Source organism: Candidatus Thiodictyon syntrophicum, from assembly GCF_002813775.1.
Classification (GTDB): Bacteria; Pseudomonadota; Gammaproteobacteria; order Chromatiales; family Chromatiaceae; genus Thiodictyon; species Thiodictyon syntrophicum.
In genome coordinates, this window is sequence record NZ_CP020370.1 from 3032001 (window position 1) to 3089345 (window position 57345).

Sequence of the window (57345 nt, forward strand, 5' to 3'; positions counted from 1 at the left end):
CGCGGCGGGCACTGGCGCGCGGGCCGCCGCCGGGCGGGAGACCCCGCGCCCGCGCACCTCCTCCATCAATTCCGGCGGGACCTCGCGCAGGAAGCGCGAGGGTTGCGGGTAGGACTCCTTGCCATAGAGCCGCCGCGATTCGGCGTGCGTCACATAGAGCCGGTGCATGGCGCGGGTCATGCCGACATAGCAGAGTCGGCGCTCTTCTTCCAGCCGCGCCGGGTCCTGCGCCGACATGCTGTGGGGGAAGAGCCCTTCCTCCAGACCGACCAGGAAGACGTTGGGGAACTCCAGGCCCTTGGCACTGTGCAGGGTCATGAGTTGGACGGCGTCGCTGAATGGATCGGCCTGGGCCTCGCCCGCCTCCAGGGCGGCATGTGACAGAAAGGCACCGAGCGGGTCGGCCTCGTCGTCCTCGACCTCCTGGCGGAAGCGCCCGGCGGTCTCCACGAACTGGCCCAGGTTCTCGACCCGGTCCTCGCCCTTGCCGTCCTTCGCCTTCATATAGAAGTCCGCAAGGGCCGCGGCCTCGATCACATGGGTGGCGGTTTCGGCCAGGTCCAGGTCCCGGGTCGCCGCTTGGGCGTTGCGGATCAGGTCGACGAAGTGGACCAGGGTGGCGGTGCCGCGGGGGCCCAGGGCGCCCGCGGCGATCAGGTCCTGCGCCGCCTGCCACAGTGAGACCGCCGAGCCGCGCGCCCGCTCGCGCAGCAGATCCAGGGTCCGCTCCCCGATGCCGCGCGTAGGGGTGTTGATGACGCGCTCGAAGGCGCCGTCGTCGTCCGGGTTGTTCAGCAGGCGCAGATAGGCGAGCGCGTCGCGCACCTCCGCGCGCTCGAAGAAGCGCAGTCCGCCGTAGACCCGGAAGGGGACCTGGGCGTTCATCAGGGCCTCCTCGAACAGTCGCGACTGGGCGGTGGTGCGGTAGAGGATGGCGCACTCGGCGCGCCGGTAGCCCTCCTCGGTGCTGTACTTGCGGATGCGCTCGACCACGAAGCGCGCCTCGTCCACCTCGTTGAAGGCGGCATAGCGGCGGATCGGCTCACCCTCGCCGTCCGCCGTCCACAGATTCTTGCCGAGCCGGCCCGGGTTGCGGGCGATCAGTGCATTGGCGGCCTTGAGGATGGTGCCGGTGGAGCGGTAGTTCTGCTCGAGGCGGACCACCTGGCTGCCGGGAAAGTGCCGCTGCAGGGACTGGATATTCTCCACCCGCGCCCCGCGCCAGCCGTAGATCGACTGGTCGTCGTCGCCGACCGCGAACAGGTTGTCGTTGGGGCCGACCAGGAGCCGCAACCAGGCGTACTGGATGGCGTTGGTGTCCTGGAACTCGTCCACCAGGACGTGGCGGAAGCGCTCCCGGTAGTGATGGAGGATGTCCGCGCGCTCGCGCAGGAGTTCGTGGGCGCACAGCAGCAGATCCGCGAAGTCCAGGAGCCCGCCGCGCGTGCGCGCCGCCTCGTACTCCCGGTAGACGGCGACCATCTGTGTTAGATAGCGATCACCGGCCGCGTCCACATGGTCCGGGCGCAGCCCCTCGTCCTTCTGCTTGTTGATGAAACTCTGGACCTGGCGGGGCGGCCAGTTGGACTCGTCCAGTTCCAGGGCCTTCAGGATGCGCTTGATCAGCCGGAACTGGTCGTCGCCGTCCAGGATCTGGAAGTGCTGGGGCAGGCCCGCGTCCTGCCAGTGGGCGCGCAGGAAACGGTGGGTGAGCCCGTGAAAGGTGCCCACCCACATGCCGCCCACCGGGTGGCCCAGCATCTCCTCAATGCGGGTGCGCATCTCGCGCGCCGCCTTGTTGGTGAAGGTGACCGCCAGCAGCGACCAGGGCGGTACATTTTCCACCTGGATCAGCCAGGCGATGCGGTGCACCAGCACGCGCGTCTTGCCGCTGCCGGCACCGGCCAGCACCAGGCGGGTACCCATCGCGGCGGTGACCGCCTCGCGCTGGGCATCGTTCAAGGGATCGAGAATGTGGGAAACGTCCATGGCGGCATTCTACGCGACCGCGCGGGTCCCGCGCGCGGGCGCGCCGGTTGGGTCCGGGGGTGCCATCAGGCGGAACCAGCGGTTTGACGCGGCCTACGGCTCCGATGTCGGTTTCCTGGGAAAGTGAGTACAATCGGAGTACACTTTGTTCGGCTTCAGTGGCAACTTCCGGAGTTTTGCATGAGTACCACCACGACCAAAGACGGCCGCCTCAACATCCGCTGCGACTCCCGTGCCCGGCAACTGCTCGACCGGGCGGCGGCCTACGCGCAGACCAGCGTGTCCGATTTTGTGCTGACACACGCCTTGGCCAGCGCCGAGGAGGTGGTGCAGGCCAATGAGTCGATTACCCTGCGTGCGTCTGATTTTCAGGCATTTCTCGCCGCCCTCGACGCGCCCGCCGAGCCCAACGCCGCGCTCGGGCGTGCCTTCGACCGTCATGCGGAGCAAGTCAAACAATGACCGGCTACCGCATCCGCCCGCTGGATGCGGCGCTGGACGCGGCGGCCTTTCGTTGCGGACAACCCGCTCTCGATGACTACATTCGCCGCTATGCCTCGCAGGATGTTCGCCGCGGTGTCGCACGGGTCTTCGTCGCCGCGCCCGACGCCGATTCGCACCGTTTGGCGGGGTTCTTTGCGCTCAGTGCCGGCAGTGTGAATTGTTCAGACCTTCCGCCGAATCTGGCGCGCACGTTGCCCCGCTATCCAGTACCCGTGGCCTTGCTGGGTCGACTCGCAGTCGATGCGGCTTTTCAGGGCCGCGGCCTGGGCTCGATCCTGCTTGCGGATGCCTGCGGCAAGGTCGCGGGCGCCAGCGCGGTCCTGGCGGTCGTCGGTATTGTCGTCGATGCCAAGGATGAGCCGGCGGCGGCCTTCTATCGGCACTTCGGCTTTACGCCGTTACCGGGGCGGTCCGAGCGACTGTTCCTGCCCGCCAAGGCCTATTCGTCTCAGCGAGTCGGAATGAGTCTGTTAAAATCCTGATCGGTCATGCCCGACGATTCCACCGATAATGCCGCCGGCCATTGTCCCTACGATCGGAACGGCGCTACCGATAGTGGCGCCGGTAGCGGCGCCCGCCATCCAGCCGCCTGCCCCAGCCGCTACACCTCCGGCATTGACAATGAGATTCTTGCTGAACTATGCAAAACAACGACGCGACAAGCATTCTCTAGTGGTTTGTTGAACTGAAGCCGTTAAGTTAAACGCCGCAGCCCAAGCGCCTGGAGTCCAAGGCTTCAGCCTTGGCGCGCGCCAAGGCTGAAGCCTTGGACTCCAGGCAGAGGCGACCATGCACGGGGGCGGGACGCCCCCGCTCTTTTCCCAACCCGGCACCGCTCCCCACCCTTCGGGCGGCTCGGCTCAGTCGTTCGCGGCCGTCCCGCCGCCCGGCCCGCGGTGCCACGCCGCGCCACGCGCTGTCTGCCCCGGTCGCGCACATGAATCTCGCCCAACTCTGTGGCAACATGGGGTCCGGGTCTGATCCCGAGGAGAGGTTGCAAGTGAACGCCCGCTAGCCCGCCATCCCCACCATGTCATTGAAACGCCGCATCCTCCTGTTGACCATCCTGCCCCTGCTGCTGATGGCGGGGGTCATCGGCCTGGCCTGGTGGAAGTCCGCGGAGATGGCGCAGACTCAAAGCCGCCTGTTCCGGGAACGCCTGGTCGAGGCGTGGCAGGACGAACTGCGCCGCCTGCTCGACCTGGCCGGCAGCACCATAGCCCCGATCCTGACGCAGGCCGCGTTGCACCCGGAGAAGGACCCGGCGTCCGCCCAGGCCGAGGTCAAACGCATCCTCACCGACTTGCACTTCGGGGCCGACGGCTATTTCTTTCTCTACGACGCGATCGGGGTCTGCCTGGCCCACCGTCTCAAGCCGGACCTGGTGGGCAAGACCCTCCTGGACCACCGCGACGGCCGCGGCTGCTATCTCGTGCGCGAACTGCTGGCGGTCGCCGCCCACGGCGGGGGGCGCATCTATGAGGATCAGGACACGCTCGGCTGCTATGTGCTCGCGGCACTGCAACCGGGCGACCCGGGCGGCGGCTTTCTGCGCTATCGGTAGGAACACCCCCTGACCGGGCGGGAGGAGGAGAAGCTGGGGTTGGTCGAACTGCTCCCGGTCTGGGGCTGGATGCTTGGTACCGGGCTGCATTACGACACCATCAATCAGGGCGTCGCCAGGGAGCGGGCCCGGCTGAAGGCCGGCATCGGCTCCACCTTCGGCGCCATCGTGGCGGTCCTGGCGCTGATTACCCTGGTTGCCGCCGTGCTGGTCCTGCTGACCAACCTGCACCAGGGCCGGCTCGCCAGCCGGCACCTGCAGTCCCTGGTTCACCACTACATCAGCCAGCAGATCGCCGAGCGCCGCGGGTTCGCCCGCGAGTTGCACGACGGCATCAACCAGTTGATCGCGGCCGCCAAGTACCGTATCGAGGCGGCCCTGACCCAGGCCGCGCAAGGCCAGGCCGAGTAACGCGAGACCCTCGCGGGCGCCCTGGGGACCCTGGACGCGGCGATTGCGCAAGTGCGCAGCGTCTCGCACAATCTGCGCCCCGCGGAGCTCGACGACCTGGAACTGGAGCCGGCGCTCAAGGAACTGCTCGCTGGGTTCAGCGCGGGTACCGGCATCGCCGCCGACCTGGTCTTTGCGTGGGACGGCCCGCCGCTGGGCGAGATCGTGGAGACCCAGCTCTACCGGGTGGTCCAGGAGGCCCTGATGAATATCGAAAAGCACGCACGGGCGTCGCACGTCAGGGTGGAACTGGGCGGCGTCGGCCGGTCGGTCCGGCTGGCGGTCACGGACGACGGCCGTGGCTTCGATGTGGCCGGCGCGGCGGCGGCCCCCGGCATCGGTCTGCGCAACATGCGCGAGCGCTTCGAGCTGCTGGGCGGTCAGTGGCGGATCGACAGCGCACCGGGGCAGGGGACCCGCATCGAGGGCGAAATCCCGGTCCCCATCACCCGCTGAAGGAGGCAACATGAGCGAGCCTGTCGTCGCGCCCATCCGGGTCCTGATCGTCGATGACCACCCGCTGTTGCGCGACGGTGTCGGCGCCTGCCTGCGCCAAGACCCCGGGATCGCGCTGGTCGGGCAGGCGGGCAACGGCGAGGAGGCCTTGCAGGAGGCGGCGCGTCTGCGCCCGGACCTGATCCTGATGGACATCGGCATGGGGGGCATGGACGGGATCGAGGCGACCCGTCGGCTCTGCGCCGCGCTGCCGCAGACCCGTATCCTGATCCTGACCATGCACGACAAGCCCCACTATGTGACGCAGAGCCTCGCGGCCGGGGCGCGCGGCTATGTGCTCAAGAGCGCCGGCGGCGCCGAACTGCTGTGCGGCATCCGCGCTCTGCACCAGGGCGCGCTCTATTTCAGCAAGGGGGTCGACTATCCGCCCAAGCGGGACGTCCCGAACCTCCTGACCAGGCGCGAGATCGAGGTCCTGTGTCTCACCGCCCAAGGCCTGTCCGCCCTGCGAGGCGCTGGGCGCGCTGTTCCCGTGCAGCCCCCTGGAGACCAAGGGGTCGCAGGACAACGTCGAGCGGCTGAAGGTGCCGCTGGATGATCCGGGCGCGGTCGACCTGGGCTTCGTCCAAGGCGACGTGGCCGACCAGCTCCAGCAGGAGCCCGGGTTCAATGACCGCTTCGTCGTCGTGCGCAGTATCGCCGGCGAGGCCGTGCTGCTGGTCATGACCCCGGAGACCGCGGCGGTCAGAAACTGGGCCGGGTCAAGGACGCCGCATTCCTGCTGTCACGATCGCGGCGTACGGCCTCCAACGTATGACAGTGGAGCGAGCGATAAGGCTTGATCTCTGGTTTCAGGGACACTTTGCCAGTGCCCGGTGCACATGGTCGAGGACGCCTCCGGCGCACGCGACGGCTTCGCACGCCTCCGCCGCTTGCGGCTCGGAGGCGTGGTCATCCATAGAGGACGATACCCCGCGTCAGCACGTCGCGATCCAGCGTCGAGGCGACGGCGGCATTGCGTACGGATTCGGCCCGGGTGCGCACGACCAAGTCCACCGGCGCCTTGACGCCATGCAGTGCATGGTAGGCCCTGCGGGCCAGGCGGTAGGGCGGCTCCGCCTGATCGGGCACGATGATATAGAAGTCCAGATCGCTCTCCGCATGGGGCGACCCCCAGGCATAGGAACCGAACAGCAGGATGCGCTCGGGCGCCAGCGCCGCGACGATCCGTGCGGTGATGTCTCGTATCTTGGCGTCGTCGGCCGGCTGCATGGGGGACCTCTGGGTTCACCTGACGGGGATTTCGATCGTCTACGCCGTGGATTCAGGGCTCAGGGCAGTCCCCGACGCCGCGCCGCGCCTTCCCTGCGGCCTGATGCCCCGCCCTGGTGTATCCTTGGCACCTACTCAGCGACCGATCCCGACCGATCCGTCGCGCCCAACCCCAGCCCTGGAAGCCCCTGCACCGTGACCCAGCTCAAGAACGATACCTTCCTGCGCGCGCTGCTGCGCGAGCCCGTGGACTACACCCCCGTCTGGATGATGCGCCAGGCCGGGCGCTACCTGCCCGAGTACCGCGCCACCCGCACCCGGGCGGGCAGCTTCATGGATCTCTGCATGAACCCGGAACTGGCCTGCGAGGTCACGCTCCAGCCGCTGGAGCGCTTTCCGCTCGACGCGGCCATCCTGTTCTCCGACATCCTGACGATCCCGGACGCCATGGGCCTGGGGCTCTATTTTGCAGAGGGGGAGGGGCCGCACTTCGACACCCCGGTACGCACCGAGGCCGACGTGGCGCGGATCGCGGTGCCGGACCCCGAGGTCGAGTTGCGCTATGTGATGGACGCGGTGAGCCTGATCCGGCGGGAACTTAAGGGGCGGGTGCCGCTGATCGGCTTCTCGGGCAGCCCCTGGACGCTCGCGACCTACATGGTGGAGGGGGGCGGCAGCAAGACCTATGCTCACACCAAGGCGATGATGTACGACCGCCCGCAACTGCTCCACGCCCTGCTGACAAAGGTCGCAGACGCCGTGGCCGTCTATCTCAACGCCCAGATCGCCCGCGGCGCCCAGGCGGTGATGGTCTTCGATACCTGGGGCGGCGCCCTGACCCCGGCCAAGTACCAGGAGTTCTCGCTCGCCTACATGCAGCGCGTGGTGGCGGGCCTGACCCGGGAGGCCGAGGGACGGCGGGTGCCGGCGGTGCTGTTCACCAAGAACGGCGGTCAGTGGCTGGACCGGATGGCCGACACCGGCTGCGACGCCCTGGGCGTGGACTGGACCACGGACCTGGCCGACGCCCGCCGCATGGTGAAGGATCGGGTGGCCCTCCAGGGCAACCTGGACCCCTGCGTCCTCTACGCCTCCCCCGAGCGGATTCGCGAGGAGGTGGCGGCGGTGCTCGCGAGCTTCGGCCACGGCAGCGGCCATGTGTTCAACCTGGGGCACGGCATCACGCCGGATGTCGACCCGGACCATGCGGGGGCCATGGTGGCCGCGGTCCATGAGCTGAGCCCGGCCTACCACCGGGGGGGTTGAGTCCGCTCCGGCGGCACCGCGGCGCTGCCGCCTGGTTTCCTCCAGCAGCGTTGCCCGGACCACTGACGTAGGGTGCGCCGCGCGCACCCACAGAGGCCGCGGTCGGTCGCAGGGAGACCGGAGGTCGAGGCTTTAGCCGGTCGCTATCGCATCGGCTTGGCCCTGGTCCGGCTAAGCCTCGACCTCCAGTGCGCAACGGCGGACCCTCCCGGTAGCGGCCGGTTGTGTCTGCGCTCGATGATCGGCGCGTTTCGCGCCAAGGTCTACCAGGAGCCCCAGGATGCCAACATCAGATCGCCCGCTGGTCGCCCATGATGAGCGCGACACCGGCCCCGCGGTTCCTCAGGTGGAACTGTTGTCGCGGGCGCCGGGTCCCGCGACGGTGCGCGAGCCGCTGCGCCAGGCGGCCCGTTTCAGGCTCTTCGCGGTGGTCTTCACCCTGGTCCTGGTCGGCGGGTCCCTGTGGAATTTCACCCGCCCAGCCCAGTACCGGGCGACGGCGACCGTGCTGATCGAGGTCCCCGAGGGGATCGGCTTCACTGCCGGGACGCTCGGTGCCGACCCCCAGAACGTCGCGGTCCAGGGCCGTATCCTGCTGGCCCAGGACCTCCTGGCGGACACCCTGGCGCGGGCGCTGTCCATTGACCCGGGGCTCAGCGCCCTGGACCCGGACGGCCTGCGGCGGCTCTTGGACGTCCAGCCGACCGCGGGGACCAATCTGGTCGAGTTGAGCGCCGTCGGCCCGGCCCCGGCGCAACTCGCGGTCCTGGTGAACGCCTGGATCGAGGCCTATCTGGCCCGGCGACAGACCCAGATCGAGGGCGACGTCGGGGCGGTCCAGGCGCGGCTCCAAGAGGAATACGACCGCCTCGACGCCCAGAAGCGGGAGAAGGCCGCGGCGCTCGACCGTTACCGCCAGGAACACAGCATCGACACCATGGAGCAGGCGGGCAACCAGGCCCCGGCGCGGCTCGACGCCCTGACCAAGGATCTCAACACCGCGCGGGCCGATGAGGTGAAGGCGCAGTCCCAACTCACGGCCTTGGACGAGGCGATCGCCCGCGGAGAGCAGGTCGTGCCGCCCGCCGAGCAGGGCGCCGTGCAGCAGATGGAGCAGGAGGCGGCCAAGCGCCGCGCCGATCTCGCGGTCCTCTCCCAGCGTTACACCAAGGTCTACCTGGACAGCGAGCCGAGCCTGAAGGAACTGCCCGGCGAGTTGGCCCGGTTGGAGGCACGGATCAAAGAGCAACTGACCAAGGGGCAGAACTATTTGCGTTCCGGGCTGACCCGGGAGTTGGACCGGGCGCGCCGCCAGACCCGCCTCCTGGAGCAACAGCTCGGCGTGCAGCGCTCCGAGGCGTCGCGTTTCACCGCCCGCTTTGCCCGCTACGAGACCCTGAAACAGGACCTGGCGCGGGTCGATGAACAGCATCGCGACCTGGAAAAGCGCCTGCTCGAGGTCAAGACCAAGGCCCCGGCCCGGTATGCCCAGGTCAAGGTGGTGGAGCCCGCCTTTGCCCCCCGCCGCCCCTTCCAGCCCGATTATTGGCGGGACTTCCTCTACAACCTGGTCGCCGCGGGGGTGACGGCGCTCCTGGCCATCCTGCTCCTGGAGTTCCTGACCAGGCGCGAACGCTCGCAGGAGGAACAGCAGCCGGTCACCGGGGTGCGGGTCTTTGCACCACAGCCGACGGCCCAGGCCCTGACCGAGCCTGCCGTCGACCAGGCCTTCGCCGCCCGGCGGGCCCCCGAGGCCCTGGACGCGGATGAGGTGCGGCGCCTGCCGGGTGCCATCGAGCGCGAGTTGCTGGCGGCCGAGGTCCGCGCCCTGACCGAGCTCGCGGACCCGGCGACCCGGCAATTGATCGGCCTGCTCCTGTCCGGGCTCACTCCGCGGGAGTGCGCGGACCTGGACGAGACGGACATCGATCTCGCGGGCGGGCAGGTACGGGTGCCCGGTGACGGGCGCGTGCTCGCCCTGAGCCCGGCCCTGGCCGCGCTGCTGGCCGGGCATCAGCCCGTCCCCCTGTGGTCCGGAGACCCGGCGGCCGGGGGGGCCCCGGGGCTCATGGCGCGCATCGGGCTCCTGGCCCACGACGCGGGTCTGTCACACCCCGCGGAGGTGGACGCCGCCGCGCTGCGCCACACCTACATCTGCTACCTGGTGCGCCAGGGCGCCCGCCTGACCGAGATCGAACGGATCATCGGCCGCCTCCCGGCCGCGGAACTGGCCCGCTACGGCGTCTACAGCCCGGCCGGCGCGGCCAAGCCGCTGGGGCAGGTCGCGCTGGACTATCCGGGCTTTGCCGACCGTAGCTGATCCTGCGGGTCAGCGGCGGGTCTTGACCATAACGCCGGCCAAGCGCCCTTGCGGTAACCCGTCGCGGCCTGGGGGCCGCTCCTACGTCGTAGGAGCGGCCCCCAGGCCGCGACGGATATCACCACGATTCGGGACGCAGCATGGTCAAGGTTGGTTTGGCGGGTCACAGCGGCCAATCGGGATCCGACACCTCAGCCGGACCATAGGTCGCCGCGTGCTCCGCCACCGCCCAGCGGATCAACTTGGCGGTCCGCTCGCCGATCCCGGGCACGGTGGCCAGGTCGGCGGCTGGGGCGGCCATCACCGCCTCGATGGTCCCGAAGCGCTCCAGCAGCCCTTTGGCGCGCGCCGGGCCGATGCCGGGCAGGCCCTGGAGGATGCGCTGCTGCACCCGGGCCTTGCCGCGCGGACGCAGACCCTTGCGGGGCAGGGCGCCGGTCGCGAAGGTACGTGCCTGACGCGCGGCGAACAGCATGAGCCCGGCGGTTTCCTGCGCGTCCATGGAGCGCAGCAGCGGGATGCCGAGGAACAGGGTCAGGGCGATCAGGGCACCCTGGATCGCCTCGCGGTGCATCCGGCACTCGCCCAGGTCGCGCGTGGTGCCTTCCAGGATCAAGGCCGTGCGCAGCGGCGCATTCGCCAGCCGCAGCCCCTGTGAAAAGAGCCGGCCGTCCTTGATGGAGGCGACGAGATCCGGCAGGGTCTTGCGCTCGAAGAGCAGCGCCTCGTCCACCAGATAGTCGCCGAGCGGCAGCCGCTCCACCCGGGTGACCACGTCAGCGCGGCGGCGCAATGTCTCCAAGACCGCACCGGCGGCCTCGCGGTCATCGACGATGACGGCAAAAATCTGGCTGGCGGCCATCGGCTGGCACCCGGATGCGCGAAGCGGTGGCCGGTCAGGGCGCGTGCGCGTCGGCCGGAACCCCATCGAAGAATTCCACGACCCCGGTCGCCAGCGAATACTCGGCACCGACGACCATCAATCCCTCATGTTCGGTCAGTTGCTCCAGGATCTCCGAGCCGTGCCGCAGATGGCTGACCGAGACGCCGACGTTGGCCCGCACCGCATGTCGTACCAGGGCCTCCATGTCGTGCCGCAGTTCGGTCTTCAGCAAGCCCTCGACGGACGGGCGAACCCGGTCCACGATCGAGCGCAGGTTGCGCGATTGGCTCGCCGTCGGCCGCTGCAACTCCTCCAGGGTGGCGAGTACCGCTCCGCATTGCGAGTGCCCGAGCACCACGACCAGCCGGGTGCCATAGCGCTCGGCCGCGAACTCGACGCTGCCCACCTGGGATGGCGCCACGATGTTCCCGGCCACCCGGATGACAAACAGGTCGCCGAGCCCCTGGTCGAAGACGATCTCCGCCGGCACCCGCGAGTCCGAACAGCCCAGCACGATCGCGAAGGGCCGTTGTCCTTGCGCCAATTCGGCGCGCCGCGCATGACTCAGGAGTGGATCGCGGCGCTGCTCGCCCGCGACAAAGCGCCGGTTTCCCGCGCGCAGGCGCCCGAGTGCCTCAAGTGCCGAAACCATCGCTGCCTCGCATCTTTAGTTCCCCCACCTCTAAGATTCAACGACGATTCGCCCGGGCCCCGCTGTGCGTCCAATCCATCGGCTGGATAAAGCGCAGCGAGACCACGTAATCAGGGTAGGGGAAATGCTCATTTGAGAATCTGAAACAGGTTGTTGAAATCATCCGTCCAGGCGACCAGCCCGGGGATGGGAGCGACCGGGGTCGCCGCCGCGCGGATGCCGGCCTGCTCCAGCACTGCCGGGTTTCGGGCAACCAGCATCCAGTCGGTGCGGCGCTGGCCGGGGCCGGTGGGGTCGTCGCGGATCAGGGCGGTGGCGAGCCCCGTGGTGCGGGCGATCTCCTGCACCACCGGCGGCAGCCACAGGAAGCGGTTGGTGACGTGGAAGGCGATGATGCCGTCGGGGTTCAGGTGGCGCAGATAGAGGTCCATGGCCTGCGCCGTGATCAAGTGGACCGGCACCGAGTCGCCGGAGAAGGCGTCCACGGCCAGTACGTCGAAGCCCTGGGGCGCCTCGCGCTCCAGCGTGAGACGGGCGTCGCCGAGCGCGGTCTCGATCTGCGCCTGGCTGTCGTTCATGAAGCTGAACTCGCTGCGGGCAAGATCCAGCACCTGCGGGTTGATCTCGTAGAAGCGGTAGACATCGCCCGGGCGCCCGTAGACGGCCAGGGTCCCGGTGCCCAACCCGATCAGGCCCACCTTCTTGGCCGCCGTGGCGGCGATGGCCCGCCCGATCCCGGACGTCTGGCCATAGTAGGTGGTCGGCAACCGCTGCCGGTCGGGGTCCAGGAACTGCTCACCGTGCTTGATGGAGCCGTGATAGAGCTGGCGCACGTCGTCGTGCGGGTCCTGGCGATGCACATCCACACTCTGCAGGTTGCCGTAGAAGTTGCGTGTGATGCGGCGGGTGTCGGCCAGGTCGTCGGCCACCTGCACGTAGAGGAAATAGCCGCACAGCATCGCCAGGACCCCGGCGGTGCCGCTCGCTAGCGCACTGGTCAGCGCACGGGTCGGCGCCGTGGCCGCCCCCTGGGACTGTCCGCGACCCGGCTTGGCCGGGCGCAGCACGAGCATCGCCAAGAGTGCGGTGATGATGAGGCCAATCCCCAACTCGTAGTAGGCCGGCAGGACGCGTGGGGCGATCAGCCCGACCGTGATCCCGCCGAGCGCCCCGCCCAGCGAGAGCATCAGATAGAAGCGGGTGAGATAACGCGGCCCGGGGCGCAGGCGGGCCAACTCACCGTGCAGGAACATGCAGAAGAAGAAGAGCCCCGCGGCATAGAGCGGGATGGCGACCTTGATGTTGACGCCGATGGCGCTGTCCTGGAGCCCATAGGCGCAGACCAGCAGCAGGAGCGCCGTCACCGGCAGGACGATGGCGCGCCGGTACCAGCGGTCGCTCTCGAAACAGAGCACGAAGGTCAATAGATAGAGCGAGAGCGGCAGCAGCCACAGGAAGGGGATGGCCGCGACGTTTTGGGTGATGTGGTTGGTGATGGCCAGCAGCAGCCAGGAGCCCATGGCCGCGAGGCCGAGCCACAGCAGGTAGTCCCGGGGCCGCGGGTCCCAATCGCCCTCGGGTTCATGGGTAGGGGCATGGGACGCGGGCGGCAGCCGGTGGATGTGGTGCAGGAAGTACCAGGCCGAGCCGGCGCAGGACAGCGCGAACAGGACGAAGACCCCGGACCAGGCATAGGCCTGGGTGAGGATGCGCGCGTGCGGCTCGATCAGGAAGGGGTAGCTCATCAGGGCCAACAGGGAGGCCAGGTTCGAGAGCGAAAAATAGCGGTAGACATGGGTCCCGATCAGGCTGCGCGCGACCCAGGACTGGAGCAGCGGCCCGGTGGTCGAGAGCATGAAGTAGGGCAGCCCGATGGTGGCGATCAGGAGGCCCAGGATCCACAGAGTCGGGTCCGCCTCACCGGTCGGTTGCCACTGGGGTCCGGCCAGGATCGGCAGCACCAGCAGGCTCGCCGCCAGCAGGGTCACATGGACCTGTACCTGGCGGCGTGGCCTCAGGTGGCGCGACACCCAGTCCGCATAGGCATAGCCGCCGAGCAGCGTCACCTGGAAGAAGACCATGCAGACCGACCAGACCGCCGCCGAGCCGCCGAACCAGGGCAGGATCTGCTTGGCGATCAGGGGCTGGACCAGGAACAGCAGGAAGGAGCTGGAGAAGATGGTCCCCGCGAAGAGGAGCTTTGAGCCTGGGCTGTGCATGGGGGTCGGTGCTTCCTGTGGGCTGGGGCAGGGCGGGGGGGCGCCAAGGGGGCGCGCTCGCCCGCGCCGGGCGGTCGGTCAGCCTAGCCTATCGGCGGCGGGGCGGCAAACGGCGCCTGCCTCAAGACCTGTTGGTCCGAGACTCGCGCTGTCGTCAATACTGACCATTTGCTTTTCCGGGAGGAAGACACTAAGATTCTCCCCATCGCGACCCGCCTGGCCCGCAGCCTTGATCGGAGTCGGGAAAAGCAGAGGGTGACACGGCGCTGATCCCACCGGGTCCAGGCCACAGGCCCCGCATCCAAGCCCGATGAAAAGGGCGAGGAGGACATTTAAGAAAAACCTGCCGACCCAAACCCTACGGCAGGCCCGCAACTATTCGGTCGCCGGGGTCTTCAAGACCCCGGCGACTGCTTCTCGGGCATGACCCCGCACAACCCTTGTCCCGTTCAGGCGGCCTCGCTCGTCCTTTCAGCGACTGGCGGCCGACCCGGGGCATTGGCCCCGTCCGCCACGCTTTCGGCAGTCGCGCGGGCTCGCGGCACCGGCCGGCGACGGAGCAACATGCGGGACGGGGCGAATGTCCCGTACCGCCCGGACTTAAGAGGCGCGATGCGCGCCGAGCGGCCTCACCGCACACAATCCACATAATAGCGCACATGCCCATTGAGTCCCTCCTTGACCAACCCATGGATGTCGGTCTCGAATCCCGGGAACTTGTCGTTGAAGGCGCGCGCGAACTTGAGATACCGCACGATGGTGGCATTGAAGCGCTCGCCGGGGATCAGCAGCGGGATGCCGGGCGGGTAGGGGGTCAGCAGGATGGCGGTGATACGGCCTTCGAGGTGGTCGATCTCGACCCGGTCGATCTCGCGGTGGGCCATGCGCGCGAAGGCGTCGGCCGGGCGCATGGCGGGGGCCATCTCGGAGAGATACATCTCGGTGGTGAGGCGCGGGATGTCGTGTTCCTGATAGACGGCATGGATCTGGTCGCACAGGTCCTTGAGGCCAATGCGCTCATAGCGCGGCTGGCGGGCGACGAAGTCGGGCATGATGCGCCACAGGGGGCGGTTGTGGTCATAGTCGTCCTTGAATTGCTGAAGCTCCGTGACCATGGTGTTCCAGCGGCCCTTGGTGATGCCGATGGTGAACATGATGAAGAATGAATACAGCCCCGTCTTCTCCACGATGATGCCGTGCTCGACCAGGTAGCGGGTGACGATGGCGGCCGGGATGCCCCAGTCCGCCACATCGCCGTCCACATCGACCCCGGGGGTGATCACCGTCGCCTTGATGGGGTCGAGCATATTGAAGCCGGGGGCGAGCTCCCCGAAGCCGTGCCAGCGCTCGTCGGCCCGCAGGACCCAGTCCTCGCGCTCGCCGATGCCTTCCTCGGCCAGTTCGTCCGGCCCCCAGACCTTGAACCACCAGGACTCTTCCAGCTCCGCGTCGACCTTGCGCATGGCGCGGCGGAAGTCGAGTGCCTCCAGGATGGATTCCTCGACCAGGGCGGGGCCGCCGGGGGGCTCCATCATGGCGGCGGCCACGTCGCAGGAGGCGATGATGGCGTATTGGGGGCTGGTGGACATGTGCATGAGGAAGGCCTCGTTGAACACGTCGCGGTCGAGTTTGCGGCTGTCGCTCTCCTGGACCAGGATTTGCGATGCCTGCGAGAGCCCCGCCAGCATCTTATGGGTGGACTGGGTGGAGAAGATCATGGAATCGGCGCAGGGGGCGCGGCCCTCGCCGATGGCGTGATAGTTGCGGTAGAAGTCGTGGAAGGGGGCGTGGGGCAGCCAGGCCTCGTCGAAATGGAGCCGGCCGATGTGCCCGTCGAGCATCTCCTTGATGGTCTCGACGTTATAGAGCACGCCGTCATAGGTGCTCTGGGTGATGGTCAGGATACGCGGGCGGGCGCCGGTTTCGGCGAAGGGGTTGGCGGCGATCTTGCGCTCGATGTTCTCCCAACTGAATTCGGAGAGCGGGATAGGCCCGATAATCCCGTAGTGATTGCGGGTGGGCATCAGAAAGACCGGGATGGCCCCGGTGATGGTGATGGCGTGCAGGATGGACTTGTGGCAGTTGCGGTCCACCACGACCACATCCCCGGGGGCGACGCTGGACTGCCAGACGATCTTGTTCGAGGTCGAGGTTCCGTTGGTGACGAAGAACAGGTGGTCGGCATGGAAGATGCGCGCGGCGTTGCGCTCCGCCGCCACCACCGGCCCCGTGTGGTCGAGCAGTTGTCCAAGCTCCTCCACCGCGTTGCAGACGTCGGCGCGCAGCAGGTTCTCGCCGAAGAACTGGTGGAACATCTGGCCTACCGGGCTCTTGAGGAAGGCGACACCGCCGGAATGCCCCGGGCAGTGCCAGGAGTAGGAACTGTCCGCCGCGTAGTGGATCAGGGCGCGGAAGAAGGGCGGGGCCAGCGAGTCCAGGTAGTTGCGCGCCTCGCGCGCGATGTAGCGGGCGACGAACTCCGGGGTGTCCTCGAACATGTGGATGAAGCCGTGCAGTTCGCGCAGGACATCGTTGGGGATGTGCCGCGAGGTGCGGGTCTCGCCGTAGAGGAAGATCGGGATGTCGGTGTTGCGGAAGCGGATCTCCTCCACGAAGGCGCGCAACTGGGCGACCGCCTTCTCCGCTTCCTCCGGGGAGGAGAACTGCTCGTCGTCGATCGACAGGATAAAGGCCGAGGCGCGGGACTGCTGCTGGGCGAAGGAGGCGACGTCGCCGAAGCTGGTGACGCCCAGGGCCTCGATGCCCTCCTCCTCGATCGCCTTGGCGAGCACCCGCACGCCGGTGCCGCTGGCGTTCTCGGAGCGGAAGTCCTCGTCGACGATGACCACGGGGAAACGAAAGCGCATGGGGGGACCTTCTTGGGGGGCGGCGGGAAAGGCGCGGCAGTATAGGGCCAACGGGGGCGGCTGCGCGTTACCGTAGACGGTTATAATTTCCCGCCTGATCCGAGTGGAGCCGACGCCATGCCCAAACCCCTGCCCGCGACCCAAGAGCACGCCTACCGGCTCGAAGAGTCCATCGACCGCTTCGTGGCCGACGTCGGCGTCGAGTTCAACAAACTCTACAATCTTCAGACGCGCAACGAGGCTGAAATGCGCGCCTACAAGGAAGAAAGCCGTGCCGAGCGGCGGGAAATGAACCGCCAGTGGGGTGAACTGGCCAACAAGCTCGGGACCCTGGTGGAGGATCTCGTCTACCCCAGTCTGCAACGGGTCTTGTGCGAGACTTTCGGTCACGATTTCGACAGCATCTTCGCCCGGATCTGGCACCGCCTGCCGGACGGTCGCAGCAAGGAGTTCGACGCCTACGCGATTTCCGCTGATTTGGCGGTGGTCAACAGCACCAAGGCCACCCTGCGCAGCGCGGACGTGGACCGGATGGTGGACGAGATCGCTGCCTTCCGGGAGTTCGTACCCGCCCAGGCCCACCTGCCCGTGGTCGGCATCCTGGCCACCTTGTCGGTGCACGAGAGCGTACTCAACTACGCGGAGCGCATGGGCTTTCTGGTCCTGGCCGTCGGCGATCAGGTGCTGGAGGTCAAGAACCGGCCGGGCTTCGTGCCCAAACGCTGGTAATCTCCCCGCAGTCCGTCAACCCAAGGTCGCGGAGAGCAAACCCATGGCCGGCAGCAGCCTACTCGCACTGATCGACGATATCGCGACCGTCCTGGACGACATCTCGGTGATGACCAAGGTGGCGGCCAAGAAGACCGCCGGGGTCCTGGGGGACGACCTGGCCCTGAACGCCGAGCAGGTGGCCGGGGTGCGGGCGGAGCGGGAACTCCCGGTGGTCTGGGCGGTGGCCAAGGGGTCCCTGGTCAACAAGGCGATCCTGGTGCCGGCGGCGCTGGCGGTCAGCGCCATCGCCCCCTGGGCCATCCTGCCGCTGCTGATGCTGGGCGGGGCCTATCTGTCCTTTGAGGGGTTCGAGAAGCTGGCCCACCGGTTCCTGCACGCCAAGTCAGCGGACGCCAACCACCACGCCGCACTGACGCGCGCCCTCCAGGACCCGGCGGTCGATCTGGTGACCCTGGAGCGGGCCAAGATCAAGGGTGCGGTGCGCACCGATTTCGTCCTCTCCGCGGAGATTATCGTCATCACCCTGGGGATCGTGGCCGCCGCGCCCTTCCTCAGTCAGGTGACGGTGCTGGCGGGGATCGCGGTCATCATGACGCTGGGGGTCTATGGGCTGGTCGCCGTGATCGTCAAGCTGGACGATGCGGGGCTGTTCCTCAGCCGGTTGACCGGGGCGGGGCACTGGAGCGGATTCCTGCGGGGTCTGGGCCGGGGGCTCCTGGCCGCCGCCCCGCAATTGATGAAGGTGCTGTCGGTCGTCGGCACCGCGGCCATGTTTCTGGTGGGCGGCGGGATCATCACCCACGGCATCCCGGCCGCCCATCACCTGATCGAGGGGGTCACCCATGCGGCGGCCGCCGCACCGACGCTGGGCGCCGTGTTGAGGCCAATCACGCCGCTGCTGGTGGATGTCCTGGTCGGCGTGCTGACCGGGGCCCTGGTCCTTCTGGGCGTCACCCTGGCCGGTCGGCTGTGGGCGGTCATCCGGCGCTGGGGTGGGTCCGCGATGCGGTCCGAAAAAACCTGAGCCCCCAGGGTGCGCCGCGCCCACCCGTGCGACCCCGATGCCGCTGCGTCTCTGCGCAAGCTGCGCGCGGCGCACCCTACGCCGATCGCCGGTCGCCGTGGATCACAGGCCGCGGGTGCTGGTCAGCGCGGCGGCGGCTCGATTACCATCGGCGATTCGGCCCACGCCGCACCAGCGGCATCCCACCACCTTGACGAAGCACCAGCATGAAGTTCACCGTCGATGAATTCCGCGCCTGGCCCCACAAGTGCGTGACCCTGCTCGGCATGTCCGGGGTCGGCAAGACCTGGCTGTCCGACCTGCTGCGCCGCAGTGACTGGTTCCACTACTCCGGTGACTACCGCATCGGCACCCGTTATCTGGACGAGCCGATCCTGGACCTGGTGAAGGCCCACGCCATGCGCGACCCCTTCCTGCGCGACCTGCTGCGCAGTGACTGGATCTTTATTCGCAACAACATCAAGGTGATGGACCTGGGGCCCGTGTTGAGCTTCGTCGGCAAGCTCGGCAATCCGGAGTCGGGCGGGCTGCCGTTGCCGGAGTTCAGCCGTCGTCAGGCGCTCTACCGGGAGGCGGAGATCGCGGCCATGGGCGATGTGCCGGACTTCATCCGCAAGGCCAAGGAGATCTACGGCTACGCCAATCTGGTGAACGACGTGGGCGGGAGCCTGTGCGAACTGGAGGAGCCGCGCGTCATCTCGCTCCTGGCCCAGCACAGCCTGATCCTGTATATCCGGGTCCCGGAGGCGGACGAGATCAAGCTGATCAAGCGCGCCCAGGCCGATCCCAAGCCGCTCTATTATCGGCCGGAATTCCTCACGACCGCGGTCGCGGATTATCTGGCGGCGCGGGGGCTGGAGTATGTGGCGGAGATCGAGCCCGACGACTTCACCCGCTGGGTCTTTCCGCGGCTCTTTCACTCGCGCGTCCCCCGCTACGAGGCCATCGCCCGGCCCCATGGCTACACGGTGTCATCGCAGGAGGTGGCCCTGATCCGGGACGAACGGGACTTCCTGGAACTGTTGGAGACCGCCATCGCCCGCGCGGGGACGCGACCGGAAGGGGCACCGTAAGGCGATTTCCGAAAAACTCCGTACCACGAAGGCTCGACCTGTCGATGGCCGGAGCGACTCAACCGGAGGCCGACGCTTTAGCGGGCAGCGACGCCGCATCCGGCTGAAGCCTCGACCTCCGGTTTGTTGTACGGGTACAAAGTTATCCCGAATTCACCTAACCGTTATACCGGTTTTTCTGCGGCATCGCTTTACCAGGGTCGCTCTCATGCCTATCGTCGCCCACAACCCCCTGCCCACCTTCGCCCACCTGCGCGCCGCGGGCCAGCAGATCCTGGACCCGGACCGGGCCCGCCATCAGGACATCCGGGAACTGCACATCGGGCTGCTGAACATGATGCCGGACGCCGCCCTGGAGGCCACCGAGCGCCAGTTCTTCCGGCTCATCGGCCAGAGCAACCAGATCGCCCAATTCTACGTCCACCCCTTCACCCTGGACTCACTCCCGCGCTCGGAATCGGCGCGCGCGCACATCCGCCGCTACTATCAGCCCTTCGCGCGCATCCGTGAGGACGGGTTGGACGCGCTCATCATCACGGGGGCCAATGTGACCGGCCCGGACCTGTCCGGTGAGCCCTTCTGGAAACCGCTGATCGAGGTGGTGGACTGGGCCTGGGACAACGTCAGTTCCACCCTCTGCTCCTGCCTCGCGACCCATGCCGTGCTCCAGTTCCGCTATGGTCAGCGGCGCCGCCACCTGGGTGAGAAGCGCTGGGGGGTCTTCCCGCACCGGGTGGTGGACCGGGCGCACCCCTTGGTGGGCACGGTCAACACCCTGTTCGATGTGCCCCATTCGCGGTTCAACGAGATCAGTCGCCCCCAGTTCGATACGGCCGGACTCCCGGTCCTGGTGGAGAGCCCGGAGGCCGGGGTCCACCTGGCGGTGAGTGCGGACGGGTTCCGGCAGGTGTTCTTCCAGGGCCACCCGGAGTACGACACCATCTCGCTGCTCAAGGAGTATAAACGCGAGGTCAAGCGCTATGCGGCGGCGGAGCGACCCGATTATCCGCCCTTCCCCGAGGGCTATTTCACCGTGCAATCGCGCGCCATCCTCGACGAGCACGCCGCACGCCTGCGCGCGGCCATGGCCCAGGGCCGCGAGCCACCACCCCTGCCGGAGGAGCATATCGTCTTCCGCCTGGACAACACCTGGCACGACACCGCCGAGGGGGTGGTGGGCAACTGGATGGGACTGATCTATCAGGTGACCCACAGCGACCGCAAACTGCCCTTCATGGACCAGATCGACCCGGCGGACCCCCTGGGGTTGCGGCGGCGGCCCGCGCCCTGAGAGGGACGGCGCGCGCAGCCTCAGGCGCGGATGGCCGCAATGAGCCGACCCTGGGGGGCTGTGCGCCTCGCGGCGCTCGGGGTTGAAAAAGCGCATAGTGCGTCTCCGGCACTTTCACCCGGTACGTTCAGGACCCTTGATGAAAACCGAAAAAGACAAAATGCTGGCCGGCGAGCCCTATGACCCGCGCGACCCGCGGCTCTGTGCCGAGCGCCGCCGGGCGCGGCTGCTGTTCAAGGCGCTGAATGACAGCCGCGACGATGAGGAGGCACAGCGCGCGCGCCTGATCGCGGAGTTGATCCCGGACGCGGGACCCGGCATCTGGATCGAGCCGCCCTTCTACTGCGACTATGGCAGCAACATCAGGCTCGGCGCCCGGGTTTACTTCAACTTCAACTGTGTGATCCTCGATGTCGCGCCGGTGCGGATCGGATCGGGCGTGCTCTTCGGCCCTGTCGTGCAGGTCTACACGGCGACCCACCCGCTCGACGCCGCGCAGCGTCGGGCGGGGGTCGAGTCGGGGCGGGCGATCAGCATCGGCGACGACGTTTGGGTCGGCGGCGGGGCCATCATCTGTCCCGGTGTCGACATCGGTGCCGGGTCTGTGATCGGGGCCGGCAGCGTGGTGACGGGGGACATTCCGGCGGGCGTGCTGGCGGTGGGCAACCCCTGTCGGGTCATTCGCGAACTCTGAGCTCAGACGGCCCGGGCCAACGCCCGTTGCTCCTCCTCCTGCGCGACCGCGGCGCCGTCGGAGTCCCCGCGCGTGTCCTCGTACCCCATCAGCAGGCCCCGTGCGAAGGCGTCTTCGTCGATGTGCGCCCCCAGGTGGCACGCCAGGGTGCGCATGTCGGTCTCGGCGTTGCCCAGGCAACTGGTGCCGCCGGGGGAGGGAACCAGGTTGAAGATGATCCCGTCGCCGTTGGTGATCTTGGCCTCGCCCAGGTGCAGGGTGCCGGCCGCCCGGTCGATCAGCAGGGGCCGCACCCCGCCGAATCCCTCCGCATAGGTGATGTCGGCGGCGGTGAGGGAGGGGACGATCTTGCGGATCTCGCGCACGAAGAGCCGCCGGTTGAGCCCGGGGACCTCGGACAGGACGTTGCGCAGCAGGTGGTGGCGCAGGTCCGGGACCCGCAGTAGGTGGCGCAGCGTGGGGAGGACCTGATGGTCGAGGCGCAGCACCTCGAAGAACTCTTTGACGGTCTCGCGGTTGCGGCGTTCCAGGAGCGGCAGCATGAGCGCGGTGGGTCCGAAGCGGGTCTTGCCGCGCTCCTTGATGTCGTGGTCGCCGTGCACGGCGGCGAAGGGCAGCCGTGGGTTCTGGACCGTATAGACCTTGCCGTTCAGGGCCTCGGGGGCGAAGTAGAAGGAGCCGGCCATGGGCAGGCAGGCGCAGTCGTGGCCCAGGCCCAGTTGCTGGGCCATCAGGAGCGAGTGCCCGCCCGCGCACACCACTACCGAGCGCGCCTGCAGGAGGCCGCGGTTGGTCTCCAGCACATAGTCCGGGCCGGCGCGGTGGATGCGCCCCACGGTGGTGGAGAACAGTTGCGTGATCTGCCGGTCCGTGGTGCGGTCCAGGCGCACACAGGCGTGCGAGAAGGACTGCGCGAGGGCGGCGAAGTCGACCGCGCTGTAGTCGTCCGGGGTGCCGGTGGCGAGGATCTCCTCGCGCCGCCAGGTCCCGTCGATCAGGGCGACATTGGGCTCCAGGTCGGCGATGGCGCGGCGCTCCAGGAGCCGCATGCGCGGGTACAGGTCCTTGAAGACCTCGTAGCGGCGGCGGATGTAGGCGCACTCCTGAGGGCCCACGCCCAGCACCATCTTGGGCATCGTAAAGAGGATGCGGTCGCGCTCCCGGGCGGGCAGGGCGCTTGCGTAGTTGACCACCATCGAGGCGGTGCGCCGCACCGCCCCCGCCTTCTCCAGGCTGTAGTTGGTCTCGATGTCGCCGCAGTGGATGGTCTGGCTGTTGTGCTGGGCGTGGGAGTTGACCTGCGCCGCGCCGTCGCATTTTTCCAGCAGACCCAGGCGTTTCAGGTCAGTGAAGCGGGCAAGTTCATAGAGCAGGGCCAGACCGGTCACGCCGGCGCCCACGATCAGACAGTCATACTTCGTCGAAGGGGTCATGTCGCGGACTCCGGAGGCTACCGAACGGTGTCTCGTCAGAGCGGCGCCGCCGCGGTCGCGGCGTTTTGTGCAGCGCAGCAATGTCGACACCTTAGCCTAAGCGGGGACGCGGGGAAATCAGGGGAAACTGATTTGTAGTATTGGAGAAACAAATTTAATGCGGCTAAGCTGCTTTTTCGGCCATCGCCCCGGCAACCCTGACGCGGCGGCGGCGGGCCGCGCCGATGCGGCTGTCCGCGGCCGAGAGCGATCGGGTCTATCGCATTGCCGCCGCCTTTGAAGATGCCGTGCGGCTGTTCGAGGGCGACCAAGCCGCGGCCCGTGCCTGGCTCAAGGCGCCGGCCAAGGCCCTGGGGGGACAGCCGCCGCTTGAGTACCTGCGTACCGAAACCGGAGCGGCCGAGGTGCGCCGTCTGATCGGCCGACTGGAGCAGGGTGTCTACACCTGATGCGGGTCTATCGCCTGGTTAAGGAGCGCTATGCCGCGTCCGCCCTGGACGGCAGCGGCGCCCGGACCTTCGGTGGGCGCTGGAACAGCCCCGGCACGGCCGTGATCTACGCCTCCGAGAGTGTTGCGCTTGCTGCCCTGGGGTTGCTGGTCCATCTGGGCCGCGGCGAGGTCTTGGACAGCTATCGCCTCTTCACGCTGACCCTGCCGGATCAGGCCATCCTGACCTTGGATGACGCCGCCCTGCCGGCCGACTGGCGCGCCGATCCCGCGCCGCGCGGCATCGCCGACATTGGCGACGGCTGGGTCGCGTCCGGCCGCTCGGCCGCGTTGCTGTTGCCGAGCGCCATCATCCCGCGAGAGCGCAATTGCCTGCTGAACCCAGCCCATCCGCAGTTTGCGGCCATCGCGGCCGCTGTCGCCGACGAGCCCTTCGGCCTCGATCCGCGCCTGGCCGGTGGGGCGGCGTCCGCGAGTGGTGTCGGTTAGCGCTAAAGGACTCGGGGCGTCCCGCCCTGACACGGGGGCGGGACGCCCCCGCTCCTTTCTGGTGCCGGTCCCGGCAGGCACCGCTATAATCCCAGGGTTTAGCCGCACCGCGGCTGCCCCACGCCAGTCTCCCCCTTATGAGCGACCTTCTCGACCAACTGCGCCGCCGCCGCACCTTCGCCATCATCTCGCACCCGGACGCGGGCAAGACGACACTCACCGAAAAGCTGCTGCTGTTCGGCGGCGCCATCCAGATGGCCGGCACGGTCAAGGGCCGCAAGGCGGCGCGCCATGCGACCTCCGACTGGATGGAACTGGAAAAACAGCGCGGGATCTCGGTGACCTCCTCGGTCATGCAGTTCCCCTACGGCGACTGCCTCGTCAACCTGCTCGACACCCCCGGACACGAAGACTTCTCCGAGGACACCTACCGCACCCTGACCGCGGTGGACTCGGCCCTGATGGTGATCGACATCGCCAAGGGCGTGGAGGAGCGCACCATCAAGCTGATGGACGTCTGCCGCCTGCGCGACACCCCGATCCTCACCTTCGTCAACAAGCTGGACCGCGAGGGGCGCGACGCGGTGGAGGTCCTGGACGAGGTGGAGTCGCTGCTCAAGATCCAGTGCGCCCCGGTCACCTGGCCGATCGGCATGGGCAAGCGCTTCAAGGGCGTCTATGACCTGCGCCACGACCGCACCCACCTGTTCAGCGCCCAGCACGGCGGGGGCATCCAGAGCGGCGAGGTGATCGAGGGGCTTCACCATCCGCGCATGGACGAGCTCTTGGGCGACCAGGCGGACGAGTTGCGCCTCGAGATGGAACTGGTCCAGGGCGCCAGCCACCCCTTGGACCTGGACGCCTACCGGGCCGGCCGCCAGACCCCGGTCTTTTTCGGTTCTGCCATCAACAACTTCGGCGTCAAGGAACTGCTCGACGCCTTCGTCGACTATGCCCCGCCGCCGCGCGCCCGCTCGACCGTGCAGCGCCGCGTGGAGCCCGCCGAGACCGCCTTCAGCGGCTTCGTCTTCAAGATCCAGGCGAACATGGACCCGGCTCACCGTGACCGGATCGCCTTCCTGCGCGTCTGCTCCGGGGGCTACACCAAGGGTATGAAGATGTGCCATGTGCGCATCGGCAAGACCATCCAGGTCGCCAACGCCATCACCTTCCAGGCCGACGAGCGCCGCGCCGTGGAGGAGGCCTGGCCCGGTGACATCATCGGCCTGCACAACCACGGCACCATCCAGATCGGCGACACCTTCACCGAGGGCGAGGAACTCAAGTACGAGGGCGTCCCCTATTTCGCCCCGGAACTGTTCCGGCGCATCGTGCTGCGCGACCCGCTGCGCATGAAGGCCCTGCAGAAGGGCGTGGTGCAACTCTCCGAGGAGGGTGCCACCCAGGTCTTCCGGCCGCTCAAGAACAACGACATGATCCTGGGCGCCGTGGGCGTGCTGCAATTCGACGTGGCCGCCTTTCGCCTCAAGGACGAATACAGCGTGGACGCCGTGGTGGAACCGGTCTCGGTCCACACCGCCCGCTGGATCGGCTGCGATGACCCCAAGATGCTGGAGCGCTTCAAGGAAAAGGCCTACGAGCACCTGGCCCTGGACGGTGACGACCAACTGGTCTATCTGGCGCCCACCCGGGTCAACCTGGGGCTGACGATCGAGCGCTGGCCGGACATCCGGTTCCTCGCCACGCGGGAACTGTAGCCGCGAGCGACAGATCGCGGTCCCAGGCTCCGCGTCACTGCCATTGAGTGAAGGCGCACCCGCCGGTCGCGGCGCCTCTGCCTGGAGTCCAAGGCTCTACCGTGAAAGTGCGTAGTCAGGCCATCCTGGCCTGACGGTGTCGGGGCTGGAACAGTCAGGGCTGGAAGCCCTGACTACGCCGCCCCGCACGCTGGCCATCGGCTAGCGGTCGAGAGGACTTTCATGTTCCGGGGTGGCGCGGGTGCCATGGCCGTTAGCCTTGACGCGCGCCAAGGCGCAAGCCGTGGACTCCTGGCGCTTGGGCTGCGGCGCTCAACTTGACGGCAGTGACGCTCCAGCCGAAGAAAATGACTGGTTAGCGAAAAGTTGCGGCGGTCGGGCAGCGCGACGCCCAGATAGGGTTTGCATCGGATCGAGTCCGGGTTTAGGATGCGAATAGTTCTCGTTAGCTAATGGTGTCTTACCTGCCATCATGATCAACTCCACCGTCGCCTGCCCTGACTGCCCAGCCCCAAGCGCCCATCGCGCGGATGCGGCCAACCCCGGTCGCCTGGAGACCTGGGTGCGGTCACTCTGGTCCGCGCGGCCGCTGACGCGTCCCGTCGAGCCCGCCGACACCGAGCGCTTGACGACCCTCAAGGCGATGCGGGTCGGGGAGCGCGGGCGGGTGCAGGGCTTCGCGGAGGGGGGCCGGGCCTATCGCCGCAAGCTGCTGTCCATGGGGCTGACCCCGGGGGTGCAGTTCCAGGTGTTGCGGGTCGCGCCCCTGGGCGACCCGGTGGAGGTGCGGGTGCGCGGCTCGAATCTCAGCCTCCGCAGGGACGAGGCGGCGACGCTGCGGGTCGAGCGTCTAACGTGAGTGCGCACCCCGAGTTCACTATCGGGGTGGTCGGCAACCCCAACTGCGGCAAGACGACGCTGTTTAATGCCCTGACCGGCGCCCGGCAGCGGGTGGGGAACTGGCCCGGGGTGACGGTCGAGCGCAAGACCGGGCGTTACCGCTTCGAGGGCGTGGATTTCAACCTGGTGGACCTGCCCGGGACCTACTCCCTGGATGTCATCGCGGCCGGGACCGACCAGGACGTGTCGCTTGATGAGCGCATCGCCCGCGACTTCGTGCACGCGCGCGAGGCGGACCTTATCCTCAACATCCTGGATGCCTCAAGCCTTGAGCGCAACCTCTATCTCACCACGCAGTTGATCGAGATGGGGCGCCCCCTGGTCTTGGCCCTCAACATGATCGACGTGGCCCGCGACCACGGCCTGCGCATCGACGTGGATGAACTGGCCCGGCAGCTCGGCTGCCCGGTGGTCCCGGTCTCCGCGGCCGGCGGGGAGGGCCTGGACCACTTGAAGCAGGTGGTGCTGGCGGCCGTGCAGGCCCCGCCGGTCGCCACCGCGCAGGTCGTCTACGGCGAGACCCTGGAGTCCGCCATGGCCGTGCTCCTGCCGCGCCTCACCCCCATCGCGGCGGCCGCCGGGGACCCGCCGCGGTGGCTCGCCGCCCGGCTGCTAGAGGGCGACGATCTGGTGCGCGGCCTGGTGGGGGAGGCGGTCAGCCCCGCCGAGGTCCGCTCCCTGCTCGGGGAGCAGGCGGACGACGTGGACATCCTGCTGGCCGACGCCCGCTACGGCTTCGCCCACGGGCTCACCCACGCGACCGTGGTCCAGACCGGGCAGGCGTCGCGCGATCTGTCCGACGCCATCGATCGGGTCATACTCAACCGGGTGTTGGGCATCCCGATCTTCCTCGCCGTGATGTACCTGCTGTTCATGTTCACCATCAACATCGGCGGGGCCTTCATCGACTTTTTCGACCAGGCGGCCGACACCCTCTTCGTCGCCGGCACCGCGCATATCCTGACCGGTCTGGGGGCGCCCGCCTGGCTGACCCTGCTGCTGGCCGAGGGCCTGGGCGGCGGTCTGCGGGTGGTCGCCACCTTTATCCCGATCATCGGCTTTCTCTATATCTTCCTGTCCGCGCTGGAGGATTCCGGGTATATGGCGCGCGCCGCCTTCGTCATGGACCGCTTCATGCGCGCTATCGGTCTGCCCGGCAAGTCATTCGTACCGCTCCTGGTCGGCTTCGGCTGCAACGTGCCGGCCATCATGGCCACCCGTACCCTGGAGAACCATCGCGACCGGATCCTGACCATCCTCATGGCCCCCTTCATGTCCTGCGGGGCGCGACTGCCGGTCTATGCGCTCTTCGCCGCCGCCTTCTTCCCGGTGGGCGGGCAAAACGTCGTCTTCGGGCTCTATCTCATCGGCATCGCGGTGGCGGTGCTGACCGGCTTCGTCATGAAGTTGACCCTGCTCAAGGGGGAGAGCACCCCCTTCGTCATGGAACTGCCGCCCTACCACCTGCCGCGGGTCAAGGGCGTGGTCATGCGGACCTGGGAGCGCACCCAGGGATTCGTGGTCGGGGCCGGGCGGGTCATAGTCCCGATGGTCCTGGTCATTACGGTGTTCAACAGCCTGGGCACGGACGGCAGTTATGGCAACCAGGGCAGCGACCGCTCCGTGCTGGCCGCGCTCGGCCGCACCGCGGCCCCGGCCTTCTCCCCCATGGGGCTCAACGCGGACAACTGGCCGGCGACCGTCGGCATCTTCACCGGCATCCTGGCCAAGGAGGCGGTGGTGGGAACGCTCGACGCCACCTACTCGGCCTTGGGCGCCGCGGCTGCCGGGGCCGCGCCGCCGCCGCCGCCGTTCAGCCTGTGGGGCGGCCTGCAGGCCGCAGTGGCGACCATCCCCGCGAACCTGGGTCAGGCCCTGGGGAACTGGGGCGACCCACTGGGGCTGGATCTGGGCAACCTGAACGACACCCAGGAGGCCGCCGCCCGCCAGTCGGTCAAGAGCGGCACCTTCGGGGCCATGGCCGCGCGCTTCGACGGGGCGGCCGGCGCCTTCGCCTACCTGCTGTTCATCCTCCTCTATGCCCCCTGCACCGCGGCCGTCGCCGCCATCTGGCGGGAAAGCAGCCCCGGCTGGACCCTCTTCGCCGTGGGCTGGACCACCGGCCTGGGCTACGCCATCGCCACCATCTTCTACCAGGGCGCCATCTTTGCCCGCAACCCGGCCAGCAGCGCCGCCTGGATCGCCGCCATGGTCGGACTCTTCATCGCCGCGGTCGTCCTGATGCGCGTGCTCGCCGACCGCGTCGGCCCGGGCCGGGGGCTAGACCCCGGACAACCGCTGATCAAAGGGGTTTGACCATGATCCTATCCGAACTGACCGGTTACCTCGCCGAACACCACCGCGCCCCCCTGATCGACCTGGCCACCCGCTTCGACGCCAGCCCCGATGCCGTGCGCGGCATGTTGGCGACGCTGGAGCGCCGCGGCCGGGTGCGGCGCATCGCCAACGGCGCGGCCTGCGGGAGCGGGTGCGGCAAGTGCGATCAGTCGAAGGTGGAGACCTATGAGTGGGTGGGTGCCGCGGTCCAGGCGGACTGACGATCCGGAGTCCAAGGCTTCAGCCTTCGCGGCAGCGCGTGCCGCGGGCCTCGATCATAAATCCGCCCAGCCCACCCCCTCGTGACACCGCTCTAACGGTGTCACGCAGGTGTTGGGCGCTCTGCGCCCCGAGGCCGACGGGCGGAGTTATGACCAAGGCCCACTCGAAGAACGGGATCACTGCTTGCCTCCGTTTCGCGGTTGACTGTTCCCGGCGTGGTTGCGCCTGGTAGCCGTTGGGGTTCCTGCGTCACCCCACCAATTGGACGCGACGGTCCAGGCGGCACCAGCCCTCCGCAAAACGTTTTTGCGCGGCAACGTTGCCGCATAACGCACGAACGGTGCAGCGAGAGCATCCGTCCAACCCATTGAAGAACGGCGGATACTTTTCCCGGGAACCCGAGCGACGCCGGTTTATGCGGCAGTTCGTCCGCCGAATTGCGGTTAAGGCGGCAAGGTTGCCGGATAACGCCCCGCCAGCGCCGCCCGTCGCCGCGCCAGCACATTGCTTTACTCAGTAATTTGCCCTTGACAGCCCCAGAATCGCCGGTTTGTGCGGAACGCATCTTGCCCCGCGGCGTGGTCTACGCGGTAAGATTGCCGCATAAACCACTGATGGTGCAGGCTGTGGGTGCGCTCAGGGTCTTGACAGTCGCGCGGATTTTTGATCCACTGGCGAGGACCCGGCGGTTTATGAGGTAGTTCGTCCGTCGAAATCTAGCTAGGTTCACCTCGTGTACGATCAACGGGAGTTTTGCTGTCCGTATTGCAGCGCGATAATTGTGGCTGAAAAAATTCAGAATTCGTGCTATTTAGAGGAGCGAAGCCGCAACCGCATAACGAAGTTGATGCGGTTGCGGCTTCGCTCCGCTGAACGGAAAGAATTTTTTCAGCCGCCCTTGGTGCGCTGCTATTGGCTCGGCAGGCCTGAAGTTGTCTGGACGCCGGGAACCTAGCTATCGCTCAAGCTGAAATCGGTGTCGCTCTCGCTCCACCGATTCAGCTTAGCTTCTTAGTTAGCTGCGTAAACCAGCGCACAGGTACCTATTGAACCATGACTGCTACGGTCTACATAGAGTCTTCGGTCATCAGCTACTTGGCTTCAAGGCCAAGTCGCGATTTGGTTATAGCCGCGCGCCAAGCAATTACCGCCGAGTGGTGGGACGCACGTCGCCATCAGTACGACGTATTCATCTCCACGCTTGTCGAAAATGAGATCTCCAAAGGAGACCCCAACGCAGCCCAGACGCGGCTTGCGCTTGTTGACGAAATCCCCGCGTTGGATATCACTGATCAAGCCAACGCCCTGGCTAAGGACTTGATCGCGCTCGGCGCGGTGCCAAAGAACAGCGAGGATGACGCGCTTCATATCGGCATCGCTGCGGCAGCAGGCATAGACTACTTGCTAACGTGGAATTTCAAGCACATCAACAACGCTGAAACCAAACAAGCAATCGCTGCAGTCATTGAGCGCCATGGTTTCCTCTGTCCGGTTTTGTGTTCACCCGAAGAGTTAGGGCCTTAGATCATGCATGAAGATCCAATCGTCGCAGAAATTCGGAAGTTCCGTGCAGAACATGCGGAAAAGTACGGTCATGACCTTGATCGGATTTGCAACGCGCTGAGGGACCAGCAAGCGAAGTCTAAGCGTAAAGTGGTCACCCGCAGCCCCCGTTTGCTGCTCAAGCAAACCGGCCGCTAACTTTCGCCTCAAAAGCGAGCGCGCGCCACAGGCGGGTTATGGTGGCGGGTTACGGTGACAGTTTACTAAATGCACTGAATGCAAACTGTCACCGTAATTCCGCGTTGAACGCAACCCGTAATTACTGTATTTGGTAAACTGTCACCGTAATTTGTCACCGTAATTCTCAAACTATCACCGTAATTCTCTCATCGATCGGACTGCCGGTGTAATCCGCCAGCAACCGCAGGTCGGCGGCACGATTGAACGCCTTCCCCAAGGCCAGCGGCACGCGCCCGGATTTCACCCAGTGCAGGCTGAACGCGGTGATAAGACCGCTGTGACTCTTACCCGGCCTTGCATCGGCGCCGAGCGACAGCAAGCCGGCGCGCGTTGCGTCGAACATCGCGTAATAGGCCCGATTGCAGGCCCCTTCGGGATCGTCGCGCTCCGCTAGCACCTCAGCCGAGGCCAGTGCCCGGCGGGCCTTGGCGAGCAGCTCGTCGGGTGTCACAAGGGCACTCCCTCGCGCCGGATGGCCGCGATCAACGCTGGATTCGGGAAGGTCTCAGGGAGGTCCCAATCGTCTTGCCACAGGGGCAGGGGCTGGATATGGATACCGGTCTCCAACAAGACGTCATAAGCCAGATCGTCCAGCGCCAACTTGGCCGGTATGAAGGCCCCGCGCGGTCCTTTCAGCAGCAGCGCGATATCGAGATCGCTGTCCGGGCGGGCGTCGCCCCGCGCCCGGCTGCCGAACAGCCAGGCCTGGCGGAAGGGGTAAAGGCTCGCTACCGTATCGAGAAAACGCCTTGCTGCATCGAGCGTCAGCGAGTCAGGGGTCATAGCGGCGCCCATTATTCGGCCACGTCGATCATGAATAGTCCTCGCTCGCAAAGGGATCGCCCTGTCGGGATTGTCGCGACTTGGGTCGCGCCGGTGTTGGCCAATAGGCGAAGGGTCGGCACACACTGCGCCCGCAACGCGCTGTGCCTGCGCTCGCGCAGCACCCATGTCGGATCGCCTGAACACCACGGCTGGCATCGTTATAACACGTTGATACACAAGAGAACCACCTCGGCGCAGCATCTCGGCCGTCGACAGAACCGCGCCGATGCTGGGAGAATGCCCCCGGGATCGGGGCGATCCCGGCCCCAGGCCGACCTACAAACCCGTGGCCGGAATTATGATCAAGGCCCCGGTCACCCTACGGCTGCGAGGACCTGTCGGGCAACGTCTGGACGCGCAACGGGAGGCTATCCTCTGATCTCCATTCTGGAGACGGTTTACTCAATCGAGACTGGCCTCTCATACCAAATCAAGTATCCTGTCCCCGGAACTGGTCGGCCCCGGAACTGGTCCGCATCCGCACCATCGCGGAGTTGTTCGCGAAGGATCGACGGGCTATATTGTAGCCCGATCGGCGATATAACCGGAGATTGCAGTGGTAGCCCTTTCCATCGAATTGCCCGAGGAGTTGGCGGCTGCAAGCCTGGATGTCGCCCGCGGGCTCGGCGTGTCCAGGTCCGAGTTGATCCGCCGGGCGTTGGAGCACGAGATTGCACAAGCCCGCGCGGCGGCGGAGCGCCGCACCATGGCCGAGGACTTGCGGGCCATGGCTTGCGACCCCGTGGCCCGCCGTTTCGCGCAAGACCTCGACGCGGCGCTTGGCGAACCGCTGCCGCCGGAGCGAGAAGCCTGGTGGAAAGGCTGATCCGCGGCGGCATCCACCTGGCGCGACTCGACCCGGCCAAGGGCGCGGAGATCGGGAAGCTCCGTCCGGTGGCCTTGCTGTCCGCGCCGGAGATCCTGGAGATCGACTCCCCGCTGTTGTTCGTCTGCCCCTTAAGCAGCCGATCCGAGCCCCGCTATGCGTCCCTGCATGTCCCCTTGTCGCCGCGCGACGACCTGAAGGCAGAGAGTTTCGCGCTGGTGGAGCACTGCCGCGCCATCAGCCGTACCCGACTCTGCGGCCCCCCGATCGCTCGATTGACCGAGTCCGAGATCGAGGTCGTTCTGCACCGGCTTATGCGCCTCGTGGGGCTGTAGCGAGTAGTCGGACGTTTTGTTATTCCGTGGTCTGTCCCTGGTATCCCTGGTATCCCTTTTGCGCGGCAAAGTTGCCGCATAACGCCCGGCCAGCGCCGCCCGTCGCCGCGCCAGCACATTGAGTTAATAAGTAATTTTTCCTTGATAGCCCCCAGAATCGCCGGTTTGTGCGGAACGCTTTTGCCCCGCGGCGTGGTCTACGCGGCAAGATTGCCGCATAAACCACTAACGGTGCAGGGTGCGGGTGCTCTCAGGGTGTTGACAGTCGCGCGGATTTTTGATTCACTGGCGAGGACCCGGCGATTTATGAGGTAGTTCGCCCGCCGAAATCTAGTTAGGCTCCAAAGGGATGCAGATGGGAACGGTTTGTAAGAAATGCGGACACCAAAGAGCGCCAACGGACGTTGCTCCTGACTACCAATGTCCTAAGTGCGGCGCTGTATATGCGAAAGTAGAAGCGTACATCAAGAAGAAAGCTGAAGAAGAGCAGAGAAAGAAAGCGGAACAAGACAAAGCGGAACGCGATGCTCTTGCTCGTGCAAAAGAAGAAGAGCAGAAACAACTTAAGCGCGAGCAAGCTAAAAAAGCGAGAGATCGCATTGTTACACGGACCTACAGAGGAAGCCAAAAATCGGCCACCGCGGCATTTCAAGCAGACGCATTAAAGATGGCGGAAGCCGGATATTTTCCTACATCACAGATGTGGGCGCCCGGATCTTATGGATGCGGTGCATTTGTGCTAGCGATTTTTCTTTTCGTGGCACTCATCGGGATACTTGCCTTCATCTACATGCTGATTGTCAAACCGCGTGGGACACTTTCGGTGACATATGAACTCCGTGAACGGCCGGAAGATTTGCTAACACGCGGATCAGGTGATTTCAAAATCTGTCCAAGGTGCGCAGAGACTATCAAAGCCGCCGCTTTACTCTGCCGGTACTGTGGCAACGAGTTCTAATGTGTGGGGGATGGGGTCTTGCCTTTTGCCCTAAGAATGAAAAGCCTAACAAGCGGCCTCAAAAGCGAGCGGGAAAAGGGGCCAGGCTCACTTAAATCCGCCGGGCGGAGACGAGCTTAATTGAGCTTGGCCCCTTATCTGCTCAAGCGGAGCACCAACGGCAGGCCACCGGGGCCCGGCCTGTGGCACATGGTGCATTTTCACAGCCCAGGCCCTGGCGTCCTGCCGTTGGCGCCCGCTTAGCTCTACGTCAGGCATCCAAGGAGAAAACGTAATGGCAATGAAAAAATGCAAAGAATGTGGTGAACAGATCAGCAGCAAAGCTGAGAAATGCCCAAAATGTGGACACCCAAATGAAGCACAATCAAGTCTATCAGCTGTAGTAGGTCTTATTGTTTTTGGTGGGTTGTTGTGGTTCTTTTTTGGCGGAGGGTTAGAAAAGCAAGCCGCTAAAGATCTTAAACAAATTGAAAGTCAAGTGGCATGGGATCAAGTAACCCAGTACAACATTGCAAAGAGGCAAGGTGACCCAATACAAATATGCGTGCAAGCAGGAATGGTTTCTGCAGCGTATCTACAAGCAAATGATTCTTTCAATTACAATCAATGGAAAGCAACAGAAAAATCCGATTGTAGGGCTGCTGGTATGCCACAATAGGATGCCTCCGGCGTAGGAACTCCGGTTGCCCGAAAGCCCCTGCCACAAACTCGGATGTCCAGTTTTCCCGTGCACAGATGGGGTCACGCAAAGATCGGTTCAGGTCTTGCTTTTTGCCCTTGGATCATTAAAAGATTGCCTAACGGGCGGACAAAGAGCGAGCGCGGGCCATCAGGGTCGGAGTTAACGGGCCGGTGTCGCGCACGCGCGCGTCGCCTTGGTCTTTCACGTTAGGTGCGAAGGAAACGAATCGTGGCCACATGGCTACTAAGCAGACTAGCCGATCAACCCAACCCGAATTTTGCGTTGATGGGCACGGCATATTGGATGCGTGGTCTTGCAATCCTCTCCGACCCCTCGATTCTCACGAATCAGGCAATATGCGCGCCACTCTCAAAGGTTCAACGTCGCCAGCCTAGGCCGGATAAAGATACCGAAGCTTATGCGTACATGCTAATGGCGTTGCACAACCTTGCAGCCCTGAGGGAGTTCAACGCTGGCAGCGGGCGTAACAGGTACAACACAATAAGATCTGCAATCGTTGCTTGGTATTATTGCGTATATGAATGCAGTAGCGCAATGGTGCTCGCCCAATCCGGCGACTCGGCAGAGGAACACCGAACAACAGCGAGGTTATGGCACCGCCATATTGCCCAACAGGGTCTTCTTTGCGCACCGTTCTCGTTGTACTTGGACACGTTGGTCACGACGAATGTCCATCAAGCAATCCAAACGTACCGCGCAGGCAATCCTCACGATCTCTCTACAAAGCCCACATCTGATGCAGAGGCACTTGGCGCGACAATTTCGTACTTAAACGGAACAGCAGATTTCGAGAGAGATCGAGCGGAGAAGAAAATTCGAGACAGCAAAGAATTTAAAGCGCTCGGCGTCTCCAATTTTCGTACTTCGGCAGCGCGCACGCTTCGAGACAAAGAATTCGCAAAGGGGTTTGTGAACTTCCCAATCCAAGCATTCCGCTATCGTGGAAAAGCCAACTATCGCGACTCCATCTACCTGTCATATGGCGCAAACTGGAAAGACACCGTTGAGCAACTTTCTGTGGACCTAGAAGCGGTGGCCCAAGGCTTTTTCAGGAGTGCCAGTGCTCTTGTAAAGTGCCGAACCGAAAGAGGCACTTGGGATGATTTTGCTGCTGATATCAAGGCGAATTTCAAACCAGATATTGACTTTTCTGTACTCACCTAGTGATAGCACCTAACAATTGCACAAGCGCCGACGTCTTGCTGCGGCCTTCGCTCTCGCTCAGGCCGCAGCAAGACGCCGGCTGTGCAAAACGTTAGGTTCCCAGGAGCAGAATGTGAAGTGGCCATTTAGTTTCGGAAAACAATCTTCACCAAAAGCTGGGGACATCCAGAAGGTTGGCAGTCGGATGATCCGCATTGCGAGTCTGGATATGCTAGGACCGTATTCTGAATCGGAAGACGCACAGTATTTGTTGATTCGCCAGGATTCAGATCAAAAGCATGGTATTGGTGGCTATCGAACCTCAGGCAACGGAAGATTCGCGTTAGTCAGCAAAGGGAAGGTCGTCTACCTAGGAGAGTGCCAACGCCCCACAGAAGGATGCGTAGCGAATACCGGAATATTCGCTATTACGGATACGCTTTTTGGAGATAAGCGTGCATCAAAGCTCTACGTGTTTTCTTCAAGCGGCGCCTTGCGCCTTTCTCACGCATTCAAAGCCAACACGTTGAATATCGGTATTTCTGCGGAAGGCACTCACGTAGCAGCGCAACTGTGTAACAGCGATACTGAAGATTCCGGCAAGCTTTTCTTGTTTGATGTTGCTCAGTCTAAAGTGATTTCCAGCTTTACGCCAGAAACTGGCTGGGCTGACAAATATGAATTCGCTGTCGCAGAGAAGATGGTTTCTCTCTGCTACAAGAACAAGAGGCGCTACAGATACTCATTTGACGGCATCTTCCTTGATGAGAATCGGTATGATCGTGAGCGGGTTGAAGATGCATCGCCGACAGATTTGGTACTTATTGTTCGCGAAAAGTTGACTAACACTTCTAACGAACAGCTTCCTGTGCTGCTTTCGATGATTAACAAAGCTCTCGAAGCGGGCCTTTCTGACTACCCCGACTATCGAGCCCTAGCATACAGGTTCAGGGGCGAAATTCAGGAATTATTGGGTGCCGTTGAACATGCAATATCCGCCTATCAAGAGGCGCTCAAGGTTGACCCAAAGGTGGGTGTTAAACAAAAGCTCAAGAAACTGGAAAAGCAGCTTAAGCAGAGAGATGGTGGGCCGAGATGAAACGCACAATACCGATCTCGAAAGCTTCCGAAATTAGCCCGGTTCGTTGCGAACTCGTTCAGGAGGTGTTTTACAACTTCACTCAATACGCATTTATTGGGGGCGCAATAAGATCTGAACCACTAGATTTAGGGCACTTTCCAAAGATCATTGCGATTCTTAGGTTCGGAACATTAACGCAACAGGATTTGGCTGCACAATCGTTGCCAGCACAAAGGGTCTTTTATGAAATCTTAACGCAATACATCATGTTTTTCACGATGAATCCGGATTTGCTCTTCCCGCCCGACTTTTTGACTCAGTCGAGCGCTCAATCGCTCGGTCCTAATGTAACGAAATACATGGCCGACCACGAATGGCCGTTTCCGCAAATGTTGAAGAATTACGAAAGCCAGACCTTACATACGCCTTAATAGCGAGCGCGCGCCACCGGCGTTGTGCTAACTCGCAAGGTCATCAGGGGCGCACGCCGCTTTAGGCTTTACGTTATGCGCGAGTTACCGCAATCGTCATCGTTTCGCTCAGATGCAGGAAATAGAGAAGAGGGGGCGCAGGTGAAATTGCATTACAGGAACGACAACCCAAAGGGCATTACTGCGCCCAACCTCGACGCCGAAAGAAGTAAAGTCGCGCACATCACGAAACACCGCGGCATGAAAACCCCATATACCTCCGTTTCCGAGGATAAGGATTGTATACAGCATTTCGGTGGAGTGACCTACCAAACTGACCCTCAGGACATAATTTCTCACAATCATGTGTTCGTAAGCCATCCTGACTTGCTTGGTGAGTTGCAGGAGTTGGTCAGAACATCTTAAGCGGGCGGACAAAATAACTGCTTCTCGAGCGTTTATGTTGGCGCAGAGAGCTAAAGAGGCGTTAATTGACTGGCAATTTGACATTGCTTCCATAGATCGCAATAAGCGTATCACATTCTGTTACAACAACATACAGCAGTATTTCAAGCGGGTGTGAGATGAAGAATCTATATACCTGCGATAACTGCTTGTTCAATCCTTCTCAGTACCAGGAGGTTGGTGCGAAGCTCGGATATTGCTTGAAGCATGATCGATTGCTGAGGAACTCATCCCATACAACCTGCCATTATTTTCGAAGAAAGGATCTACCCTTTTTCATAGCAGAAGACGGTCATGCCGAGCACGCCAAAGACTTTCCCAGAAGTGATGGCATTGTATTTTATCACTCAAAGCACGAGGAAGATCCGAAGTATTACTCCGAGCGCCACGCGTGGCTGACCAACTCATATGATCCACAGCTACATGAAGTCGTAATCTATCATCGAATGGGAAAGAAGTGGGCTTACATACAGGCTTTCCTGTCATCCAGAAATCCGATCAAAAGCGTCATTAGCTCCTCGCTAGTTCGGCGGTACGTTCAACAGTGCGGCACTAAGAGCGACAATTACCGGCTTCTACTTTCTCTAGCCAGCGATCTTTCGGAGAGCATTGATGTGCGTCTGGAAGACTTCAGGTTCGATATTTCTAGTGAGGAATTTCCTGCCTTAAAAGAAAATTATTTGAAGGATATAGCTTTGCTGAAAGTGTATGCCATTCAAGAGTATGGCGCCATTACGGAAAACGAAGCCCTAAAGTGGGTAACTGATGAGCTAAACGGTTCACTCTTATCCTCATGGAGAGAGTTTGCTGTAGATGTTAAGGCGTTAGCGCCAATTGTTTCTAGCTACATAATTACCGCAGCCCAACGCCGCGGGACTTTTTTTCCAGAACAAAATGCCGAAGCAGACGCATAACATACGCCTCAACAGCGATCGCGCGCCACAGGCTTCGTGCTAATGCGCCAGTTCATCAGTGGCGCGCGCCGGCCTTGGTCATAACTGCGCCCGCCGGCCTCGGGGCGCAGAGCGCCCAACACATGCGTGACACCGCTAGAGCGGTGTCACGAGGGGGTGGGCTGGGCGGATTTACGATCAAGGCCGCGCGCGCCGCTTTAGGCTGCATTATGCTGCTGGTCTTGGTCTTGCGTGCGGATGCCTGCCGTAGCGCGCTATCGGCCGGATATAGGCAGGCCTGACCGATGATAAAGGCCCCTCAATCTTATAGCTCGGGCGGGTGCCGGCCAGCGAGTACCCAGAGGCGGCGGGCGGGGACGATCGCTTAGCCAAGCTAGCGCGTAAGGCGGATACCGGAGAGACGATCCGCCGATGCTTGAAGCCGGGGCGGCGGAAGTTCCTTCGGCGTCGCGTGCTTACGACCCGCGGGGCTGGTGTCGGACTGGTGCTGGTCGGCCTGTCCGGCCTGTTCGCTGGTCCGCGCAGCGGACCCTACCGGCGCGGAGCCAACTCTGCGGGTCCGGTCTTCGGCCCGACCGCTGCGTGCCGGAACGATGATCGAGCTTGGTCTTGGTCAAGGTCCTAGTACCAAAATTCCGGATAACGCCGCGTCCGCGGTATGTTGTTGACCACCAGGGCGACCACCAGCAGGATCAGCGGCCCGAGGGTGGCCGGTATGAGCACATAGAGAAACCCGAGGGCGTGGATCTGCGCGGAGCCGATCACGGCGATCAAGGCGGTGGCCCCGCCCGGCGGATGCAGGGTCCTGGTCAGGTGCATCAGGGCGATGGCCGTTGCCACCGCGACGGCCTGGGCCAGCCAGGGCTCGGCCTGCAGGAGTTGCCAACTGGCCACGCCCACCAGGGCCGACAGGGCGTGGCCGCCGATCAGGTTGCGGGGCTGGGCGAGCGGGCTGCGCGGGGTGCCGAAGAGGAGCACCGCCGAGGCGCCGAGTGAGCCGAGCATGAGCGTCAGGTCGGTCCCGGTGAGGAAGTGCTGATCGAGCCAGCCGACGGCCCCGATGCCGATGAAGGCCCCGATCCAGGACCAGATGACTTCCTCCCGGCCCACCCGCGGCGGGCCGCCGGGGGTCGTCCCGCCCATCTTGCGCAGGTAGTCCGCCACCACCGATGCGAGACTCACTGTGACTCGTCCAGGTGACAGGCGGTGAGAAAATCCTTGCGCAGCAAAAGGCCGCTGCAGCGCCCCTGGGCATCGACCACGGGCATCCCGCGGCCCGCGTGGCGGCGGAAGGCGGTCATGATCTCGCGCAGCCCGGCGTGCTCCGTGACCGTGACGGCCGGGGTGGTCATCATGGCGCTGGTCGCCGTGTCCTGACCGCGGTCCCCGAGGGTGCCGTCACCATCGAGCAGTTGCAGCAGCAGTTCGAGAAAGCTGGCGGCGCCGAGTTGGCGCAGCACGTCGGTTTCCGTCAGGACCCCCAACACGCGGCCGTCCGGGTCGATGACCGGCAAGGTCTTGACCCCTTGCTCGACGAAGGACCGCGCCGCCGCCCCCAGCGGGGTGGCGGGCGGCAGCCCGGTGATGCCCGTGCGCATCAGCCGGCCGGCGGTGAGCCCGTGGAACAGGCGTGCGACGGCGTGGGCGTGCGCCAGGTGGTAGATGATGCGGAAATCGGCCGTGGTGATGTCGAGATAGCCCGGGATGTGACGCATCGCATCCAGGATATCCGCATCCGCGAGTTCGAGCTCCGGGACGGCGTCCGCATCGGGTGCCGCGTCTTCGGTTGCGGTGGTGCTGTTGGTCGTCATAGATGCCATAGATGATTGAGCCCTGGACTGCGGCTGAACACAATCGTTGTCGTTGTCGTTGTCGTTGTCGTAATCGTGGTCGTAATCGTTGTCGCAATTGGAGAAGCGATGCACTTTGGGGTGCGAGAGAATCCGGGGCCTTGATCGTAACCCCGGCGAAGCCGCAGCGGCGAGCGCACGCGCGTAACCCTCGGACGCTGGGAGCGTCGCACCCCAGTGCGGCGCGGTCTCGCGAGCGAGCCTAGCGTTGCGTTCTGCGGATAGGCCGCGCCGCACTGGGGTGCGGCGCTCCCAGTGGCCGGAAAATGCGATCAAGGCCGAATCCGGAGCTTTACGATAGCCTCGATTACGACAACGACAACGACAACGACAACGGCGCTCGCACCGCGGGCTAACGCGTGGCGATCGGCCAGTGAAGCAAATGCACCCCCAGCGACTCGGCGTCCAGCGGCGGGCCGAACAGATAACCCTGGGCGTAGCGGCAGTCGACGGCCCGCAGGACGTTGGACTGGACCTCGCGCTCGACGCCCAGGGCCATGACTTCAAGCCCCAGGTCGCGGCCCAGGCCGATGATGGCGCGGATGATCGCCTTGTCGCGGGGGCCGCGGCCGAGCTCGCGCACGAAGGAGCCGTGGACCTTGAGCCGGTCGATGGGGACGCGGTTGAGACGGCCGAGCGCGCTGGAGCCGGTGCCGAAGTCGTCGACCACCAGGCGCACGCCCAGGGCGCGCAGATCGCTCAAGGCGGTGATGACGCGCGGGTTGTCACCCATGATGACCGACTCGGTGACCTCCAGTTCCAGGTCGCCGGGGGCAATCCCGGTTTCCTCCAGGACCGCGCGCACGGCCGGTAACAGGGTGGCCCGTTCGAGCTGCTGGATCGAGACGTTGACGGCGATCGTGGGGATCGCGAGCCCGGCCGCCCGCCAGGCGGCCAATTGCGCGCACGCCTGGGCCAGGACCCAATCGCCGATCTCGCTGACCAGACCGATCCGCTCGGCGATGGGGATGAAGCGTGCCGGCGCGATGCTGCCCAGTTCCGGGTGGGTCCAGCGCGCCAGGGCCTCGATCCCGCACAGGCGGCCGTCGGCCAGAACCACCTGGGGCTGGTAGTGCACCCGCAGTTCGTCGCGGGCCAGGGCGCCGCGCAGCGCGGTCTCCAGTGCGTGCTGCTCCTGGATGGCGGCGGTCATCTCCGGGGCGTGGAACTGGTACTGGCCGCGCCCCCGTTCCTTGGCCCGGTACATGGCCAGGTCAGCGCTCTGCAGCAGGGTCTCGGCGTCGGCCCCGTCGGTCGGGTGCAGCGCGATGCCGATGCTCGCGGAGATATGGATCGCGTGGTTATCGATAGGGATGGTCTCGGCCAACACGCTCAGACAGGCGTCGGCCGCGGTCGCGGCGCCGATGGCATCGGTCTCGCCGTCCAAGAGGATCAGGAACTCGTCTCCGCCGTGCCTGGCCAGGGTGTCGGCGGCGCGCAGGCGCTCTCCGAGCCGCTCGGCCACCACCTCCAGCACGCGATCACCGACTCCATGGCCCAGGGTGTCGTTGACTTCCTTGAAGCCGTCCAGGTCGACGAACAGGAGCGCCAGGCGCCCCGCATCGCGGCGGGCACGGCGGATGGCGTGGGCCAGGCGGTCCTGGAGCAGCACGCGGTTGGGCAGCCGGGTCAGGGCGTCGTGGTGGGCGAGGAAGTCCAGGCGCTCCTGGGAGCGCTTGAGCTGGCTGATGTCGCTGAAGACGGCCACATAGTGGGTGGTCTGGCCGCTATGGTCAGACACCGCGCTGATGGTCAGCCACTCGGGGAAAATCTCCAGGTTCTTGCGGCGATTCCAGATCTCTCCCTGCCATTGTCCGGTCGCGCTCAGCGACTGCCAGAGTTGCGCGTAGAAACCCTGGTCGTGGCGTCCGGAACGCAGCACGCGCGGGGTCTGGCCCAGGATCTCCGACTCGGCGTAGCCCGTGATCCGGGTGAAGGCCTGATTGACAGCCAGGATGCGCGCCTGCGCGTCGGTGATGATGACGCCCTCGCTGGTACTCTCGAAGACCCGGGCGGCCTGGCGCAGGCGCTCCTCGGTCTGCCGGATGTCGGTCACGTCCTGCAGGGTCCCGGACAGGATGCTCGGCCGACCCGCTGGGTCGCGCTCGACATGACCGCGGGCGTGGATATAGCAGGGTGCGCCATCCGGGCGCAGGACCTTCACCTCGTGCTCGAAGGGGGTGCCGTCGGTCAGGGCGCGGGCGATGTCGGTCTCGAACAGCGTGCGGTGGTCGGGGTCGATGAGGGCGGCGACGGACGCCAGGTCCGGGGATTCTGTGCTCGGGTCGAGCCCCAGGTTGACGGTTACCTGGGGTGACCACTGGAGCTTAGCGGCGGCGATGTCATAGTGCCAGTCCCCCAGTCGGGCCAGGCGCTGGGCCTCCAGGAGTCGGGCGTTGGTCTGCCGCAGGGCCGCGTCGGCGCGCAGGGACTCCACCCGGTCCACGATCATGGCGGCGATCGCCGTGACCATCGACTGGTCCGCCGGCGTGTAGTCCGCGGGCTTGTTGCCGACGCCCATAATGGCGACCAGGCGCCCGCTGCGCTTGACCGGGACGGTCAGTTCCCGGGTCAGGGCGACATGCCCCTCGGGTGTGCCCTTGCGGTGGGGCAGGGCAGCGTAATCGTTGTGTACGACCGGGGCGTCCTGCCGGGCACAGTCCGCCCAGACGCCCGCCTGACTCAGCGGATAGTGTCGGCGCAGGTCGGTGACCTGGCACCCTTGCGCCAGGGTCTGGGTGGACCAGGCCTGGAGGGACAGGTTTTCCTGGTCGGTGTCGATGAAATGGAAGAACGCGGCGCGACTGTCGGTCATGCGCTCGGCGGTGGCCAGCGCGGTCGCCAGCAGCGTCTCCAGATCGGCGCTGGCCGGGCCCGTGGTGAGGGCGAGGCGCGCCTGCATCAGCGCCTGGTCGCGTCGGGCCGCCGTGACGTCGCGCAGCGTCGACACCACGCCCTGGGAGAGGTCGGTCCGCTCCACGGCGGCGCAGGTCAGCAGGGTGTCGATGATCTGGCCGTCGCGGCGGCGCAGGCGAAACTCAAGTTCAATACTGCCGTCCCGGGCGAGCGTCGCATAGACCTCCTGACCGATGCGCAGGAACTCCGCCTCGGAGGTGAAGACCAGGCGCGTTGATTGGCCCAGCAGCGACTCGCGCGGGTAACCGGTCAGTTCACACAGGCGGTCGTTCACCTCCACGAACACCCGGTCCACCAGCATGAAGATGCCCACCGGAGCGCTCTGCAGCAGCACCTTCAAGCGCGACTCGCTGCTGGCGGCCGCCGCGGCGGCGCTGCCCGCAGCGTGCACGCGCTCGCCCGTCCCGACGGCGGTCGTCGGTCCGTCCCGGGGGGGCGGGGGCATGGGGGGCGCATCCGAGGGCATTGTGATTGCTGGTCTGGGGGTTGCGGGGGAGGCCGCGGCGACTCGATCGACGTTCAGCTTACCCCGAGTGTCCGTCCACAACCAGTCTTTTCGGCCCCTGTTGCGGTCCGTCCGGCGGGGCGTCGTCCGGCGATTTTTCAAAGTATCGATGAAGAACCGTGCGCGCCCCCTGCCCGCTGCCATACAATCCGCGTTTTGGCGGGGCTTTGCGGCCGGGTGTCGCGGCGCTGTCCGTGCCCTCTCCCGGGTCGCGACCGTCCGCCCCCGGTTCTTTTCTCTGCGCGACCCTGAACAGCAGGTAATTCTCTACCATGATCCCGAGACGTTGCGGATTCCTCCCCCTTGGTGCGGCCCTGGCGCTCACCGTTGCGGCGCTTACGGCAGGGGCCTGGGGCCTGGCCGCGGCTGGCCCCGCGGCCCGCGGTTCCGACCAGGGGGTGCCCGGCCACTTCACCTTCGCCTCCGTGGTGCGCCGTGCCGGTGACCTGGCGGCGGGGCCCTACCAGCCGGATCAGCCCGCGCTGCCCGCCTTCTTCGCCGACCTGAACTACGATCAATACCGCGATCTGCGCTTCAAACGCGATCAGTCCATCTGGCGGGCCGAGTCCCTCCCGTTCCAGGTCGAACTCTTCCCGCGTGGCGGGCTGTTCAAGGACCGGGTGACGATCAACCTGATCGAGAACGGCAAGGCCGTCGCGGTGCCCTTCAAGAGCAGCCTGTACAAATACGGCAATAAGGAAAATGAAAAAGACCTGTCGGAGGTCCTGTCCGAAGTCCCCGAGGATCTCGGTTTCGCCGGGGTGCGCCTGCTCTACCCGCTCAATCGCGACGATGTCTTCGACGAGCTGGCGGTCTTCCTGGGGGCGAGCTATTTCCGCGCTGTGCCCCAGGGACTCAACTACGGGATCAGCGCCCGGGGGCTCGCCATCGACACCGGGCTCGCAAGCAAGGAGGAATTCCCGATCTTTCGTGAGTTCTGGCTGGAGAAACCGGACCGCGACGCCACCTCGATCACCATCTATGCCTTGCTGGACAGTGCGAGCGTCGCCGGGGCCTATCGGTTCCTGATCACCCCGGGGCTGGAGACGGTCATTGATGTGAAGGCCCAGTTGTTCTTCCGGGAACGGGTGAAGAAGCTCGGGCTGGCCCCGCTGACCAGTATGTTCTTTCACGCCGAGGATACCGACCGCTTCATGGACGACTTCCGCCCCGAGGTCCACGACTCCGACGGCTTGTTCGTAGAGACCGGCAGCGGGGAGCGCATCTGGCGCCCCTTGGTCAATTCCAAGGGCCTGCGGATCAGCGACTTCCATGCCGACAACCCCCGCGCCTTCGGACTGCTGCAGCGCGACCGCGACTTTGCGAACTACCAGGACCTGGAGGCCCGCTACGAGAAGCGCCCGAGTGCGTTGGTGGAGCCCGACGGTGACTGGGGCAAGGGGATGGTGGAGTTGGTCCAGATCCCGAGCGACTCCGAGCGTTATGACAACATCGCGGCCTTCTGGGTGCCGGAGCGTATGCCCTCGACCAGCAAGCCCTTCGAGTACAACTACCGCCTGCGCCTCGCGGCCGATCCGGAGGCGAAACTGACCGGCGGGCGCACCCTGTCCACGCGCATCGGCGCCGGCGGCACCAGCACGCTGGATTCCAACAAGCGCAAATTCGTGGTCGACTTCATCGGCCCGACCCTGGCCGGTCTGCCGGCCGATACCCCGGTCGAGGCCGTGGTCACGACCTCCGTCGGTATCCTGTCCAAGCCGGTGGTTCAGCCCAACCCGGAGGCCCGGGGTTGGCGGCTGTTCTTTGAACTGAGCCCCGACGGCGACGGTCCCGTGGACCTGCGCGCCTACCTGAAGAAGGGTGATGACGTGCTGAGCGAGACCTGGAGCTTCCAATGGAATCGGGAATAGCGGCGGCGACGGCCGCCATGGGGCAGATCGCCGACGCGGCCCCCGTGGAGGAGTCCGGCCAGCCCGCGGCGCCCTGGGAGCAGGTCGCCGGACGGGTAGCCGACTATCTGCGCGCCCTGGGTGTCACCGACCCGGTGCACCTGGAGCGGCTCGGGTTGCGCATCCGCGAGCGTTTCGAGGCGCGTGTCGGTCGGGCCAAGCTGGAAGACCCGGTGGAGGCCGCCATCGAGGTGACCTATGCCCTGCTCGACCGTTGGTTGAGCGCCGAGTTGGGCATCGTGGGTGATCGCGACGCCCTGTTTACCGCGCGTGCGGCCGTCCTGAGCGGCGCGGTGCCGGGCTGGGCGGCGCGCTTTGCCGGGGTCTCCGAAGAGTCCTGTGCCGCCGCGATCCGCGCGGCCGGCGTCCAGGCGCTGCCCGCGGACGCGCCCCTGACCATGGTGCCGAACACGATAGAACTCTTCTGGCGTCGCGTCGGCCGGGCGATTGCCGCCGGCCTGCGGCGCCTGATCGGCCTGCTGCCGGGTGATGCCGCCGCCGATCCGCACCAGGGACCCCCGCGATGACCAGTCAATCCCGGATCGGCGTGCCCGGTCACCACTTCCGCCGTACCATCTTTTTCTCGCTGGTGCTGCTGACGACGCTGGGCGCGCTGAGCCTGTTGAGCGTCGCCTTCCAGGACAACGGCACCCAGGCCTTCGAGTTGGTCATGCTCGGTCTCTATGCGATCCTCACCCTGTGGATCAGCGCCTCCTTCTGGACCGCGACCATCGGCTTCGCCATGCTCCTGACCGGGCGTGACCATTACGCTATCGCTACTGCGGACACCCGCGGCTCCATGCCGGACGCACCGACCGGTCCGTTCAAGACCGCGTTGGTGATGCCGGTCTACAACGAGGACCCGGTGCGGGTCTTCGCCGGGCTGCGGGCGGTCTGGCAGTCACTGGTGGAGACCGGCGCGCATGAGGGGTTCGAGGTCTTCGTGGTAAGCGACACCCGCGACCCCGACATCTGGGTGCAGGAGGAACTGCTGTGGCGCCGCTGGGCCGCGGAACTCGGCGCGCCGGCGCGTCTCTTCTACCGCAACCGGGTCGAGAACACGAGCCGCAAGAGCGGCAATATCGCCGACTTCTGCCGCAACTGGGGCGGGCGCTACCGCTATATGATCATCCTCGACGCCGACAGCATCATGTCCGGCGAGACCTTGGTCGAGATGGTGGCGCGCATGGAGCGTAACCCCTGTGTCGCCCTGATCCAGGTGCCGCCGGTGCCGGTCAACCGCGCCTCCTTCTTTGCCCGCATGATCCAGTTCGCCGGCAGCCTGTACGGGCGCATGTTCACCGCGGGGCTGTCCTATTGGCAACTCGGCACCAGCAACTTCTGGGGTCACAATGCCATCATCCGGGTCGCGCCCTTCGCCGAACACTGTGGGCTGCCCAAGCTGCCGGGCCGCGAGCCCTTCGGCGGGGAGATCCTGAGCCACGATTTCGTGGAGGCGGCCCTGCTGCGCCGCGCCGGCTGGCGGGTCTGGCTGGCCTACGACCTGGGTGGGAGCTATGAGGAGATCCCGCCCACCCTGATCGATTACGCCAAGCGCGATCGGCGCTGGTGTCAGGGCAATCTCCAGCACAGCCGCCTGATCTTCGCGCGGGGCTTCAAGCCGCTGAGCCGGATCCACTTCGTCATGGGCGTAATGTCCTACATGGCCTCGCCCCTGTGGCTGATCTTTCTCGTGGTGACCGGCGTCGCCGCCTGGTTCCAGAGCCGGGTGGAACCCGTCTATTTCTTCGGCGACAACTTTTTGCCGGTCTGGCCCGAGACCTTCACGGTGGAGATGACCACGGTCCTGTGGGTGACGCTAGCCATGCTCTTCCTGCCCAAGATCCTCGCCCTGGTCCTGCTGGCCGCCAAGCGCGGCCTGCGGTCGCAGTTCGGCGGTCTGCTACGGGCCTCGCTCAGCGTGCTGCTGGAGAGCCTGTTTTCGGTGCTGCTGGCCCCGGTCTTGATGCTGTTCCAGAGCAAGTTCGTGGCGGCCATCCTGCTGCGCCAGAACGTCGGCTGGCCGGCCCAGCAGCGCGGCGACCACCAGACCGGGTTCGCGGAGGCCTTCGCCACCCATCTGTCCCATACCCTGATCGCCGCGGTGGTCGGCTTCCTCACCTACCGCTATGTCCCGTCCTTTTTCTGGTGGTTCACCCCCGTCCTCGCGGGCCTGGCCCTCTCGATCCCGGTGTCGATGCTCACCAGCCGTGTCTGGCTCGGTCAGTTCGCCCGGCGTCTCGGCATCTTCCTGACCCCGGAAGAAACGGCCCAGCCGCGGGTGCTGCAACTGCTCGACGAGAATCTGGCGGCGGCCGAAGCGCCCACCTGCGAGTCGGCCACCGGCGGCGACCTGTGGTATCGGGCCGTGGTCGACCCCTGCGCCTATGCGCTGCACGCCTCCCTGCTGCCGGACGAGACACCCAACCGCCGCCGCCGGCACTATCTGGAGGGCCTGATCTTCCAACTCCAGGACGACGGCGCCCACACCCTGAAGGCGAACGAAAAGCGCGCCCTGGTCTCCCACCGGGACGGGCTCTATGAACTGCACACCCTGCTGTGGGCGGGGCCGCGTTCCCCGAGTGCCGGGCGGACGGTGCCGGTGCCGGGCACTGGGGGCGCTGAGCACTAGTACCCCAAAGGCCACATGGCGGCCAATCACCGCGGCATGCGCGCCTCGAAATCGAAGGTCAGAAGGTCAAGGTGAGTTGTGCCACGATGGACCTCGGGGCCCCCGGGTAATAGATGGTGTTGGCGTCGCTCAGGAGCTGGTAATAGCTCGCGTTGATGAAGCCGATGTATTCGGCATCGAACAGGTTGTTGAAGCTCAGGCTCGCGGTGAGCCTGCCGCGGGGGAGGCGGTGCTGATAGCTCAGGGCCAGGTCCATCGTGGTGTAGCCGCCGACCTGCTGCGTATGGGCCGTATCGCCGTAGCGCGAACTCAGGTAGCGCACCACCGGGGAGACCGAGAAGCCGTTGCGGGTCCAGGTGGCCCCCAGATTGCCCGACCACCGGGGCACGTCCGGCACCTGGGTCCCGGCCACTGCGAGCACGCCGCCGCGCAGTAAGGGCAGGTCATCGACGAATTCATTGTGGTCCCAGGACAGCGAGCCGAAAATGTCCAGACCGGCCATGGGCGACCAGTTGCCCGCGAGCTGGGCGCCCCAGGCGCGGGTCTGCCCGACGTTCTGTGAATAGGCAACCAGCGGTCCGGTCCCGTCCGCGTCATAGGCGACGCTCTTGTTGAAATAGCGCGCGACATAGAGGGTCGGGGCGATCCAGCCACGTTCCAGGTTGATGCGCAGGCCCAGGTCCAGGGCATTGGAGGTTTCGGGTTTCATTGCCTGCCAGAGTTGGTTGGCGGTGATGCCCATGGCCTTGAACACGGGATAGCTCGTTTGATAGACCGGCCAGACATCGAAGCCGGGCGCGCCGTAGTTGCGCCCCAGACTGGCCTTGAGCGACACCCGGGGGTTGATCTCATAGCCAAGCGCCAGGAAGGGTAGTGCCTCCCTCAGGGTGAGCGGCGTGACGCTGCGCCCGGGGATCACCCCCTTCGACTGGGCCAGGGCCTGATCATAGGAGACATTCCCGATCCCCGTGGTGTCGTAGAAGTCGATCCCCGGCTGGGTGTCCTGGACATAGCGCAGCCCCCCTTGGACCTGGAGTGCACCAAAGCGGCGGTCCGCCATGGCATAGGCGCTGTTGTACTGGCGCCGGTCCGCGACCTTGGACAGGATAGACCAGGTGACCGGTCCCCCCAGGGTGCCGGCCGCGTTGGGGGTATACATCTTCCAGGCCGTCGGCGGGCCGGGCGGGTCCAGTGACTCCCACCAATAGCCGATCTTGAGATCCGTCTCGGCCAAGCGGGTGACGAATTCCAGCGTCATGCCGTACCAGTCGTGGTCGATCAGCCATTGGCGAACCTTGCCCGTCGCCTGGCCGTCCAGATAGTAGCCTTCTTCCCTGACATAAAAGGGCTTGAAGACGACTTGGGACACCTCGCCCAGGCGCCAGGACAACTCTGAGAGGATGGTCCAGTCCCTGAAATCCTGGCGGTTGTAGCCGTAATAGTTCACCGCCTCGGCCGGTTTGGCGCTGGAGGTGTCGCTATAGTCGAAGAAGCGGTACTTGCCGAGGTCCCGCGCCTGGGCATAGGTCAGGGCCCGGTAGTTATCCTGCTGCATGTCGTTGTAGGCGGCATAGACCTTGAAGTTGCCGCGCTCCCCCAGCGGCCTGGACAGGGCCGCCTCCAGGTTGGTCCGCTCCCCCGGAGAATCTCCCGGACCGCGCCACTTGGACGCGCTGGTGCGGGAGCCGGAGACGAAGATCGCGGTTCCGTCCGGCAGGCGCCCGGAGTCGAGCCGCGCGAAGGTGCGATCGAGGCTGAAGGAACCCAGGGTCTGGGATAGTTGGAGCCCGGGGGTCGCTTGGGGCCAGAGCAGTTCGGTGTTCAGCGCCCCGGTGGTGGTATAGAAGCTGAGCCGGTCCGGGGCTATGGGCCCTTGGGCCAGGGACACCGAGGCATAGTTCTCGGCATCGAAGAGCCACTGATAACCGGGTCCGGGGCCGATCCCCGAGAGTGCGAGTCCCTCGACGGTGCCGGTACCGCCGTGGGTGCTCAGCTCCCCGCGCACGCGCATCCCTTTGACGCCCCCCGGCAGGTTGGTCAGGCCATAGGCGTCGGGGGTCTGGGCATTGACCGAGGGCATGCCACTGACGGCGCGATAGGGGTTGGTGGCGCCGTCGCCGCCCCAGAGCCGGATGCCCTCGGGGTCCACCTCATAGGTGGTGGTGGTCGGGCTGGGCAGGGTGACGGCGGCGCCCTGCGGGGCGGCGGCGCTGACCTCGACGGTGGCGAGCTTGGTCGCCTCCTCGCCCGGCGCGGGCGGGGCCAGGCCGAGGGCGGCGGGCAGGGCGGCGAGCGCCAGCGGCCAGGGGGAGCGGTGATTGGTCAGGTGAGTGGACAAGCGCTATCTCCTTGGGTATATAACGAAAGGCAGTAATGGTCGAACAGGCAATCGACCTGCGCGGACGCAAGCGACGCCATCCAATGGGCGAGCGGTGAGGCGGTGCCGCACCCCGTCCGGGTGAGCGGCGCTAGGCCGTCAGATTTTTCTCTTATTCGCGTTCATTTGCGGACAAAGTCTCCTAAGGCAGCGGCCGGGGCTCGGTGACGAACCCGATATGGGTCAGCCCGGAGCGCGCGGCGAGTGCGATGACGGCGGCGACCTGCCCATAGGGCACCCGGCGGTCGGCCTGGAGGTGCAACTCGGGGACGGTAACGCCGGTGGCCGCCGCGGTCATGCGCTCGGCCAGTTCGGCTTCGGTCAGCGGGGCGGCGTTCCAGAACAGGGCGCCGTCGGCCTGGATCGTGAGGCGGATGGCGTCCGTGACCGGGGGTCGCGGGGTGCTGTCGGCCTGGGGCAACTCCAGCCCCACGCGATGGGTGAGCAGCGGGGCCGTGATCATGAAGACGATCAGCAGCACCAGCATCACGTCGATGAGCGGGATCATGTTGATCTCGGCCAGGGGGCGCGGCGCCTGACCGAAGGGGCTGTCGCCGAAACTCATGGGCGTGCCTCCCCGCTGTCGGCGAGGGTCGCGGGTGCCTCGCCGTCACGGCGGTCGGTCACGAGGACGCTCAAGAGGTCTTGGGCGAAGCCCTCCAGTCGGTCGATCAAGACCCGGTTGGCGCGGTTGAAGGCGTTGTAGGCGAGTACCGCCGGGATCGCGACCGCGAGCCCGAGCCCGGTCATGATCAGGGCCTCGCCGACCGGGCCGGCCACCTGCTCCAGGCTGCCGTGCCCCGGTTGGCCGAGACCGAGCAGGGCCTGGTAGATGCCCCCCACGGTGCCGAACAGGCCGATGAAGGGGGCGGTCGCGGCCACCGAGGCGAGCAGCGTCAGACCAGACTCCAGCCGGGTGCCCTCGTGGGCGATGCCCAGGGCCAGGGCGCGGACGATGGGTGCCTCGGGGACGCTCTGCCCAGGCGCGGGCAGCGCCCGCGCCCGGGCGCGCAGTCCGGTCAGGGCCAGGCGGGCGAAGGGTTCGGTCGGGGCCGCGGCCGCCAGTGCCGCGGCCGTGGGGGCGCCTTCCGGCAGGTCCCGGAGTCGGGCCAGGAAGGCCTGGGAGCGGCGATAACGCCGTAAGCCTTGCCAGGTCTTGGCGAGGATCTGGTACCAGGAGGCGACCGACAGGATCAGCAGCAGGCCAAGCACCGCCAGGGCCAGGGGATTGGCCTGGGTAAGGAAATGGGCCAGGCCCAAGGTGGGTAGAGGGTCGTTCACGGTCATCTCCGCAATGAAAAGGACAGGGGCACCAGCACGGTGCCGGCGACCGCCACCCCGCCGCGCCGGGCCGGGACGAAGCGCCAGCGTTGCACGGCCGCCAGGGCCACGCGGTCCAGCGTGCGCGAGCCGCTGCCGGACTGGACCTGGACCCGCTCGGGCAGGCCCGCGGGGCTCACCTGCACGCGCAGCAGCACGCGGCCCTCCTCGCCGCGGCGCCGTGCCTCCTCCGGGTAGGCGGGCGCCGGGTTGTGCAGATAGGCGGCGTTGAAACCGGGTGGGCTCGCCGGGCCGGCCGCTGGTTTAGCGGCGGGGGGGCGGGCGGGCGGGGCGGCCCTGGGGCCCGCCCCGGTGGTCGCGGTCGGCGCGCGGGGGCCAGGGTCCGCGGTGCGTGGCCCGGGTGGCGGTGGTTCGTGCGGCGGCCGCTGGACCGGCGGCTGGGGTCTGGGCGCCGGGGGCTTGACGGCCTTGGGTGGGGCCGGTCTGACCGGCCGCTGGGTCTTGGGCCTGCTCACGAGGAGCGGTGCCGGCCGCGGCGCGGCCCGCGGCGCCTCCACCGGCACCGGGTCCGGTGCGGCCGGCGGTGGCGCCACCGGTGCCGGCTCCGGCGGGGCGACCGCCGGGGTTGGGGCGGGCAGCGCGGCCGGTGCCGGTGCGGCGGCCGCCGTTTCGGCCGGGAGCCATTGGACCTCGACCAAGGCGACCGGGAGCGGCGCGGGCGGCGTCTCCAGTTGCCCCACCAAGGCCAGCCCCGCCGCGCCATGGGCGACGATGACCAAGGCGAGCAGCACCGGGCTTGACCCCGGCCGCGTGTCGGCCCGCGACCGGGTCGACCACCCGGCGTGGGGGGGCGCGGACCCGTCAGGCACCTGGTCCGCGGGTTCAGCCATGCGCAGCACGCCAGGTCGTTACCAGCTCCGGGACCAGGGCCAGGGGGCCGCCGGGGATGCGGTGCGCGCTGACCGCGAGTCCGGTGAGCAGGAGCAGATTGGCGGGGGTCACCACCGCCTCGGGTGGGCCGTCCGCCGCCAGCCGCCCGGCGTGCAGCAGCAGCACCCGATTCGCGGCGTTGAGCGCGTGATCGGGGTAGTGGGTGGACATGATCACCGCCCGGCCCGCGGCGGCGAGTTCCCGGATCAGTGCCAGCAGGCGCCACTGGTGGCCGTAATCGAGCCCGGTGACCGGCTCGTCCATGACGATGACCTGGGCCTCCTGCACCAGGGCGCGGGCGATCAGGCACAACTGGCGCTCGCCGCCGGACAGCTCGTGATAGGGGCGCTCGGCCAGGTGGGTGATGTGCAGCCGCTCCAGGGCGCGCGCCACCGCGTCCCGGTCGTCCGCCCCCAGGGTGCGCAGGAGTCCGCGCTGCGGGATGCGGCCCAGCGCCACCAGGTCGCGGACCAGATAGGGAAAGGGCACCTGATGGATCTGGGGGACATAGGCAACCCGGCGCGCCCGCTCCCGGCGGCGCCAGGCCGCCCAGGGGCGACCCTCCAGGCACAGGGTGCCGCGGCCGGGGCGCAGCAGCCCCAGCAGCAGGCGCAACAAGGTGCTCTTGCCGCTGCCGTTGGCCCCGAGCAGCGCGACGACCTCCCCTGGGCGGAGGGCGAGGCTGACCCCGGCCAGTACCGCCGCGCCCGCCCCGGGATAGCCGAAGTGCAGGTCCCGCGCCTCCAGCACCGCCGCGCCCTTCATGGCGCCCAGCCCCGCCGCACGTTGCGCAGCACCAGCAGGAAGACCGGCAGGCCGATCAGCTCGGTCACCACCCCGATGGGCAGTTCGGTGTCCGCCAGGCCGCGCGCCAGGGCGTCGGCCGCCAGCAGGAAGACCGCCCCCAGCAGGGCGCTGGTCGGCACCAGATAACGGTTGAGCGGCCCCACCAGGAGGCGCGCCAGGTGCGGTACCAGGAGCCCCACCCAGCCGATCATGCCGGCGATGGCGACGGTGAGCGCGGAGGCGACGGTCGCACAGCCGATGACGGTTGCGCGCACCGCGCGCACCGGCACGCCCAGGGAGTGGGCCGCATCGTCGCCCATCGCCAGGGCGTCCAGGGCGCGCCCCAGCAGGGTCAGGCCGAGGATGCCCGCCAGCATGGGCGGGGCCAGCCGGGCCAGGGTCGCCGCATCGACCTGGCCCAGGCTGCCCATCAGCCAGTAGACGATGGCCGGCAACTGCTCGTAGGGATCGGCCAGGTATTTGATCAGTGACAGCAGGGCCGCGAACAGGGCGCCCGAGAAGATCCCGCCGAGCACCAGCATGACCAGCGACGCGGGGCCGAAGAGGCGCCCGATCCCCACCGCGACCAGCACCGCCGCGAGCCCCCCGCCGATCGCCAGCACCTGCACCAGCCACCACCCCTGGGCCGCCAGCAGCCCCAGGGCGGCGCCGCAACTGGCCCCGGCCAGCACGCCCAGGACCCCCGGGGAGACCAGCGGATTGACGAACACCGCCTGGTAGGCGGTCCCGGACGCGGCCAGGGCGGCCCCGATCAAGGCCGCGCCCAGCACCCGCGGCAGCCGGATCTCCCACACCAGGCTGTGCAGGAGGGCGGTGCGCCCGGGGTCCGCGCCCGGGTCGGCGAACCCCAACAGGGCCCCGGCGATCTCGCTTGCGGCCAGCGGAAAGCGCCCGTAGGTCAGGGCCAGGAACAGCGCGGCCGGCAGCAGCAGGGCCAGCGCCAGCAGCCAGGCGAGCGGGTGCCGCCCCGCGGTGGGACGGTGCAGACCCGCGCGGCCCGGCTGGGCGAGGACCGCCACCCCCCCGTGCTGGGCTGCGGGACCCCTGGTCGCCGGCCGGTGTCCTGGCCGCGCTGGCGGCGTCGCGCGCCGGGTCACGGGGCGGCCTTGGCGGGTACGACGCCGATCAGGGCCGCGACCTGCCCGGCGGTCAGCTCGACGCCAAAGAAAAGCTGATAAAAGCGCCGGGTCTCGGCCGCCAGGTCCAGTGGGAAGCGCTCGGGGTAGAGTGCGTGGGCGAGCCACTGGATGCCGAGCGCCCGCATGAAGGAGGGCGGCCGGTCCACCCAGTTGAGTGGCTGGCCGGGGATGGGCAGCACCAGGCCGGCGGCGAGTGCCGGTACCGCGGCCCAGCGGGGGTCCTGACCGACGGTTGCCGCGAACCGGAGGTCTTGGACCAGCAGCGCCTGGGGGGCCCAGAGCAGGACCTGTTCGAGCCCGACCGGTTCCTGCCCGACCATGGTCTTGGCGGTGCAGTGATAGACGTTCTGGGCCCCGGCCAGCGCGATGACCTCGGTGTGGAATGAACTGTCGCAGTCCGTGCGCAGGCCGTCCGGCCCCTCGGCGTAGTAGACCCGCACGCGCTGCGCCGCCGGGATGGCGGAGACCGCCGCGGCCACCCGCGCCTGCGCCGCGCGGATGTAGCCCGCCAGTTCGGCGGCGCGCGCCTCCCGTCCCAGGAGCCGGCCGGCCAACTCGAATGCGGCGGGCCAGTCGTCCAGGGTGTCGAGCTTCAGATAGAAGACCGGGACGGCGATCTTGCGGAAGGGTCCCTCGATGCCGGCCGGGTCCAGGTCCGAGAAGTCGTTCTGCCACGCCAGCGCCAGGTCCGGGTGCAGCGCCAGCAGGGCCTCCGGATTGATCTGGCGACCGTGGCCCATGGCGCTGCCCAGCACCGGCAGTTCGCTCAGACCCGGCCGCAGATAGGCGGCCGACCCCGGCGCGAAGGGGATGTTCAGGCCGATGATCAGATCGGGGGCCAGGGCGTAGAGCAGGGCGGTCAGCGGCGGGGCGGCACCGAAGGGGCGGGTGATCTGGTCCGGGACCTTGACGGCGCGGCCAGCCATGTCCACCACCTCGCGAGCCTGGACCGGACCCGGGTGCAGCCCCCACAGCGGGAGCAGGCACAGGAGCCCCGCGGCGCCCAGGCGGCGGACGAGGCGAGCCCGGGGGCGGATGCTATCGGAGGCCGGGTCTGTTATCGGAGGCATCGGTAGGCTGCTTGAGGTTGAACGATCGTTATTCCATAAGCATAACACATACCACTAAGAGAAAATAAATAAATATCATTTATAATATATAGTTAGAAATCGTCGTTATATTCTGTAAATAACGCTTTGGGGCAAAACCGACATTGCGGGGGGCCTCCGTCGGGTTGCCGACGAGGTTGGCGTGGGGCGGCCGGCATGGTGCGGCCGATATGGTGCGGCGCGCGCGACTGCGGGACCGGGACTGCGGTCGCGGCGGGCGGTTTGGCCCGGGAAGAAGGATCTGTCCGCAACCAGAGGAACCGATAGCGCCTTGGTGGGCTTGGCGGCGCGGCCTGTGGGCGCCTCAATGATCGACGCCGATGATGACGCTGGCGGCGGCAAAAACGGCGCAGGCCGGGGCCTCTTGCGCGAGCCCCAGGCGTTCCAGCGCTTCGGCGGCGATGACCCCCCGGACCGTCACGCCCGTGGGCTGCGCGATGACGACCTCCGCGGGCCCGTCCCCGCGGGTGATACGCTGGACCAGGCCGCAGAGGCAATTGGTGCCGGGGCTGGCCGCCGGGTCCGGTTCCCGGGCGATGCCGACTGCGACGGCCTTGACCAGGGCCCAGACGGTCCGCCCCGGGCGCAGGTTCAAGGACTCGACGCTCTCGTTGGTCACCCCGGCGCAGATCCGCTGCCCGCCCTGGATCTCGATCAGCACCTCGGCGTCCACGGTGCGGGCGGTGACCGCGACGATGCGCCCGATGAACTGGTTGCGCGCGCTGGTGCGCATGGCGAGGCGCCGCAGCAGGTCCAGCGCCGCGCCGGGGTCGCCCATGGCGGCGTTGATCCCGTCCAGGAAACGCCGGTACTCGGCGGCGATGGTGCGGTAGGCGGCGATCAGGCGCCGGCCCTCGTCGGTGAGGCGGGCGCCGCCGCCGCCGCGCCCGCCGGCGGCGGTCGCCACCAGCGGCGCCGGGGCCAGGTTGTTGAGCGCATCCACCGCGTCCCAGGCCGCCTTGTAACTGATCTTGAGCGCCTTGGCCGCCTGGGTGATGGAGCCGCGCGCGTCGATCTGCTCCAGGAGTGCGATGCGCTGCTCGCCCAGGAAGGCCACATCGTTGCAGTCCAGCCAGAACTCACCGGCGACATGCAGGGGCTGGAGTTGGGGCTTGGTCGAGGTCTTGGGGTTGCTGGACATTGCGGACGGGGAGCGGGTGGTGCGAGGTGGCGCGAGGATCGCAGATCCGCGGCGGCTGCGCTATCGGGTGCGGCCGCGGGTGGACGTGTAGAATGGGCGGGATGAACAAGATCCCCGATCTGCACACGCATTCCACGGCCTCGGACGGTACCCTGGCCCCGGCGGTCCTGGTGCGCCGGGCGGCGGCGGCGGGTGTCGGGCTGCTGGCCCTGACCGACCACGACACGACCGCGGGGCTGGTTGAGGCGGCGCAGGCCGCCGCCGAGCTGGGGCTGGGGTTCGTCCCCGGGGTCGAGATCTCGGTCACCTGGGCCGGGCGCACCATCCATGTGGTCGGGCTCGGCGTGGACCACACCCATCCGGGGTTGACCCTGGGGCTCGCGGGGCTCCTGGCGTTTCGCGGCTGGCGGGCCGAGGAGATGGGGCGGCGCCTGGCCAAGACGGGGATCGAGGGGGCCTATGCCGGAGCGCGCGCCCTGTCCAATGGTCTGCTGATCGGGCGCACCCATTTCGCGCGCTTGCTGGTGCAGCGGCGGGTCGCG

At 66.3% G+C, this 57345-nt stretch carries 53 protein-coding genes (2 of these 53 running past the window's edge); 33 read left to right on the plus strand and 20 right to left on the minus strand.

Annotated elements, in window-relative coordinates; all coding sequences use genetic code 11:
* Nucleotides 1-1989: the 5' portion of a DNA helicase II gene (gene uvrD, locus THSYN_RS12820; RefSeq protein WP_100919493.1), read on the minus strand. 192 nt of this gene lie to the left of the window's left edge; only the first 1989 of its 2181 coding nucleotides appear in the window; the start codon lies at nt 1987-1989; its stop codon lies beyond the left edge, outside the window.
* 180 nt (nt 1990-2169) lie between these two features.
* Here uvrD and THSYN_RS12825 point away from each other — a divergent pair, with 180 nt between their 5' ends.
* The 7 genes from THSYN_RS12825 (at nt 2170) to THSYN_RS12855 (ending at nt 5805) form a co-directional block, all read left to right on the plus strand.
* A complete protein-coding gene (locus tag THSYN_RS12825) occupies nt 2170-2451 on the plus strand; it encodes a type II toxin-antitoxin system TacA family antitoxin (protein WP_100919494.1) in 282 nt (93 codons plus the stop codon).
* Entirely contained in the window at nt 2448-2975 is a 528-nt protein-coding gene (locus THSYN_RS12830; RefSeq protein WP_100919495.1) for a GNAT family N-acetyltransferase, read from the plus strand. The genes THSYN_RS12825 and THSYN_RS12830 overlap by 4 nt, the downstream gene beginning before the upstream one ends.
* 548 nt (nt 2976-3523) lie before the next feature.
* A complete protein-coding gene (locus THSYN_RS12835; protein WP_100919496.1) occupies nt 3524-4057 on the plus strand; it encodes a cache domain-containing protein in 534 nt (177 codons plus the stop codon).
* 39 nt (nt 4058-4096) lie between these two features.
* Nucleotides 4097-4468 carry a histidine kinase gene (locus THSYN_RS12840; protein ID WP_100919497.1) on the plus strand — a complete coding sequence of 124 codons (372 nt, stop codon included), beginning with the start codon at nt 4097-4099 and terminating at the stop codon, nt 4466-4468.
* Between the two features lie 51 nt (nt 4469-4519).
* Nucleotides 4520-4963, plus strand: a complete 444-nt coding sequence (locus tag THSYN_RS12845; RefSeq protein WP_100919498.1) for a sensor histidine kinase — start codon at nt 4520-4522, stop codon at nt 4961-4963.
* Between the two features lie 10 nt (nt 4964-4973).
* Nucleotides 4974-5561: a response regulator gene (locus tag THSYN_RS12850; RefSeq protein ID WP_100919499.1), complete on the plus strand. Its 588-nt coding sequence runs from the start codon at nt 4974-4976 to the stop codon at nt 5559-5561.
* Nucleotides 5548-5805: a hypothetical protein gene (locus THSYN_RS12855; protein ID WP_100919500.1), complete on the plus strand. Its 258-nt coding sequence runs from the start codon at nt 5548-5550 to the stop codon at nt 5803-5805. The genes THSYN_RS12850 and THSYN_RS12855 overlap by 14 nt, the downstream gene beginning before the upstream one ends.
* Nucleotides 5806-5914: 109 nt before the next feature.
* Here the strand turns inward: THSYN_RS12855 and THSYN_RS12860 are convergent, their stop codons facing one another.
* A complete protein-coding gene (locus THSYN_RS12860) occupies nt 5915-6235 on the minus strand; it encodes a nucleotidyltransferase domain-containing protein (RefSeq protein WP_100919501.1) in 321 nt (106 codons plus the stop codon).
* A 195-nt stretch (nt 6236-6430) separates the two neighbouring features.
* Here THSYN_RS12860 and hemE point away from each other — a divergent pair, with 195 nt between their 5' ends.
* Both hemE and THSYN_RS12870 read left to right on the plus strand, forming a co-directional pair.
* Complete coding sequence (hemE, locus tag THSYN_RS12865) at nt 6431-7501, plus strand: uroporphyrinogen decarboxylase (RefSeq protein ID WP_100919502.1); 1071 nt, start codon at nt 6431-6433, stop codon at nt 7499-7501.
* 280 nt (nt 7502-7781) lie between these two features.
* Nucleotides 7782-9821 (plus strand): GumC family protein, encoded by a 2040-nt coding sequence (locus tag THSYN_RS12870; RefSeq protein ID WP_100919503.1) that lies wholly within the window; start codon nt 7782-7784, stop codon nt 9819-9821.
* Between the two features lie 163 nt (nt 9822-9984).
* Here the strand turns inward: THSYN_RS12870 and THSYN_RS12875 are convergent, their stop codons facing one another.
* The 4 genes from THSYN_RS12875 to THSYN_RS12890 all read right to left on the minus strand — a co-directional run bounded on the left by THSYN_RS12875 (nt 9985) and on the right by THSYN_RS12890 (nt 16442).
* Complete coding sequence (locus THSYN_RS12875; RefSeq protein WP_100919504.1) at nt 9985-10683, minus strand: ERCC4 domain-containing protein; 699 nt, start codon at nt 10681-10683, stop codon at nt 9985-9987.
* 34 nt (nt 10684-10717) lie between these two features.
* Nucleotides 10718-11356 carry a carbonic anhydrase gene (locus THSYN_RS12880; RefSeq protein ID WP_100919505.1) on the minus strand — a complete coding sequence of 213 codons (639 nt, stop codon included), beginning with the start codon at nt 11354-11356 and terminating at the stop codon, nt 10718-10720.
* A gap of 128 nt (nt 11357-11484) precedes the next feature.
* Nucleotides 11485-13575: a fused MFS/spermidine synthase gene (locus THSYN_RS12885; RefSeq protein ID WP_100919506.1), complete on the minus strand. Its 2091-nt coding sequence runs from the start codon at nt 13573-13575 to the stop codon at nt 11485-11487.
* Between the two features lie 629 nt (nt 13576-14204).
* Complete coding sequence (locus tag THSYN_RS12890; RefSeq protein ID WP_100919507.1) at nt 14205-16442, minus strand: arginine/lysine/ornithine decarboxylase; 2238 nt, start codon at nt 16440-16442, stop codon at nt 14205-14207.
* 117 nt (nt 16443-16559) lie between these two features.
* Between THSYN_RS12890 and THSYN_RS12895 the strand changes: the two genes are divergently transcribed.
* The 5 genes from THSYN_RS12895 (at nt 16560) to THSYN_RS12915 (ending at nt 21256) form a co-directional block, all read left to right on the plus strand.
* Nucleotides 16560-17171, plus strand: coding sequence for a hypothetical protein (locus THSYN_RS12895; protein ID WP_100919508.1), 612 nt, complete (start codon nt 16560-16562; stop codon nt 17169-17171).
* A 43-nt stretch (nt 17172-17214) separates the two neighbouring features.
* A complete protein-coding gene (locus tag THSYN_RS12900) occupies nt 17215-18198 on the plus strand; it encodes a DUF808 domain-containing protein (RefSeq protein WP_100919509.1) in 984 nt (327 codons plus the stop codon).
* 206 nt (nt 18199-18404) lie between these two features.
* Complete coding sequence (locus tag THSYN_RS12905; protein WP_100919510.1) at nt 18405-19271, plus strand: ATPase; 867 nt, start codon at nt 18405-18407, stop codon at nt 19269-19271.
* A gap of 208 nt (nt 19272-19479) precedes the next feature.
* Nucleotides 19480-20562 (plus strand): homoserine O-succinyltransferase MetA, encoded by a 1083-nt coding sequence (metA, locus tag THSYN_RS12910; RefSeq protein WP_100919511.1) that lies wholly within the window; start codon nt 19480-19482, stop codon nt 20560-20562.
* Nucleotides 20563-20701: 139 nt separating this feature from the next.
* The gene (locus tag THSYN_RS12915; protein WP_100919512.1) at nt 20702-21256 is read left to right on the plus strand and encodes a sugar O-acetyltransferase; all 555 of its coding nucleotides are present in this window, start codon (nt 20702-20704) and stop codon (nt 21254-21256) included.
* Nucleotides 21257-21258: 2 nt separating this feature from the next.
* On the opposite strand, the gene THSYN_RS12920 is transcribed toward THSYN_RS12915, so the two are convergent.
* Nucleotides 21259-22689, minus strand: a complete 1431-nt coding sequence (locus tag THSYN_RS12920; protein ID WP_100919513.1) for an FAD-dependent oxidoreductase — start codon at nt 22687-22689, stop codon at nt 21259-21261.
* A 224-nt stretch (nt 22690-22913) separates the two neighbouring features.
* Here THSYN_RS12920 and THSYN_RS12925 point away from each other — a divergent pair, with 224 nt between their 5' ends.
* The 7 genes from THSYN_RS12925 to THSYN_RS12955 all read left to right on the plus strand — a co-directional run bounded on the left by THSYN_RS12925 (nt 22914) and on the right by THSYN_RS12955 (nt 30327).
* A complete protein-coding gene (locus THSYN_RS12925; RefSeq protein WP_100919514.1) occupies nt 22914-23138 on the plus strand; it encodes an antitoxin Xre/MbcA/ParS toxin-binding domain-containing protein in 225 nt (74 codons plus the stop codon).
* A complete protein-coding gene (locus THSYN_RS12930; RefSeq protein WP_100919515.1) occupies nt 23138-23626 on the plus strand; it encodes an RES family NAD+ phosphorylase in 489 nt (162 codons plus the stop codon). The genes THSYN_RS12925 and THSYN_RS12930 overlap by 1 nt, the downstream gene beginning before the upstream one ends.
* 137 nt (nt 23627-23763) lie before the next feature.
* Nucleotides 23764-25344, plus strand: a complete 1581-nt coding sequence (locus THSYN_RS12935) for a peptide chain release factor 3 (RefSeq protein ID WP_100919516.1) — start codon at nt 23764-23766, stop codon at nt 25342-25344.
* A 472-nt stretch (nt 25345-25816) separates the two neighbouring features.
* Nucleotides 25817-26203, plus strand: coding sequence for a FeoA family protein (locus THSYN_RS36975; protein ID WP_335582506.1), 387 nt, complete (start codon nt 25817-25819; stop codon nt 26201-26203).
* On the plus strand, nt 26200-28560 hold the full coding sequence (gene feoB / locus THSYN_RS12945) for a Fe(2+) transporter permease subunit FeoB (protein ID WP_100919517.1): 2361 nt from the start codon (nt 26200-26202) through the stop codon (nt 28558-28560). The genes THSYN_RS36975 and feoB overlap by 4 nt, the downstream gene beginning before the upstream one ends.
* A gap of 2 nt (nt 28561-28562) precedes the next feature.
* On the plus strand, nt 28563-28802 hold the full coding sequence (locus tag THSYN_RS12950; RefSeq protein ID WP_100919518.1) for a FeoC-like transcriptional regulator: 240 nt from the start codon (nt 28563-28565) through the stop codon (nt 28800-28802).
* A 1054-nt stretch (nt 28803-29856) separates the two neighbouring features.
* A complete protein-coding gene (locus THSYN_RS12955; RefSeq protein WP_100919519.1) occupies nt 29857-30327 on the plus strand; it encodes a type II toxin-antitoxin system VapC family toxin in 471 nt (156 codons plus the stop codon).
* A gap of 343 nt (nt 30328-30670) precedes the next feature.
* Here THSYN_RS12955 and THSYN_RS12960 read toward each other — a convergent pair whose 3' ends face one another.
* Nucleotides 30671-30997 (minus strand): HEPN domain-containing protein, encoded by a 327-nt coding sequence (locus THSYN_RS12960; RefSeq protein ID WP_100919520.1) that lies wholly within the window; start codon nt 30995-30997, stop codon nt 30671-30673.
* The gene (locus THSYN_RS12965) at nt 30994-31329 is read right to left on the minus strand and encodes a nucleotidyltransferase family protein (protein WP_100922407.1); all 336 of its coding nucleotides are present in this window, start codon (nt 31327-31329) and stop codon (nt 30994-30996) included. The genes THSYN_RS12960 and THSYN_RS12965 overlap by 4 nt, the downstream gene beginning before the upstream one ends.
* Nucleotides 31330-31927: 598 nt before the next feature.
* Here THSYN_RS12965 and THSYN_RS12970 point away from each other — a divergent pair.
* From THSYN_RS12970 to THSYN_RS33815, 8 genes are all read left to right on the plus strand, one after another.
* The gene (locus tag THSYN_RS12970; RefSeq protein ID WP_157817633.1) at nt 31928-32197 is read left to right on the plus strand and encodes a ribbon-helix-helix protein, CopG family; all 270 of its coding nucleotides are present in this window, start codon (nt 31928-31930) and stop codon (nt 32195-32197) included.
* A complete protein-coding gene (locus THSYN_RS12975) occupies nt 32185-32532 on the plus strand; it encodes a type II toxin-antitoxin system PemK/MazF family toxin (protein ID WP_100919522.1) in 348 nt (115 codons plus the stop codon). The genes THSYN_RS12970 and THSYN_RS12975 overlap by 13 nt, the downstream gene beginning before the upstream one ends.
* Before the next feature lie 349 nt (nt 32533-32881).
* Nucleotides 32882-33490 carry a zinc ribbon domain-containing protein gene (locus THSYN_RS33790; protein WP_157817634.1) on the plus strand — a complete coding sequence of 203 codons (609 nt, stop codon included), beginning with the start codon at nt 32882-32884 and terminating at the stop codon, nt 33488-33490.
* A 274-nt stretch (nt 33491-33764) separates the two neighbouring features.
* Nucleotides 33765-34148, plus strand: coding sequence for a zinc-ribbon domain-containing protein (locus tag THSYN_RS33795; RefSeq protein ID WP_157817635.1), 384 nt, complete (start codon nt 33765-33767; stop codon nt 34146-34148).
* A gap of 252 nt (nt 34149-34400) precedes the next feature.
* A complete protein-coding gene (locus tag THSYN_RS33800; RefSeq protein ID WP_157817636.1) occupies nt 34401-35357 on the plus strand; it encodes a hypothetical protein in 957 nt (318 codons plus the stop codon).
* A 112-nt stretch (nt 35358-35469) separates the two neighbouring features.
* Nucleotides 35470-36435 carry a tetratricopeptide repeat protein gene (locus tag THSYN_RS33805; protein ID WP_157817637.1) on the plus strand — a complete coding sequence of 322 codons (966 nt, stop codon included), beginning with the start codon at nt 35470-35472 and terminating at the stop codon, nt 36433-36435.
* The gene (locus THSYN_RS33810; protein ID WP_157817638.1) at nt 36432-36848 is read left to right on the plus strand and encodes a hypothetical protein; all 417 of its coding nucleotides are present in this window, start codon (nt 36432-36434) and stop codon (nt 36846-36848) included. The genes THSYN_RS33805 and THSYN_RS33810 overlap by 4 nt, the downstream gene beginning before the upstream one ends.
* Nucleotides 36849-37906: 1058 nt before the next feature.
* The gene (locus tag THSYN_RS33815; RefSeq protein ID WP_157817639.1) at nt 37907-38206 is read left to right on the plus strand and encodes a hypothetical protein; all 300 of its coding nucleotides are present in this window, start codon (nt 37907-37909) and stop codon (nt 38204-38206) included.
* A gap of 621 nt (nt 38207-38827) precedes the next feature.
* On the opposite strand, the gene THSYN_RS12985 is transcribed toward THSYN_RS33815, so the two are convergent.
* The 3 genes from THSYN_RS12985 to THSYN_RS12995 all read right to left on the minus strand — a co-directional run bounded on the left by THSYN_RS12985 (nt 38828) and on the right by THSYN_RS12995 (nt 43417).
* Nucleotides 38828-39388, minus strand: coding sequence for an HPP family protein (locus tag THSYN_RS12985; protein ID WP_236848882.1), 561 nt, complete (start codon nt 39386-39388; stop codon nt 38828-38830).
* Nucleotides 39385-40026 (minus strand): CBS domain-containing protein, encoded by a 642-nt coding sequence (locus tag THSYN_RS12990; RefSeq protein WP_236848883.1) that lies wholly within the window; start codon nt 40024-40026, stop codon nt 39385-39387. The genes THSYN_RS12985 and THSYN_RS12990 overlap by 4 nt, the downstream gene beginning before the upstream one ends.
* Before the next feature lie 382 nt (nt 40027-40408).
* A complete protein-coding gene (locus THSYN_RS12995; protein WP_172965273.1) occupies nt 40409-43417 on the minus strand; it encodes a bifunctional diguanylate cyclase/phosphodiesterase in 3009 nt (1002 codons plus the stop codon).
* A gap of 332 nt (nt 43418-43749) precedes the next feature.
* Here THSYN_RS12995 and THSYN_RS13000 point away from each other — a divergent pair, with 332 nt between their 5' ends.
* From THSYN_RS13000 to mdoH, 3 genes are read left to right on the plus strand one after another with little or no spacing between them, the layout of a single operon-like run.
* Nucleotides 43750-45348 carry an OpgD/OpgG family glucan biosynthesis protein gene (locus THSYN_RS13000; RefSeq protein WP_100919526.1) on the plus strand — a complete coding sequence of 533 codons (1599 nt, stop codon included), beginning with the start codon at nt 43750-43752 and terminating at the stop codon, nt 45346-45348.
* Nucleotides 45333-45914, plus strand: a complete 582-nt coding sequence (locus THSYN_RS13005; protein WP_157817640.1) for a hypothetical protein — start codon at nt 45333-45335, stop codon at nt 45912-45914. The genes THSYN_RS13000 and THSYN_RS13005 overlap by 16 nt, the downstream gene beginning before the upstream one ends.
* Nucleotides 45911-48019 carry a glucans biosynthesis glucosyltransferase MdoH gene (mdoH, locus tag THSYN_RS13010; protein ID WP_100919528.1) on the plus strand — a complete coding sequence of 703 codons (2109 nt, stop codon included), beginning with the start codon at nt 45911-45913 and terminating at the stop codon, nt 48017-48019. Before THSYN_RS13005 ends, mdoH begins: the two co-directional genes overlap by 4 nt.
* 58 nt (nt 48020-48077) lie before the next feature.
* Here mdoH and THSYN_RS13015 read toward each other — a convergent pair whose 3' ends face one another.
* From THSYN_RS13015 to THSYN_RS13055, 8 genes are all read right to left on the minus strand, one after another.
* On the minus strand, nt 48078-50357 hold the full coding sequence (locus tag THSYN_RS13015) for a TonB-dependent receptor (RefSeq protein WP_100919529.1): 2280 nt from the start codon (nt 50355-50357) through the stop codon (nt 48078-48080).
* Nucleotides 50358-50538: 181 nt separating this feature from the next.
* Entirely contained in the window at nt 50539-50961 is a 423-nt protein-coding gene (locus THSYN_RS13020; protein ID WP_100919530.1) for an ExbD/TolR family protein, read from the minus strand.
* Nucleotides 50958-51677 carry a MotA/TolQ/ExbB proton channel family protein gene (locus tag THSYN_RS13025; protein WP_216644750.1) on the minus strand — a complete coding sequence of 240 codons (720 nt, stop codon included), beginning with the start codon at nt 51675-51677 and terminating at the stop codon, nt 50958-50960. Before THSYN_RS13025 ends, THSYN_RS13020 begins: the two co-directional genes overlap by 4 nt.
* Before the next feature lie 2 nt (nt 51678-51679).
* Nucleotides 51680-52567, minus strand: a complete 888-nt coding sequence (locus THSYN_RS13030) for an energy transducer TonB (RefSeq protein ID WP_157817641.1) — start codon at nt 52565-52567, stop codon at nt 51680-51682.
* The gene (locus THSYN_RS13040) at nt 52560-53372 is read right to left on the minus strand and encodes an ABC transporter ATP-binding protein (protein WP_100919534.1); all 813 of its coding nucleotides are present in this window, start codon (nt 53370-53372) and stop codon (nt 52560-52562) included. The genes THSYN_RS13030 and THSYN_RS13040 overlap by 8 nt, the downstream gene beginning before the upstream one ends.
* A complete protein-coding gene (locus THSYN_RS13045) occupies nt 53369-54433 on the minus strand; it encodes a FecCD family ABC transporter permease (RefSeq protein WP_216644751.1) in 1065 nt (354 codons plus the stop codon). The genes THSYN_RS13040 and THSYN_RS13045 overlap by 4 nt, the downstream gene beginning before the upstream one ends.
* A gap of 74 nt (nt 54434-54507) precedes the next feature.
* Nucleotides 54508-55623 carry an ABC transporter substrate-binding protein gene (locus THSYN_RS13050; RefSeq protein WP_157817642.1) on the minus strand — a complete coding sequence of 372 codons (1116 nt, stop codon included), beginning with the start codon at nt 55621-55623 and terminating at the stop codon, nt 54508-54510.
* 343 nt (nt 55624-55966) lie between these two features.
* On the minus strand, nt 55967-56803 hold the full coding sequence (locus tag THSYN_RS13055; protein ID WP_100919536.1) for a TOBE domain-containing protein: 837 nt from the start codon (nt 56801-56803) through the stop codon (nt 55967-55969).
* Between the two features lie 101 nt (nt 56804-56904).
* Here THSYN_RS13055 and THSYN_RS13060 point away from each other — a divergent pair, with 101 nt between their 5' ends.
* Nucleotides 56905-57345 carry the beginning of a PHP domain-containing protein gene (locus THSYN_RS13060; RefSeq protein WP_100922410.1) on the plus strand. 465 nt of this gene lie beyond the right edge of the window, so 441 of the gene's 906 nt are visible here — the first part of the coding sequence; it begins with the start codon at nt 56905-56907; the stop codon falls past the right edge of the window.

Coding starts and splice junctions, on each gene's coding strand:
- THSYN_RS13055 (WP_100919536.1), bottom strand. CDS start 56,803: ATGTCCAGCAACCCCAAGACCTCGACCAAGCCCCAACTCCAGCCCCTG.
- THSYN_RS12875 (WP_100919504.1), bottom strand. CDS start 10,683: ATGGCCGCCAGCCAGATTTTTGCCGTCATCGTCGATGACCGCGAGGCC.
- THSYN_RS12895 (WP_100919508.1), top strand. CDS start 16,560: ATGCCCAAACCCCTGCCCGCGACCCAAGAGCACGCCTACCGGCTCGAA.
- THSYN_RS12905 (WP_100919510.1), top strand. CDS start 18,405: ATGAAGTTCACCGTCGATGAATTCCGCGCCTGGCCCCACAAGTGCGTG.
- metA (WP_100919511.1), top strand. CDS start 19,480: ATGCCTATCGTCGCCCACAACCCCCTGCCCACCTTCGCCCACCTGCGC.
- THSYN_RS12950 (WP_100919518.1), top strand. CDS start 28,563: ATGATCCTATCCGAACTGACCGGTTACCTCGCCGAACACCACCGCGCC.
- THSYN_RS12870 (WP_100919503.1), top strand. CDS start 7,782: ATGCCAACATCAGATCGCCCGCTGGTCGCCCATGATGAGCGCGACACC.
- THSYN_RS12860 (WP_100919501.1), bottom strand. CDS start 6,235: ATGCAGCCGGCCGACGACGCCAAGATACGAGACATCACCGCACGGATC.
- THSYN_RS12915 (WP_100919512.1), top strand. CDS start 20,702: ATGAAAACCGAAAAAGACAAAATGCTGGCCGGCGAGCCCTATGACCCG.
- THSYN_RS12935 (WP_100919516.1), top strand. CDS start 23,764: ATGAGCGACCTTCTCGACCAACTGCGCCGCCGCCGCACCTTCGCCATC.
- THSYN_RS13030 (WP_157817641.1), bottom strand. CDS start 52,567: ATGGCTGAACCCGCGGACCAGGTGCCTGACGGGTCCGCGCCCCCCCAC.
- THSYN_RS33795 (WP_157817635.1), top strand. CDS start 33,765: ATGGCAATGAAAAAATGCAAAGAATGTGGTGAACAGATCAGCAGCAAA.
- THSYN_RS13020 (WP_100919530.1), bottom strand. CDS start 50,961: ATGAGTTTCGGCGACAGCCCCTTCGGTCAGGCGCCGCGCCCCCTGGCC.
- THSYN_RS12930 (WP_100919515.1), top strand. CDS start 23,138: ATGCGGGTCTATCGCCTGGTTAAGGAGCGCTATGCCGCGTCCGCCCTG.
- THSYN_RS13005 (WP_157817640.1), top strand. CDS start 45,333: ATGGAATCGGGAATAGCGGCGGCGACGGCCGCCATGGGGCAGATCGCC.
- THSYN_RS33790 (WP_157817634.1), top strand. CDS start 32,882: ATGCAGATGGGAACGGTTTGTAAGAAATGCGGACACCAAAGAGCGCCA.
- THSYN_RS12880 (WP_100919505.1), bottom strand. CDS start 11,356: ATGGTTTCGGCACTTGAGGCACTCGGGCGCCTGCGCGCGGGAAACCGG.
- THSYN_RS12965 (WP_100922407.1), bottom strand. CDS start 31,329: ATGACCCCTGACTCGCTGACGCTCGATGCAGCAAGGCGTTTTCTCGAT.
- THSYN_RS12925 (WP_100919514.1), top strand. CDS start 22,914: ATGCGGCTGTCCGCGGCCGAGAGCGATCGGGTCTATCGCATTGCCGCC.
- THSYN_RS12890 (WP_100919507.1), bottom strand. CDS start 16,442: ATGCGCTTTCGTTTCCCCGTGGTCATCGTCGACGAGGACTTCCGCTCC.
- THSYN_RS12990 (WP_236848883.1), bottom strand. CDS start 40,026: ATGGCATCTATGACGACCAACAGCACCACCGCAACCGAAGACGCGGCA.
- THSYN_RS12850 (WP_100919499.1), top strand. CDS start 4,974: ATGAGCGAGCCTGTCGTCGCGCCCATCCGGGTCCTGATCGTCGATGAC.
- THSYN_RS12885 (WP_100919506.1), bottom strand. CDS start 13,575: ATGCACAGCCCAGGCTCAAAGCTCCTCTTCGCGGGGACCATCTTCTCC.
- THSYN_RS13000 (WP_100919526.1), top strand. CDS start 43,750: ATGATCCCGAGACGTTGCGGATTCCTCCCCCTTGGTGCGGCCCTGGCG.
- THSYN_RS12995 (WP_172965273.1), bottom strand. CDS start 43,417: ATGCCCCCGCCCCCCCGGGACGGACCGACGACCGCCGTCGGGACGGGC.
- THSYN_RS33810 (WP_157817638.1), top strand. CDS start 36,432: ATGAAACGCACAATACCGATCTCGAAAGCTTCCGAAATTAGCCCGGTT.
- THSYN_RS13040 (WP_100919534.1), bottom strand. CDS start 53,372: ATGAAGGGCGCGGCGGTGCTGGAGGCGCGGGACCTGCACTTCGGCTAT.
- THSYN_RS12835 (WP_100919496.1), top strand. CDS start 3,524: ATGTCATTGAAACGCCGCATCCTCCTGTTGACCATCCTGCCCCTGCTG.
- THSYN_RS12920 (WP_100919513.1), bottom strand. CDS start 22,689: ATGACCCCTTCGACGAAGTATGACTGTCTGATCGTGGGCGCCGGCGTG.
- THSYN_RS13050 (WP_157817642.1), bottom strand. CDS start 55,623: ATGCCTCCGATAACAGACCCGGCCTCCGATAGCATCCGCCCCCGGGCT.
- THSYN_RS12825 (WP_100919494.1), top strand. CDS start 2,170: ATGAGTACCACCACGACCAAAGACGGCCGCCTCAACATCCGCTGCGAC.
- THSYN_RS12955 (WP_100919519.1), top strand. CDS start 29,857: ATGACTGCTACGGTCTACATAGAGTCTTCGGTCATCAGCTACTTGGCT.
- THSYN_RS36975 (WP_335582506.1), top strand. CDS start 25,817: ATGATCAACTCCACCGTCGCCTGCCCTGACTGCCCAGCCCCAAGCGCC.
- mdoH (WP_100919528.1), top strand. CDS start 45,911: ATGACCAGTCAATCCCGGATCGGCGTGCCCGGTCACCACTTCCGCCGT.
- THSYN_RS12830 (WP_100919495.1), top strand. CDS start 2,448: ATGACCGGCTACCGCATCCGCCCGCTGGATGCGGCGCTGGACGCGGCG.
- THSYN_RS12900 (WP_100919509.1), top strand. CDS start 17,215: ATGGCCGGCAGCAGCCTACTCGCACTGATCGACGATATCGCGACCGTC.